We start from the raw sequence: 54093 nt of genomic DNA, 5'->3' as shown, positions 1-54093 counted from the left end.
TCGGCCGGCAGGCCGGTCGTCGTATACGTGTAGGTGGCCGACGAACCGCCATCCTTGCGATACAGGTAGCCGTACGTGAGCGGCCCTTCGTAGCGATAGCCGTTCGTGCCCTGCGTGTTGGCCTGGTTGAGGAAGGTCGTCCAGTCGCCCGGCGCGGATTGCAACTGGTACGTGTAGGTCTGCACGGTGCCGTCGTTCACGAAGATCGAGCGCGAGCCGCCGTCGGACGGGGCGTAGTAGTAGTCGCCCAGGTAGCGGTAGCCCTTCGCGCCTTCGCTGTTGAGCAGCGTCAGGAAGCTCGCCTGGTCCGCCGCGGTCGGCTGCGCGTCGTAGCGCAGCGTCAGCGTGCCGCTGCCTGAGCCGCCGGAGCCGCCCGACCCACCCGAGCCGCCGCTACCGCCGCTTCCCGTCCCGCCGGTGCCGCCGTTGTTGCTCGTGCCCGATCCGCCGCCGGACGACGCAGGTGATGAATTGTCGTCGCCGCCGCAGGCGGTCAGCGCGAGACAGGTCAATGCGATCAATGCAACGGCTTTCATCGGAATCACCTCGAAACGAACAGGACGAACGAAGCCGGCGCGCGCGGCTCACGCCACACGCACGGACGATTGCGAAGCGGAAACCGGCCGGCGGCGCACCGCCGGCCCTTGACGTCAGTTGACCTGGAGCTGGCCACCGCGGCCGAGGCCGCCCTTGACGTCCTGCGCCTTGTAGCTGCGCAGTGCGACGACCATCTTGTTGTACGCGTCGATGAACGCGACGACGGTCGCCTTGCCTTCCGGCGTCGACGAGAAGCCCGCGAGCGCACCGCCCACGCCGCCGCCGAAGCCGCCCAGCGCGGCACCGTAGTTGGTCGCCGTCGAGCTGCCTTCCGATGCCGCGATCTGCACGGCCGAGCGCACGTCGAACAGCGTCAGCGTGACGACCGATGCTTTCGTCTGCAGGTGGCCGGCCACCGCCGCCACCGCGCTGTTGCCGATCAGCCCGCCGATCATGCTGCCGATGCCGCCGATCGGCGAATCGTTGATGACGATCTGCGGTTCCATGTAGTAGTCGGCCGCGACACGCTGGCCCTTCTGCTGCTTCGAGCCCGCGCGGTATTCGCCCGAGTTGCGCTGCAGCTGCGTGATGCGCGACAGGCGCGCGTCGCTCTTCTGGTTGCCGATCGACGTGATCACGAAGCAGTTCGACTGCTGGACGGCCAGGCGCAGCAGCGGGTCGATCGTCGTCATCTTGGTCGCGCTGCCGAACGGGCCCCACCAGTCGGCATTGCGGCCGTCGTCGACGGCGATCGTGCCGAGCGGCGACGCGCAGCGCTGCAGCCCCGTGTCGGCGCCGGCGCTCGTGCCGCCCGCGGCGGCACCGGTCACGCCCGCGTTCTGACCGCCGGGCGTCACGACGCCGCCGCAGCCCGCCACGGACGCGCAAAGCGCTGCGACCAGCGCACCTTGAGTGAGACGTTGGGAAAGGTTGGTCTTCATGTCGTTGTCGATCGATTAGAGTCGTTGTTCGGCTTATGTGTTCGTGCGAACTTCGATAAGCCCCCCGGCTGGCGCGCGATGGTGGTCTCCCCGCTGCTGCCCCCGTTGCTTCAGGCCCGGTCAGTAGTACCAGTACGTCTGCTGCCAGACGCCGTAGTACGGATAGCCCGAGTACCAGTAGCCGTAATAGACGTCACGCCACTGCGTGCGCCATTTCCAGTCTTCTTCGTCTTCCTTCTTGGCCTTGCGTGCAAGGTCGAGCAGCTTCTTCGACTCCTTGTCGCCGCGGGCGGCCGCGATCGACAGCCACTTCTCCGCTTCGCGCGCGTCGGAGCCCATTTCCTCGAGGCCGAACAGGTAGAAACTGCCGAGCGCCTTCTGCGCCTGCAGGTCGCCACGCTCCGCGGCCTCGCGCATCCACTTGAGGGCCTGGTAGCTGTCCTGGCGCACGCCGTCGCCGCGGAAATAGCGCAGGCCGAGGTCGTAGGCGGCCTTCGGCTGGGTCTTCGCGGTTTGCTTCAGCGCGGCGATGCGCGGATCTTCGCGGTCTTCCGAATCGTCCCTTTTTTGATAGGACACCTGATCTTTAGGGCGGTCGGAACATCCTGTGTCGTCGCAGATCCGCACCGTGTTGGCGGTGACGGACGGATCCTGCGCGCACGCGGCCAACAGCAACAGCAGCCCCGGTGCGAGTAGACGGCGGAACATTGGTACTTTCCTCAAGTTTTATTGGCGCCGCAATTCTTCGAGCCTTTCACCCCCGTGAGCTCGCACCCGGCGGCGCGCGGCGCAACGGATACAATCCGTCGACGCCGACACGCACTCCAAGGCTCTCTCAGGTTCTCTCTTCGAATCGTTCAGTCACCGCTTCATTGTTGTCGCTTTTCGTTGTACCGGCTGTTGCCGGCTGCGATCTCCAAACATGACGCGACAAACAAAGGTGACGTGGTGAGCAATAATAATGGAGAAAAATAGCATGTCAAGGTGATTCGCTTTTTCAAAGTTTGCGTGTCACGTCAGTTTTGATATGCTCTCCCTCGCCAAAAACCCCTGGAGACCCCATCGAGATGTCCAACAGCGAGCAGGCCAACGTCGATCTGATCACCGCCAACAAGGTGCGCGACCTACTGAACCGGAACGGCATTCCGCCGCGAAGTCACAACACGACGATCGCGAACGTGCTCGGCCTCAGCTTCTCTGTCGTCACCCGCAAGATGAAGGGCATGATCCCGTGGAACCTGTCGCAATTGCAGGACATCGCGACGCATTTCGGCGTGCCGCCCGCGATCCTGCTCGACGACAAGGGCACGCAGCCGGCCGCCGCCGAGATGATCGACGCGACGCTCGTGATCGAGTCGCGGCGCTTTCGCTGCCGCGCCGCGATCTCGACCAAGGCCAGCAGCCAGATCGAGACGGACTTCGTCGCGCTGCAGTGGCAGGGCGAGTGGCTCATCACCGAGCGTCAGCACGCGCGCGAGGGCCGCACGTATCCGGTCGACGTGATCGAGCTGCGCTCGACCCAGCCGAACGTGTATGCGGCGCGGATCGCCGTGGTCGACGATTCGCAGGACGTCGCCGAAACCATCTGTGAATATTTCATCGAAAAAGGCGTGAACGCGATTCCGTACTTCGACGGCGCATCGTTCCGCAAGGCACTCGAAGTGGAGGATTTCGACGGCTACATCCTCGACTGGATGCTCGGCGACCAGACCGCCGCCGAACTCGTGCGCGGCATCCGCTCGAGCGAGAACAGCGGCGCGCCGATCTTCCTGCTGACCGGCAAGATCTCGACCGGTGAAGCGAGCGAAGACGAAATCGCGCACATCGTGTCGCACTACAACGCACGCTGCGAGGAAAAGCCGGTGCGCCTGCCGATCCTGTTCGCCGAAGTGGCGCGCGAACTGAAAATCACGCTGCCGGCCGCGGCCGCCGCGAACTGAGACCAGAAACACAAGCCACCACACAACACGACAAAACCGAGGGAATGACATGCGAATTCCGACCATCTGGACCAAGGGCCTGCTGACGGCCTGCCTGCTCGGCATGGCCGCCGCGGCGTGGGCTGCCTCGTCGTTCACGTTCACCGTCGACGGCAGGATCGACAGGCACAACCAGCCGGGCAAGACGGCCTACGTCTTCTCCGAACAGGCGCTGATGGCGCTGCCCCAGCACACGATCGTCACGTCGACGAGCTGGACACCGAAGGCGACCTTCACCGGCCCGCGCCTGTCCGACATCCTGAAGACCGTCGGCGCGCACGGCACGCAGATCGAGTTCCGCTGCATCGACGAGTACACGTTCACGATTCCCGTGTCCGACGCCGATCGCTACGGCGTGATCCTCGCGCGAACGATGAACGGCAAGGTGCTCGACAACGACAACTACGGCCCGCTGTGGATCATGTACCCGCGCGACCAGTATCCCGACGAACTGAAGACGCCGCTCGGCGAAGCCAAGTTCGCATGGCAGATCATCGGCCTGACGGTGAAATGAAACGCGGGCGATGGAAAAATAGAAAAATCATCCTGGTCCTCGGCTCGCTGTGGATCATGGGGTTCGCCGCGTGGGCGTTCCTGCTGTGGGACCTCCTCGCCACCTCGGTCAACGAAGGCGTACTCGAGGGGCCGCGCGAAGGCGTGTTCTGGACCGCTGCGCAATACCGGAACGTCTATACGCGGTTCGACCGGCAACTGATCCTCTACGCGACACACGAGGACGACGACTTCAATCACGTCCAGATGCAGCTCGACAGCCTGTCGGTGTCGTTCGGCTTCCTGCAGCGGCCGTCGGAAGTGTCCCAGTACTGGCTGCGCATCCCGCGCGCGCGCAACGAGATCGACGCGCTCGGCGAATTCATGACGCGCCTGAAGCGCGACGTGCCGCCGTTGCGCGATTCGCCGCAGCGCGCACGGCAGGTGATCGACGACGTGAATGCGTACTGGCCGAAGGTCAACGGCCTCGCGAACTATTTCCGCGCGATCGAGATGGCGCAGCGCGACTTCACGTTCCACCAGCTGAGGGACAAGCAGCGCGCGATCCTGATCCTCGGCATCGTGCTCGGCGTCATCCTGTGCGCGTTGTTCCTGCTGCTGTTCTATACGATGCGCACGCGCGACGACCTGCTCGAACGGCAGGACGCGGCGCTCGACGCGGAACGCAAGGCGTCCGATCGTGCATTCGAGATGATCGAGGCGAAGAACGCGTTCCTCGGGATGGTCAGCCATGAGTTGCGCACGCCGCTGCAGGCGATCTGCGGATCGGTCGAGATCCTGCTCGCGCGCCCGCAGTCGGACGCGAACCTGAAGACGATCCGGCGGCTGCAGAATTCCGCGCTGTCCCTCGAGGCGCTCGTCAAGGACCTGACCGACTACATCAAGCTGCGCTCGACGAAACGTCTCGCCGAGCTGGATACCGTCGCCATCGCGCCGCTGCTGGCCGAAGTGCTCGACCCGCTGCGCGAGAAGATCGCGGCCAGGCGGATCGTGGTCACGCAGCAAGTCGAGCCGCACGACCTCGCGATCCGCTCCGATCGCAAGCTGCTGCGCCAGGTGCTGTCGAACCTGATCGAGAACTCGGTCAAGTACACGCTCGGCGGATCAATCAAGGTGTCGATCACGCTCGCCGACGCGCCGGCCGGCCAGCAATTGAAGATCGCCGTGCGCGACACGGGCGCCGGCATCGCGAAACAGCACCTGTCGAAGATCTTCGAGCCGTTCTATCGCGCGAACGACGCGGTCGGGCTGCATGTGGACGGAATCGGCATGGGGCTCGCCGTCGTGCGCGAAATCGTGACGACGCTGCGCGGGCATGTAGACGTGCGCAGCACGGTGGGCGAAGGCAGCGAGTTCGTCGTGACGCTGCCGGCCGAAGTGCCCGGCATCGACACCGCCGGCAACGCGGCCGGCGACGCGCCCGCGCTGCCGCACGCGGCCGCATACCGCGGCCGGCGCGCGCTGGTGGTCGACGACGACGACAACGCACGCGAAACGCTCGGCGCGATGCTGTCGGCGCTCGGCATCGACGTCGATCTGTGCAGCACCGGACAGGAAGGCGTCGCGCGCTTCGGTGCGAGCCGCTACGACATCGTCGTGCTCGATCTCGAGCTGCCGGACCTGAGCGGTTTCGACGTCGCACGGCGCATTCGCGCGGTGGCGCAACCCGACGACGACGGCCGGCATCCGGCGATCCTCGGCGTCAGCGCGTATGAATCGGCTGCGCTGCGCGAGAACAAGCGGGTATTCGACGCATTCCTGCCGAAGCCCGTCCACCTGCGCGAACTCGGTGCGCTCGTCGAGAAACTGCTCGCGTAAGCCCGCGATACCGTGTGCGCACCGGCACCGCATTGCGAGCCGCGCGCGGCGTCACCCGTCGGGACTCATTCGCCGATCAGGTGCAGCACGATGTCGCGCCGGTGCGCGGCGCGGCGATGCTCGAACAGGTAGATGCCCTGCCACGTGCCGAGCACCATGCGTCCGTGCTCGACCGGGATCGACAGCTGTACCTGCGTGAGCGCCGTGCGCAGATGCGCGGGCATGTCGTCTGCGCCTTCGGTGTCGTGCTCGTAGCGCGTGGCGTCCTCCGGTGCGAGCGTCGCGAAGTAGCGTTCGAGATCGCGCTGCACCGACGGATCCGCATTCTCCTGGATCAGCAGCGACGCCGACGTATGGCGGCAGAACACGGTGAGCAGGCCGGTGCGGATCGCCTGCTGGTCGACGAACGCACGCACCTGCGGCGTGAATTCGACGAGGCCGCTGCCGCGCGTGTCGACGCCGATGTGCGTGAGGGCCTGTTGCATCTCGGCGACCTCAGGCCAGCGCGGCGAAGCCGTCGGCTTCGATCTGCTTCGCGTCGGCCGGGCGCACGACGCGCGCGACCTCGACACCGTCGCGCAGGAACACCAGCGTCGGCCACAGCTTCACGCCGAACGAACGGCCGAGCGGGCGGCCCGGGCCATCCTCGATCTTAAGGTGCCGCACCGCGGGATGCGCGGAGAAGGACGCGACGATCGCGGGCTGCGCGCCCGCGCAGATCCCGCACCAGTTCGCGCCGAATTCGATGACGGTTGCGCCGCCCAGTGCGTCGACTTCCGCGCGCGTCGGTGCATTGGCGGTATAGCGTTGCTCGGTATCCATCGGGCCCTCGTGTGCGTTGGCGGAACGTGGCCGCGCCCGCATGCGTGGTACGGCGGTCGCGGCCTGCGATTTCCTACTCTAGCGGAAAAGCGCGCGCGATGCCGGCCGGCCCGTTGCGGCGCCCATGCCGCCTGTGCCCCTCCGGAATGACACGACAAGATTCGGAGCGCCGCGCCGCCGCGACAGGATCAGCATGCGGACTGATCCGTCACCGAGGGCACCTGCCATGAATGCACCGCATTGCGTCACCGAACCGAACATCCTCTATTTCGGCACGCCCGTCGTGCTGGTCAGCACGCTGAACGAAAACGGCACGCCCAATCTCGCGCCGATCTCGTCCGCGTTCTGGCTCGGCTGGCGCGGCGTGATCGGCATCGCCGCCAGCTCGCAGACCACCCGCAACCTGATGCGCACCGGCGAATGCGTGCTGAACCTGCCGTCGTCGGCGCAGGCGGACGCGGTCGACCGGATCGCGCGCACGACGGGCACGCATCCGGTGCCCGACGGCAAGCGCGCGAAAGGCTACGTCTTCGAACCCGACAAGTTCGGCACGGCCGGGCTCACCGCAACCGCGTCGCAAACCGTCGCGCCGCCGCGTGCGCTCGAATGCCCGGTGCACATGGAAGCGGTCGTCGCGGCCACGCACGGGATCGGCGACGAGGCGCCGGACCTGCGCGGCCATATCCGCGTGTTCGAGTTGCGCATCCAGCGCGTGCACGTGCATCCCGACCTGCTGATGGACGGCTACGCCGACCGCATCGATCCGGACAAGTGGTCGCCGCTGATCATGAGCTTCCAGAAGTTCTACGGGCTGGAGCCGCGGCAGGTGCATGCGTCGCGGCTCGCGGAGATTCCGGAGCGCGCGTATCGCAGCCCCGACATCGAACGTTCGCGTGAAGCGGGCATGTTGACCGGCGCCGGACGGTAACGAAGCGCCCGGCGCATTCGCAGTGAACCGGGCGCTTCGTCATGCCTCCACCGGCGGTAGCGAGGCGGCTGCGCCGACCCCGCACCGCCTCGTTCCGCCTCGCACTGCCGGCCCAGTGCATCGCGGTGCCGATCGCGCGGATCGACACCGCGAGCCTATTCCGCCTCGCGGCCCGCCATGCGTTCCATCCACTGCTCGAACGCGGACACCGCGGCATCGTCGGCACGATCGGCGTTCGTCACCAGCATGTAGTCGTCGGCACGCCATACAGGCGACGCGATCGGACACACGAGGCGCCCCTCGGCGAGATCGCGCCCGATCAGCGGCAGCGATGCCAGGGCCACGCCGAGCCCCTCGATGGCCGCGCCGAGCTGAAGATTCACATGATCGAATTCGACATGACGCGCGGCGCGCAGATCGGAAGCCCCCGCTTCCTGCAACCAGTGCGACCAGGCGGAGCGCGTCGTGGCCGAATGCAGCAGGGTGTGATGACGCAGGTCGGCCACGCCCTGTATCGGATGCCGGCGCAGCAATGCGGGATTGCAGGCCGGCACGCGCAGGTCGGGCATCAACGGGCGCGATACGACGCCCGCGCCCTGCTCGGGACCGGAACGCACACCGATATCGAAAGCGTCGGCGACATAGCGCAACTTGCGCGATGTCGTCGACACCCTCACGTCGATGTCGGGGTACCGCGAATGGAAATCGGCGAGCCGCGGCAGCAGCCAGCACAGCGCAAAGCTCATCGGCACATTCACCCGCACGACGCCCGATATCCGGTGCTTGAACGTGTCGTGGCGCAGCCGCCCCACCGCGGTACCGAGGCGCTCGAACACGTGGCTGACGTCGTTCAGCAACGCGGCCCCTTCGTCGGTCAGCACGACACCGCGCGGACGACGGTCGAACAACGGCAGCCCGAACCAGTCCTCCAGCAGCCGGATCTGCTTGCCTACGGCCCAGTGGGTGACATGCAGCTCCACCGCCGCCCCCGCGAAGCTGCCGTGCCGCGCGACCGCATCGAAAGCGCGCAGCGCATTGAGCGGAGGCAACTCGCCCCGATGCTTCGCCGTGTCCTGGTTGTCGTTCATGACGTGACTTTTTCTCTCCGTTGACGCGATTTTAGTTCAATTGAAATGGCCGCTGCGTCACCCATAGAATTGACGCATCGAGCGTGAAAGCGATGCCACGAGCGGCTTCCACCGACCGCTCGCACGGAGCAAATGACGATGCGCCTGCCGGTTTTTTCCCCTCCCGTGACGCGGGAGACTGCAACGCCCCGACGGCGCGTGCTGTGGCTGTCCTGCATTGCGCACGCAATGCACGATGGTTATACGGACATGATCTACGCGCTACTACCCGTGTGGCAGTCGGAATTCGGGCTCGACTTTGCGGCCCTGGCGATCCTGCGCGGCATCTATGCCGGCACGATGGCGACGCTGCAGTTGTCTGCGGGGCGCCTCGCGCAATACCTGGGCAGCGGCACGACCCTCGCATTCGGCACACTGCTCGCCGCGCTCGGTTATGCACTCGCGGGCCTGTCGGGTGGCCTGCTCGGTCTGGGCGTGGCGCTGGCGATTTCGGGCGGCGGATCCAGCACGCAGCATCCGATCGCATCGGGCGCCGTCTCCCGCCTCTATGGACGCGACGCGAGAGGCCCGCTGAGCATCTACAACTTTGCCGGCGATCTGGGGAAATCCGCACTGCCGGCCGCCATTTCGCTGCTCGTGACCCTGATGCCGTGGCGTCACGCGCTATGGATCGTCGCCGGATTGGGCTGCGTCGTGGCCGCCGTCATCGCGCTCTGGTTTCCCGCCGTGCCGCGTGGCGCAAACAAGACGGCGGCCAAAGAACAGGCGTCCGCTCAACGCAGCGGCACCGGGGGAAGCGGCTTCCCCACGCTGTTTTCCATCGGCGTGCTCGATACGGCGGTACGCATGGGACTGCTGACATTTCTGCCTTTCCTGCTCAAGGCAAAGGGTGTCTCGCCGCAACTGCTGGGAACGGCGCTTGCGCTCGTGTTCATAGGCGGTGCGGCCGGCAAATTCCTGTGTGGCTGGTTGGGCGCGCGCCTGGGTATGGTCAGGACGGTGCTGCTCACGGAGGGCGGTACAGCCGCGTGCATCGTCGCGGTGATGTATCTCCCGTTGGCACTCGCCATGGTGCTGCTGCCGATTCTGGGTATGATGCTCAACGGCACTTCGTCGGTGCTGTACGGAACCGTTCCGGAGATGTCCGCACCCGAGCGCACCGAGCGCGCATTCGCGATCTTCTACACGGGGACGATCGCATCCGGCGCGATATCGCCTGTTCTCTACGGTTTCCTGGGCGACAGGATCGGTGTGCATGGCGCCACGTATGCGACCGCGCTGACCGCCCTCGCGATTTTTCCGCTCGCCCTCGCTCTGCGCCCGCATCTGGCGGATGACTGAACAGGATGAACACCATGACGAACGCTGACTACCCGACCGTCGCCCTCGTCGGTCCGGGCGCAATCGGAACGACCGTCGCCGCGGCCCTTCATGAAGCCGGCCGCACGCCGGTGATCTGCGGCCGCTCGGCCCACGAACAGTTGAAGCTGCGCTTCGACGGCGGCGAGATCGTCGTGCCCGGGCCCGTACTGACCGATCCGCACGTGGTCGAGGAAAGGTTCGATCTCGTGTTCGTTGCGGTCAAGTCGACGCAGATCGCGAGCGCGGCACCCTGGGTTTCCGCGCTATGCGATGCGAATACCGTCGTCTGCGTGCTGCAAAACGGCGTCGAGCAGAAAGCCGCGTTCGCGCCGTATGCGGCCGGCGCCACGGTCGTGCCGTCGGTCGTCTGGTTTCCGGCGCAGCGCGAATCGGGTGCATCGGTGTGGCTGCGGGGCAAGCCTCGGCTCACGCTGCCCGATACGCCGGCGAGCAACGTGGTGGTCGCCGCTTTGCACGGCACGCGCTGCGCGCCGGAGGTGGCGGAGGATTTCATCTCGCTCGCGTGGCGCAAGCTCTTGCAGAACGCTGTGGCGGGACTCATGGTGCTGACCGGTCGCCGCGCCGGCATGTACACGCGAAGCGACATCACCGAACTGTCGCTCGCCTACCTGCGGGAATGTCTCGAGGTCGCGCGGGCGGAGGGCGCGAAGCTGGGCGATGACGTGCCGCAGGAAATCGTCGATGGATTGCATGGCTTTCCGCCCGATTTAGGGACGTCCATCCTTGCCGACCGACAAGGCAACCATCCGCTCGAATGGGACTGCCGGAACGGCGTCGTGCAGCGCTACGGACGAATGCACGGCATTCCGACGCCGATCAGCGATCTGGTCGTTCCGCTTCTCGCAGCCGCCAGCGATGGCCCGGGCTAGCCTCAAGCAAACCCAAGGGATCGGATCGACGCGAGACTCACCGCCTCGTCGGTCATGAAATTCGGCCGCCGTGCGCGTCTGCGATCGGATGATCAGACTCCGTGCAAATCGCCCGGTTGCGTCGGAAAGTGCATCGCGGCGAATCAGATAACATACAGGCCGCCACCTTTCCACGATCAGACCGACGGAGTGTTTTCAGTGATTCAACCGACCCCTGTATTCAAGGACAACCTCGCGCAACTGCCGGCCATCGACGGTATCGCGCGCATCGATCTCGCCGGCGCGAACGGCGACGTGGTCGCGACCATCGAGAACCAGCCGGGCAAGCAAGGCTCGCTCGCGGTGTACAACTATCTGCAGCAGGCATTCGGCACGCTCGACGCGAAAGCGGCCGAGCACGGCCTCGCCGTGTTCGCCGAACATACGGCCGACGCACGCAACCGCCCGGGCGCGCACCCGAACGTCGATCGTCTGCTGGCGATCGTCGACGGCGGTGAAGCGCTGCGCATCGACGTCGTCGCGAAGGGCTGAGTCGTTGGCGGCACACGTGCGGAACACCGCAATCGTCGCATCCGTATCCGCTTCCCTGGAGATCACCCGCGTGTCGCGCTTGAGTGCTCTGGCTTCGGGCCGTCGTTTCGCGACGGCCACCGCGATCACGGCCGTTGCCTGGGCCGTGCTCGGCGGCACGGCATCGGCCGCCCCGCTGCGGACAGCATCCGATATCGCCGGCGCGTCGCTCGTGCCGCTCGGCGTGCTGCCGCATTCGCCGGAGGACGGTTCGCTCGATCCGTTTTGCGAGCGATATCGCGCGAAGACGACCACCGCGGCCAGCCGCGAAGTCGCGAAGCGCGACTGGATCGTGACGTCCGAGGCGCCGCTCGGGCGCTACACGGTCGTCACGTTCTCGAGCGGCTTCCGCGCCGGCACGAGCGCGATCTGCTTCGCGCGCAACGGCAACATCGGCGTATTCGACGGCACGACGCTCGTCGCGCTCGGCTATACCGCGCGCAAGGCCGGCTGGCAGCTCGGCTCGGTCGATCGGCTGGAAAACGGCGCGCTGCTGATCTGGGGTGGCGACGGCCCGGCACCGCCCGTCGGCGAACTGCATGAAGAGAACGGCGGCCTGCGCTTGACCGGTGTCGCCGCCGAAAGCACACACTGCGGCGGCCGTGCGGTCGTGCCGAACGTGTACGGCGAGCCGCTCGATGCGGCACGCAGGATCCTGATCGCGCACGGCTGGCAACCGCTGCGCCCGCGCGAGAAGCCGGAAGCAACGGATGGTGCGGCAACGCTCGCGAAGCACGGCATCTTCGAAGCCGAAGCGTGTTCGGGTACCGGAATGGGGTATTGCGCGCTGCGCTACCGGAATGCAGCCGGCGTGCTCGGCGTGACGACGGCCGGCGGCGAGCCGGACAAGCCTTCGGCGAATACCGTGATCGACTACCAGGTCGCGTGCCGCAAGCCGGGGGCGCGCTGATCGCGCGAGCATGATCCATGTGTCATGCGATCCGCGCCGTCCGGCCATCGTCCGTTCGCTCGATTGACCGCGCTCACGTGCCCTCCTAAACTGACCTCCCTTTTACGCCGCACCGACAAAAGGGACTGCCATGATCGACCTCTCCACGCTCGCGCTGTTCTCCGGCGCATGTCTCGCCCTGACGGCCACGCCCGGCCCCGACATGCTGCTGATCGCGTCCCGCAGCGTGAGCCAGGGCCGGCGTGCAGGCTTCGCGACGCTCGCGGGCATTCAGGCCGGCACCTACTGCCACGCGCTCGCGGCCGCGCTGGGCTTGTCGCAGCTTTTTGTCGCGGTGCCGCTCGCGTATGACGCCGTGCGCTTCGCAGGCGCCGCGTATTTGCTGTATCTCGCGTGGAAAACCTTCCGTTCGGATGCGACCCCGCTGTCGCCCGTCGCGTCGCCACGCCGCCACTCGACCGCGACGATCTTCCGTCAGGGCCTGACGACGAACCTGCTGAATCCGAAGATGGCGTTGTTCGTGCTCGCGCTGTTTCCGCAGTTCGTGCGCCCCGAGCACGGTTCGATCGCCGTGCAGATTCTCGTGCTCGCGACGGTGCTGAACCTGATCGGACTCGTCGTGAACGGCGCGGTCATTCTTTCCGCGAGCCGGCTGAGCCAGCGGATCGGCGCGCGCCGCCGGCCGTCGAAACTGCCTCAGTATCTGCTTGGGTCGGTATTCGTCGGATTGGCGGCGCGGCTTGCGGTGGCGGGGCGGCAGTAGTCGTAGCCGCCGCCGGATTCAGGTACCCCCCGAACGGCCAGGTTCAGGCCCGTTCTCGACACACCCGCGCGTATCCGCCACCACCCGCAACGCGTCGCTCTCGAGCAAGCTCGCCGGCGTCACCGTGCGGCGGCGCCACGGGATTCGCCCGAAATACCAGATTTTCCAGAAACCGAGCGGATGATCGGGATTCCGGCGCAACAGCATGTCGAAGGTCTCGACGTCGCCGAGCACGATCCGCGTCGCATCGCGCACGACTTCGCGCACGAACCGCGAGCAGAACTGCCGGCGCGACGCGAGATCGAAACCCGTGTCGTAGACCACGCCGGTCCGGCGCATCGCCGCGTCGACAAGCCGCCGCCGCTGCTCTGCATCGAGCGGCTGCTTCAGCCGCGCGATCACGCATGCGCCGCGATCGGAGCGTGCGAGAAATCGCGACATCGTCGTCACGCGCGATAGCGGAAACGTGCTCTCCGCGATCAGCGTTTCACCGCCGCGCGCGCCGACGACGATGCCGACGTGATTCGTCCATGAGCGCGTTGCGCTCGCTACCTCGAGGAACGGCCGCACGGTCACACGAATGAACACGATGTCGCCGATCTCCGGTGCGACCGGCAACGACACATCATGCGTTTCGGGAGAAACGACGCAGAAGAGGCGCCGCCGGCCCGCGCCGGGCGAGCGGATCATGAGCGGCTGGCGGCCGGTGTCGACGACCATACGGACCTCGCGCAAGTGGTGATGGCGCGAGCATGTCAGCAGCGGCCGGACTCCGCATCCGCTTCGTGTGCGAGGCCAGGTATTCGCGCCGCCCGGTGGCGGATTTCGATACCGGGGTGAGGCGGCGCGCGGGCGCCGCCGCCTTCAGCGCGTCGCGCCCAGCGCCACGCGCAGCCGTTCCATCAACTGCGTGTAGTGGCGCAGCACGTCGTCCTTCGGCACGACATTCGCCGTCGCGAAACGGTCGGACCACACCGGTTTCCACTCATACGAACCGTGCAGGCTGCGGTCGCCGTCGGGCGCCTGGATCAGCGAGCGGATCCGCGCATCGCGGCCTGGGCCCGTATGCATGTCGAACAGCGCATGGATATACGTGTGATACGCGTCGTACACGTCGTCGTCGAACAGGTAACGATAGATGTGGAACGTGCGGTCGAGCTCGCGCTTCGCGCGGATCACGTCGTCCGGCGAGATGTCCTTCCAGTAGCCGATCCACGTGTAGAAGCACAGCAGCGCATTGAGCTGCGGCGCGACCGCGTCGTACAGCGCGAGCCGCTTCTCGATCAATCGCTGGTTGGTCCATTGCACCAGTTCAAGGCGCTTCAGCCGGCGCGCGACGAGCCAGCCGAGACACGCGACCGACAACGGCGTCAGCACGCCGAGCACGAGCTTGACGATTTCCAGCGAATTCCACGGATTGTTGAATGGCTGCATGAATGGCCCGACAAGAAGGAACGTACTCGCGCCGGCGCATGACCCGGCGCGCGGCGCCGCCTGCCCATTTGCGTCGACATTGACCGTTAGTTGCTTGCGCATCGAACGTCGCGCAACAACACGGGCGACATGCCCGAAGCGGCGCGATGCGTCAGTCTATCGGGCGATTGTCACCGAGCCGTGACCGTTCGTCGACCCGTCGTCGCAAGTCCGCGCGCCCGCGTCGCGTTACGTCGGCAGCGCCGACGTCAGCTTGACCTTCTGCATCGGAATGTCCGTCTTCACGCTCAGCACGCCCGGGATGCGCGTGAGGGTTTCCATCTGGAAGCGCCGGTAGTCGTCGATATCGGCCGCGACGACGCGCAGCAGGAAATCGCAGTCGCCCGCCATCAGGTGGCATTCGACGACTTCCGGCATCTGCTGGACGGCGTCGGCGAAGCGGTTCACGGATTCCGCGTCCTGCCCCTTCAGCCACACGCGCGTGAAGATCGTCAGGCCCTTGCCGACTTTCGCGGGATTCAGCACGGCCACGTATTTCTCGATCACGCCGGCTTCCTCGAGCAGCCGCACGCGCCGCAGGCACGGCGATGGCGACAACCCGACCTCGTGCGCGAGTTCCACGTTCTGCATGCGGCCGTCGCGCTGGAGCGCGCTCAGGATCCGGCGGTCGATGGCGTCAAGTTTCATTTGGCATCCGATTCCAAGAAATTCCCAAATCCTTCGTTCGATGCCAAATTCTCCGAAAATCATGGCCACAACGCAACCCGATTCGAGTCAAAAAAGCAGACAATCCCTCCCCCGAAGGAGGAGTAATGAGCAGTAGCGTTTCAACGTCGTCAGGGCTTCGCGACAAGCCCGCCTATGTCGCCGAGATGGGCCGCGGATTGCGCGCGGCGCTGCCCGTCATGCTGGGTTTCGTGCCGTTCGCGCTCGTGCTGGGCGCGCAGGCCGCGCAGAAAGGGCTGAGCCTGTTCGATGTTGCGATTACGCAACAAAATCAATAGGTTGCAGACGATTGGGTGCACTTTTGTGCGCCCACGAAAACGCACTGGTTTACCCCGACTAGCGGGCGCGTCATACTCGCGTTGCAGGCACTGCCTGCACTCGCCAGACGTGTTTTATGGGAACTGTGCGAGCTTTCAGCCCCGCCGAGCGCGGGGCTTTTTTCGTCGATCGCTTGATGGCTTCGGCTACTGCGCTTCGGGCGCAGCGCGGATATAGTCGGGAACCTGTCCCACTCTCGTATGGTTTGCTGCGTACACAAGGGAGAACGCGACGAATGCAAAGACCGTGGACGCAATGATCCGTGGCGTCCTAGCTGGCGACTTGTATGTCAGCACAATCCATATCGTGCTTGCTATAGCCAGTCCAGCGAGGGCAATGAAGAAGTCGTTGGCGGCCCCTCCAGCTTCCAAGCTGTCCACGAAACTCATGTAATCAAAAGTGATTAGCCGATAAAACTGGTGCCAACTCTTTATCTTTCCAAGAGTCGCCAGAGTTATACCCGCCGCAGGCACGCCAATCGAGGCAACGAGGCCCCATCCGATAAAGCGAAAAATTACCAGCGCAATTTTTTTCATCCTAATGCATACGTGGCGTTATATTGAGCTAAAACAAAAATTCCAAACATAAAAATCGATGTGATCGCAATGTATGCAATCATGTATCGTCGAAGCATTCTGCTTTCCAAACATATCGACGCGCCCAAGGCGCCAATGCATAGAGCAGCAAGAAAATATACAAAACCACGCTCCGCCAACAGTGTGTCGACTGAGAAGTACTGGTCACCGCGATTCATGTAGTGATACGTCAAGACTTTCAAATAAAGGCGTTGCTGAAGGCCCGCACGCGTTAGCAGATCGCCTTGGTATAACTGTTGCGCGATGGTGGCGACGGCAGTGGAGATAGCCAACCCAACGATCAGCAAACCTGTTCGCAGTCTCCATTTTCTCAAATTCATCTCGATACCTTACAGTCGATTAAATTCAAGGAAATTCCATCGAATGTGTATACTCTGATCGCCCCACGGCTTCGGGTCCCACCTGCGATCGTCCCCATACATTCGCTGATAAAACCAAGAGCCATTTCTGAATTCATACACGGCATTTTGAACCGGCACCCCGAGATAATTTGGGCTTTCTCGTGCGTCGGTCGATTTATCTCTAAAAAGAAATCCGAAATCCGTCCATGAATGTTGTTTTCTAACCACCGTCAGAGGCCCGGGAAAATTTCCCTGCATAATTTCAATTCGATTCGGGCTCACGCTTGTTACTACTTGAATATGTCCACGGTTAAATTCTGCAAACATATCACCCGGCTTGAGATCCGATAGTGATACTGGTTGGCTGTTCGCGACAACATCCGGTGCGCCTGCCCGGAACGCCACATCTAATGCAAATCCAGCGGGTGTCGGTGGGTTTGCGCCATCCACATCAAACACCTCCTCTACGTTTTTAAAGGTGCGCGACTCGGTTTTAATTTTGAGCGGCAGCTTATTTCTCGATGCAAATTCGATCAATATTTCGAGGGCAAAATCTTCGCATGTGTATTGTCCGCTCGCTCCCTTTCTGGATTGAATTTCACGCGCCAAGCCCGGCGTGGCTAGCTGGTATTTTTCAATCCAGCTTTGATCCCAGAGCCGCTCATGCACCCAATAAAATTTGTATTGCAGTGTGACTGGCGTGGTGTCGTCTACAGGTGTCAAAATCGTCGAGCCGAGTTCCATTTTATTTCCCTTCAATAACAATCGACAACGAAACCGTCTTGGCACCGTTAGACCGCGCCAGTTGCGTTTTACCACTCGCACCGGTTTGCCCGACGATATCCTGCTCACCGTCAACTTGCAACCGATAGCGCAGACCTTCGACGGGAGTGCCGTCGCTATTGATAATTCGGAAATGTCGATCGTGCGTCAGAACGCTCGAACCTTGGCGGAACCCCTTCGCACTGCTTCCGACCGCCTCCGGCTCCGACTCGAAGGACATGAAGCGGTCGCCTTGAGACGCGATCAACGTCGGCGGAGGATCGCACTTACATATGCACAGGTCGCCGTCTAAGATTGCGGCCTTACCCATCATGCTCATAGGCCAGTACGGCGGCACTTTCTGAGCGTACCCCTCAGAGTTACATGCGGGACAGTGGATGCGTGCGCCCTCGAACGAAAGCGGAACGTCATGATGCATATTGTTCGGCACACCATCCAGCACCGTTCCGCCTGCGGTGGTTTTGTCACCTTCCCGAATGAAATATCGTTTCAACTAATACTCCTAAGAACCCGAAATATGCAGCAGGAGGCGCACCTGTTGAGCGTTGCTGGCCGAAACGATTTTGCTCAATCCATCGGACGACGTGATGCCGATAATCGTCCGTCCGTCCGATGTTTCAAGCCGATATTGCAATCCCTCTACCGGGGTGCCGTCGCTGTTTACGATCCGAAAGTGTTGATTCATGCCGGCAGCGGCCTCGTTTGCCGGTGCTGAATTTACTGCCACGGAGCGGCGCACGGTGGATGAGCCGTCGTCGCATTCTAGGAAAATACCGGGATCGTTCCCGACGATAACTCGGTTCTGCTTGCATGGGCACAGCACAAGATCGCCATTGACGACGACAGCGCGCCCCTTTTCGGTCATGCCATCGCCAGTGCCAAATATCTTCCATGCGCCCTTGCAATTGCCGCATGTCGCCTCGTCGCCGCCGAGTGCGACGCGCTTCCCATCATCAAAAATGGTGGACGAATGCGCGATCACAAAGCCTCGTGTCGTCGTCGGATCGCCATTTCGAACTGCTGCCTTACGCATTGAAACGCCCCTCTATCTCTCAGCCGAAATTTACAAATACCCAATCGCCAGACTCAGGGTCATAGATCGCCCCTTGTCTCATCCTGTCAGTCCGAAGGTCTTCAACAGAGACAACGGGGGGTATGCGGTTCGTTGCTTCCTCTGCTGCGTCTGCGATTTGCTCTCTTGACCATCCGCGCATCGCATCCAACGTCTCCACGAAGCCCGAGAGGCCAGCACGCGCATAGGTCTCTTCAATTTCCTCAACGAGGCCGTTAGAGAAGGCTATGCTGAAGTGTTCCCATTGCTCTTTTGGCACGTCGAACGATTCTCCCGTGTAGACCATCAGCGGATGCCCCCGCTCGTCAACTACGAGCCTGTCACCGTCAGCGCCATAGGCATAGTTGATTGCAATCCTCAAACTGCCGTTCTCTTCCATGAACGTACGCGTATCGACTTGCCGGAAGTCAATCGGCCAGAAATGATCGCCATCAAGCAAGCCGCCCGATCCCATGACGGCGTCTAGAGGACTTAGGTACGTGGAGATCGAGCGCTTGCCGCGTTCTTTCTGGCAGAGCATCTGCATGTCGGCGCAGTAGGTCGATCCTGCGGGCATTGACGGCGCGTCGTGGGGCTTGTGCACCATGGCAAACAGGTGCAACGAAGAATGGAGAAGATACGGACAATCGGCGTGTTCGGTCATCTAGCGTACATATCGAGCGGTTTGCTCACACTGTTAACCAAAAAGTCCGTCCGTGTCCATTTTTGAGATGCGATCTGACAATCTTTGATCAAGGTTGCGAATGATCAAATAGAAATCCTCGTAATTCTGTCAGTGCACGAACCGCAGAATGATCACCACGATCGTATTGAACACGCCGAGCAAGACGGAAATCAGCGCGAGGATAATCGCCCGCTGTCCGTTCTCGCGGTTTGACTGCTGTTCGTGTCGCTCGCTGTAGAGCCGCTCCTCATCTTTCTCATACACTTCGCGCAGAACATAATCGCGGTTCGCTTGATCTAGTCGCTCGATGGACTTTTCAATTTCTGCTAGTCGGCGGTTTACTTCGTCGTGCACGGCCGTCTGATACGTGACGACGTTCTCAAGGTTCTGCCGCGTCAGCTCGCGCAGGCTCGACAGGCCCGTGACGACTTCGAAGCGCAGCGTCCCGATCTTGGAGTCGAACAGTTTTTCGACCGTATCGATATGTTCTCGCACGGATTCCGGCGTCGGATGCGGGTTCGTCATGGATACCCTCGCGCAGCTCGATGCAGCCTGTTCTAGCTGTTGGTGGCCGGCCGGGTAGACGCACCCTTGATCGGGCCGCCGAAAGCCTGCGTGAAGGCCGTAGCCATCGCCTCGGACTTTTGCTCACTGCCTTTGCTCGACCCGAAGTAAAACGACACAACCTGCGTGGCGTTGCTCGCGACGTAGCCGATGATCGTCCCGATGAAGCCCGACACCATGCCGACGAGTGCAGCGTCGCTCACGGCCATCTTTCCGGTCAACAGCGCAGCAGCGCCAAAAAGCGCGCCGACGCATACGAGGCCGAACGTGGACAGCACCGCGACGCCGAGCCAGAACACGCGCTGATTCGCTGCGTTAGCGCGCCGCGCGTCCTCTACATCGGCCATATAGGCTTGCTCCTCCGTTACGGCGAGCTGCGCTAACGCTTCATTATTCTTAAATCCGAGTTCGGCCATGCGCGCGGCATAGTCTTGGTCGGCTTTTTTCAGCGCGATTAATTGCTCGGGCGTCGCGCCGCCGATCGCGGTAGCGAGCTGATCCTGTCGGGCCTGCATCGATTCGTCGGTTTTGGGGGTTAACCCGAATACCTGTTCGAGCGCAGCGACCGCACCGCCCAACAGCGGAGTGCCCGCGACCGTCGCGATGGTCGGCGCGACTTGTTCGAGCACGTTGAGAACGTCACCCCATGCCATGATCAGCCCCCGTGATTGAGACAGAGCAGAAACAGCCGTTTGAACCAGCCGAGGCCGTTACCGGGAAAGATCGGCGAGTGCGTGTATCGGATGCCGCGCGACGCCATGAATAGCGCGACGTGTTCGGCGTCGGCGTTCTGCGCAGCGGCGAGCGTGACCGGGCCAATCACACCATCGACTTTCACGCCGAGCGCTTGCTGTAGCGTCATCTTGGCCGTGCCGACACCCTGATTAACCGCGCAGTCGAAAACGAACAGCGCGAGCGGCCACGGCATCTGATCAGCGCACGACGCGGCCCAATAGTCCGAGCCATAGATCGCCTTCGCATCGTCGGGCGTGAGGTTCGCGAAATCGAGGTTCGGGTATGACGCGGCGCTGATGCCGTACTTCGTCCCCTTGAACGTGCCGATGCCGACCTTCCCGCTCGTCCAGTTTCCGGGATCGTTCTGGTCGGTCGAGAATCCACCCTCAACGCCGACGACAAGCGCGAACGCTTGATCGAAAGTATCCATGTCACACCTCTTGATACGCGTTATGCGATGGTGAAAGACATGCAGGTAACGATGCTTTGAACGTTCGAGTTCGACGACCCGAGATTCGTATTGCACCAGATACCTGCCTTCGTCGGTGCAACGGTGAGCCAGTTCGTAACGCTGACTCGATAGACCTCACCCCACGTTTCGCCGTCCGGCGACAGGGAGTAGATGAAGTTCCCGCCCGACGTGTATTGCAGCCGCATCCAAACGTGTACCAGCGGGGACAGCGCGCCGATTCCGGGGCCAGTCGTGCGACCGCCGAACGAATTCATGCCGATCCACTGCACATAACTGACCGCTGCCGTGAAGCCGTCGAGGGCAAAAATCGCGGTGTTCGGATTAGAGTCCTGCACGGCAAGGCCGAAGTTCGTCGCGTTGCCCTTCAGCACCGACGCCACCAGCATGGCCGTCATCGTCCACGTAGAGCCACCGGGCGGCGTCACGTATGCAAACGTGTTGTTATCCGCGCCGTTCGTGGCCGGAACCTTCATCGCGAAGCCGCGCCCGCTCGCGAGGTTCGCGATCGATCCGGTGCTGCCGCTCTGCGTGGCAAGCGTGAAGCTGCTGGCGCTCGGGTTGTTCGCGAGGTAGTAACCGAGCGCGTCCTTCGGCGTTGTGGTCGCGGGCGCTGCGCCGCGCAGAGAAAACCAGTTCGAGCCGTCCGTAAAGACCGTCACGCCGGTATTTTGCGAAAGCGCGAGCGTGCCATTGAGCACGCCGTCGAGGTATGCGCCGGTCGGAACGGAAAGCGTCATGACGCCCGCGCCGATGTTCGCAAAATCGCAGTACCAGCCAGAAGGAAAGTTCGTACCGCCTGCCGTCGGCAATGCTTGCGCGACCGCGCTGGCCGAATTCATGACGATGCCCGCGCCACGGTCGCCGGTCCCGACGGTATGCGCTGATGTGTAAATCGTCGGAATCAGGTTCGCGCGAATCGTGCCGCTCGTCGTGATATCTGCGCCGCTCGCAGTCTCGACGCCTTGCGCTGCGGCCACATCAGTGACCGTCCCGCCGCCGCCGCCACCGCCGCCCGCAGGAACAGCCCATGTGCCGTTTTCGCACAGGTAGCGCGTCGATCCGGCCGTCGAGCCAGGATCGGGAACGCCGCCCGGCGCGTGCGACGAACCCGAAGCGCCGAAAATGGGGATATCGCCACCGACGAGTGCGCGGAACGTCGGGGCCGCTGCTGCGCCGCTCGACGGGCCAGCAAATACCGTGTTCGCGCTTTGCGTGCTCAGGGTGACAGTGATTGTGCCGCTCGTCGTAATCGGCGAGCCAGTCACGCTGTAAATACCCGGCATCGATACGCCGACGCTCGTAACAGTCCCTGCGCCGAGGGTCGCCGTCGCGCTCGGCTGATAGCTGCGGTCGTCGGTGTAGCTCGAAACGGTCGCCGTGCCCGTCACGATCGTATAGAGAGGAATCGAGCCAGTCGGGAAACCAGTCGTGTTGACGCTGACAGCGCCCGTCGTCGCGTTCGAGTAGACGTAGTTGGTCGTGCTCGCCGTGAGCGTGACCGTACCGTTGGCCACAGTGTTGATCGTGCCGCCGACGACGAACGCGCCACCGTAATAGCCCCACGTGAGGCCCGAGCACGCGCTCGCATGTCGGCCCCACAACGTAGCAGGCGACGCCGCGTCCATCAGCGCGTTAATCACCGCTTCCTTGTTCGCTTGATTGACCGCGATCGTATCGAGGAGCGTCGTGCTATTGCTCATTTCGTTACCTCACAATGCTGGTGAGCGCCAAGAAGCCGAGAAGCCCCTGATCGCTGTTTTGCGCGACTTGAAAATTGATCGTGTTGCCGGTCGTGAAGCCGTCAGCCGTGATCTGCGCGGCCGTGTATGTGTATGCAGGCTGCGCGGGCGCGGTGAACGGACCCGTAACGACGACGGTTCTAACCACGGTCGTGCCGTTGAGGATTTGAAGCTGGTAGGACTCGCTCGATTCATCGAGCGGAACGTCGGTGCCGTCGAGCCATTGCGCGTTGACACGCGCGCGCCGGAACCACGACAGCGAAATATCCGACGTGCTCGACGTACTGCCGTGACCCGCGACGAACAAGGCAGGCGCGAGCGGCTTAACGCGACCGTTGCTCACGACTTGCGACACGATCGGATTCGCGACGTTAAAGAACAGATTCAAGAGCTGATATTCGAAATACATCGTGTTCCGCAGGTCGCTGATCTGGATTCCTTCGCTGATCAGCTTCGTCGGGTCGAGGAAAACGAACGTGTCGCCGACGACGTGCGACGCCATCGCCCATTCAGTACCGGCGCGGCCACGCAGGAACCCCGACAGCGTGTATGTGTTCGCCGCGATCTGCACGGCGTTGCGGAACAAGACGAGTTCGCCGCCGATATAGGCGTAGCTCGCGCCCGAGAAGAACGTCGAGTAATCGACCGACGACAACCCGCCGACGCCGTACAGGCTCACCGTTACCGTGCTGAGTTCGTCGGGCTGATTGCCGCCGTAGAAATTCGGAAGGGCCGTCGTCGTCACGCCGATGACGGCGGCAGTCACGTCACTCGCTACGGAGCTGTATGTCGTGCCGTCTCGCGAGACTTCGATCGAGATACCCGGCCACGATGCCGCATAACCGCAGGCGGCAAGGTATAGGCCGGGTGAGGTGTCGGAGTCGCGGAGGGGAGGCACATCGAGAACAACCAGCGCAGAAGGCCCGGAGTAGTCAATGGACTGCGGTGTAAATCCCGCAGGCGGCGCACCTTGCGCGCTGAAGTTCGCGAAGTTCGGATAAATGGCAGGGTATTCATATTCGGCATCCCATAGCAGTACGCCTGCCCCGTCGTACTGGCATTTAGTGAGCCGCACGGTATGCACGTACCCATTTTGGTCTGTCAAGCCGACAACATCGGACGGCTCGTAATTGAGATATGCAAGGGACGTGGTGAACTGAAATTTCTTCAGCCCGAGCCATTGCGCCCACATCATTGCTTGCGCACGCGTGAGCGCTTCGCCGTCGTCGAACACGATCGGCACTTGTGCTGCGCCGTCGAGGTTCGATTTGGTCAACGATCGGAACGCGCGTTGCGATGCTGCCTGCCCGTCATTGTTCTTACCTGCATAGGTGAGCGTGAGCGAGCGCGGCGCGCTTTGCTCGAACTCGTTAGCCTGCTGGATCGGATCGATCGTGAAGCCGCCTTGATGATCGCGTGCTGCGCCGAGATCAGCCCACGGGAACACGCCAACCTGTGCTCTGCCGCGCTTCACGAATTTAAGCGTGCCGCCGTCGTCTACTGCGTCGAAGAAATACGACTGCATCAGAGGCACAAGGGCATCACGCGCGCTGCTGTACGACGTGATGCCATAGCCGTACACAAGGTCGGTGAGCTGCGACACATCGATCTGTCCGGCAGTGAGGCCCGCGCGCAAACACACGTCGGACACGATCGAGGCGAGCGTGACCTCGTTCCCGTTCCCGCCGATGGCGAAGTATTTCAGCATGTACGGGCTACCGTACTGAAGCGGCCCGCCCGTGCCCGACCACATCACAAGGTTCTGATTGATCGCGGTCATGCTGTACGGCGCGGGATCGCCGATAAACCCGAGTCGCGTCCACAAGCCTTGAGACGGAATGAAACTCCAGAGCGCGTTACCGGCAGGCTGCGCATAGATGAAAAGGAAATCGTCGTTCAGCACGCACCCGTAATTGCCGGCATTGCCACTGTTCGTCCACGTCGCGACCGTGGCGAGCGTGTGCCGGTCGAATCGATAGATCGTCGCGCCGTCGCCGCTCACTGCATAGACATAGCTCGCCGTGCCGCCGATGACGTTGTAACCCCAAGGGTGCGTCGCGCTCGTCGCAAGCACCATGCCGGGTAGCTGCGGCGTGGCGAACTCAACCGGGGCCGTCGAGCGAATGACAGAAGTATTCGCCGTGAGGCCGCCTGCATAGAAGTCCGCGCCGTTGCGCCAGTAGCTTGCGAAGTCGGACGGAAAGCCATCAGTCGCGAACTGCGAATAAAAGCCTACCGGCGTGATCCACTGCTTCAGGAGGTTATTCAGAAATCCGGGTACGTCCGACGTGCCGCGAAAATCACCGAACGGGTTATAGCTGAACCCGTAGTGAAGGTCAGGCAGGCGCGCAGGGCCATAGGCCGACATTTGCACTTCGACCGCGCGATGCGCGCCGAACGGGTTTTGTGCGACGCCCATAGCGAGGCCGCCGCTTCCCGTAATGTGCGGCATCTGCCACGCGCCCGCGTCCGGCCCCAGGTACGAGTCGTTAAAGATGAACGGGAAACTTGCGGCGATGCCCGGCACGCCGACCACGTTTGCAGAGGTCATAACCTCGAACTCAAACGTCGGGATCACGTTCCCATACGGCAGCAGGTTCAAGCCGTTAAACACGACGTAGCAGATACCGCGATGCGCGGGCACGTTGCCGACCCCGAGATACGATTCCATCGTCGGGTCGGGCATCTGGTTTTCGTCGCCGGGATAGAAAACCCAATTCGTGAGCATCGCAGCCGAGCCGCTGATCGCTTCGAAGTTCGACGGGTTCGACACGTCATAGACGAGTTTGTGATTGGCCCAGATACGGCGAATCCCGCCGATCGTGCCGTTGCACAGCGCGATGGCGATCGACATGTTCGCGGCTTCGACAGGCGACTTTTTTTTGTCTTGCTCGCTGACCGTGACCGGGCTGGCCCAAATGACGTTTCCCGATACGCGAAACGTGCCGTAGATGGTCGGAATCCACCGGCCGTATGCGCTGTCTTGGATCGTGAGGTCATGCAGCGCGGGCGGCTTCGGCGGGAACAGAAGGCCACCGATCAGCCCACCGGCCATGAATCCGATCTGCGCGCCGAGCGGCCCGCCGAGCACGCCACCGACGATCGCGCCTGCGGCACTGAGGACGAGCTGCATTTAGACGACTCCCGGAACGTGGTAGGCGCAGCGGATAAGCGACCGCATGCGATCGTCGAGACGGTGCTCGATTACTTCCTTGTTCGGCACGAAGGCGTGGATCACGTGATCGCGATCGGTGAGAATCGCGACGTGTGACGGCGTGCCGTTCCACTGAAAAAGCAGCACGTCGGCCGCATCAGCATCAGCGAGTGCGACGCGCTGCATGTTCGCCTCGCAATACGTCGCGAGCGATTCGCCCATGCGCAGCTTGTAGCCCGACACGTCGAACTCAGTGAGGCCGAACGACTTCGCTACGCAGACCACCAAGCCGCCGCAATCGACGCCGATACCCTTGAGTCGACCCTGTGCTTTGAACGGCGTATGCAGCCACGTGCGGGCCTCTGCGACGAACTCCGCGCGCGTGCACATCAAGACACCTGCGGGCGGATCACCGTGTCGATACCCGGCACGTAGGGTTCACCGCGAAAATTAACGACGTTGTTCCACCGGTTTTTGCACGTGCCGAATTGCTTGTCACAGCCTGCGACGATCGAATAGGTATCGCCCGGCGCGATCGGATATTCCATCGGCAGCGCGAGCGTGACGACGCCTGGCGCGAACGTGCGGACCTCCATCGAGTAACCAGCGTTCGCGCCGGTCAGCCACTTGACGGACCCGTATGCGAAATAGCCGATCGTGTAGGTGAAATTGATGAACACCATTTGACCGGCCTGCGAGCTGTTGAACGTGTACAGCCCGCCCGCCGTCACGCTGTATTGACTGCCTCCGGGGCTGCCGGAAACTCGCGTGTAGAGATTCCCCTGAATGTCGGTGACTTGCGAGTTGGCGACGAACGCGCCACCGTTCGGCGGCACGATCTGGATCGTGTACGCGCCCGTGACCGGCACGACAAGACCGCGCGTGTCGGTGTACGGCACGACAGGCCCGGTCTGCGTGAGCGACGGATCGAGCCACGACACGTTAGGGATCGCGACCGCGCTAACGCTGCCGGTGAACGTCAGGGGGCCAAGCCCGCCCGCGATATTGCACTGTCGAACACCAGTCGCGCCGAACGTCGCCCGACAGCTCGGTTGGAAGTGATCGCCGAACCCTTGCTGCATGATCTGTGACGTGCCGCGCAGCTCGGCTGAATACTTGCCGTTCAGGATTTTGATCGCGCCGAGAATGCCTGCTGCGATCTGCACAGTGCCTTGCGTGGCATCCATGTAGTTACAGAGCATAATCACGACCGCCGCCGAGTTCCACAGGCCCGCATCGAGGTCGTATTGCGTGATGCTCGCGCTATCGAAAACGGAGTTCACTTCCATATTCGACACTGACATATCGCTCGTCATGTCGATGGCGCTGGCCGTGTACGCGGCGGACTGGTACGTGTAGCCGCCAATCGTCAGCGGCGCGTCGTGATCGGTGAACGTGAAAATCGCGCCGTCGGTGCGCGTGATTTTCCAAAGCGTCGCAAGCGTGCGCACATCGCCTTGCAGGTGCGCGAGCAGCGCGGGCGAGATAGTTCTCACAGCCGCACCTCGACGATTTTCAGCGTCTGGAACGTGTACAGGCCGCCCGGATCGAACACAGGTTCGAAGGCGTCAGTGGCGAAGCGGCACGGCGTATCGAAAAGCCCGGTCCACGTGAGCGCGTCCGTACCCTGCGGATACATCGATGCGGTGCCGCCCGAGCCGCCCGTGAGGCCGGTCGTGTTCGCCGCGAGCGTTAGCGTGGTGCTCGTCGCGCCGATGATCGACCACGCTTGACCGTTGAGAAGCGTTCCGATCGTGCCCGAGACGCCCGTGACGTAGACCGACTTACCGACCGCAGCCGTTGACGGGATCGCCGAGAACGTCAGCACGCAATTGGTCGCGGCGCTCGCACTCGTAATCGACGCGCTGCTGTCCGCTGCGAACGTGACGAGTCCGGTTGTCGTGTCGAGCGTCGCGCCCGCTGCGGTCGTGCCGTTGCGCTTGATCGTCACGCTACCGGGTAGCGGCTTCTGGATCACGCGATAGTCCGACAGAGGCGAAGCGACGTATTGCTTATAGAGCTGCATCACTGGGATTGCTGCGCCGTGCCCGGTCGGCGCTGCGCCGGGTGCGAGCTGCGACGTAGGCAGGCCCAGGATGCCGTTCCCTTCGTCGCTGTAGTCGGTGTAATCGCGCATGCGAAAGCCATACGCTTGACCCTTGCAGACCCGAAAGAAATTGCGCAACGTTTGCAGCACGTAGGCATTCCCGGCGATGCCTTCGGCGCACTCGACGTTCTGCAAATCCCACTGTGCGCGCCCGTATTGCCACAGGCTGTTACGCGTTTCGCGTCCGCTCGTCGAGCCGATCACGATCGTGGAATAGTTGACGCCGCCGAGCGCCCAGCGCGCGAGGTCATCAGGGAATCGCGGCGTTTCGAGAAAGGGCGAAGTCATCCGTTCCTCCGTGCTGCGCGGTTGAGTGCGCCCGCAGCCATAGACGCGATCTGCGATTGCGTGCGTAGGTCAGTCGCTTGGCCGAGTGAGAAGTGATTCGTTACGACAACGCTCCCGACTTGCGGGCGGTTGTAGGCAGCGGGCACGACAGCCTCGCCTCGATGCACGATGGCGAGCTGTGTTTGCGGGATATAGTTCGTTCCCTTGTCATACATCGGAATGCCTGCGCCGATGCCACCGAGGCCAGCAGGTAGCGCCATACCCGCGCCGCTCGTCGCCGCGCTCATCGCATCGGGAACGCCGGTTCCGGCAAGGGAGAAGCCGTAAGAGTTCGTGCTGCCACCGAAGAGGCCGCCGAGCATGTCGCCGAAGCCACCGCCGCCGCCACTCCCACCGCCGCCTGCGCTGATCATGTTCGCGACGGTCATCGTGGCGACAGTCGCGGTCGGGATCGTGGCCGATGCAGCCTGCATCGCGGCGACGGTCATTTGCGAGCTGTTGATACCGGCGAGCGTCGCGCTACCGCTGCCACCGAATAGCCCCTTGAACACAGAGCCGATGCCGGACGATGCAGCGCTGCTGCCGGTCGTCGTGCCCGCGCTCGGCGTCGTGTTCGTGCCTTGATTGCCGAATAGACGCGTCATGAGGTCCGACAGCACACCGCCGCCGCCAGTGCCGCCACCGAAGAGGTTTTCAGTAAGCCCCTTCGCCATGACCTTCGCGATGCCTTGCTGGATCGCAGTGAAGAAATCCATCACGGCCTTGCGCGCGGTTTCCTGTCCGGTCGCGATCTTTTCAAACAAGCCTTCAAAGGACGATTCGACAACCTGCGTCCCCTCGACTTGATACTTCATTTGGTCCTGGATGCCCTTCGCGGACAGCTCGACCATCTTCGTTTGGTGCTCGGCTTCGGCTGCGAGAATGTCGGCGTTAATCTTCGCCAGCTCGACGGGCTTGTTATGTGCGAGTTCAATCTCTTTGTCGAACTCGGCACGCTGCAACGCGAACCGCTGATTTTCGAGGTCTGTCTCGACGGCGATAGACTGCTGCGCGGTTTCCTGCCCGAGCGCGACGCGCAAATCGTTGAGCGCTTTCTGTTGTGCAATCGCCTGCCCGCCCACCGCGACAGTAGACGCCGCAGCGATGCGCGCGAGCTGGTCGTTTTGATCACGCAGCGCGAGCGCATACTCGCGCGCATTGCGCACGCGCGAATCGGCTAGACGTTGTTCGAGGACAGCGAGCTGACCGTCAACCGTGATCTGCTTCGCCTTGAGCTGCAAAGCCTCGTTGGCGTTCTGCGGCTTGATCGACGTGATTGCAGCGCGTTCTTTCTCCTTCGTCCGAATCTCGCCTTGCAGGCCGCGTTCTTCGATCGATTGCCGCTCTTGATAGTAGAGCTGCAATCCGATCGCGCCGGATTTGTAGGCGTCTTGATTCGCGCGCGCCTCTTCCTGCAATTTCTCTTTCAGCAGCGCGAGTTCTGCCGCAGCCTCAGCAGCAGCGACAGCGGCCAGCCCTTTCGACGTGCTGCCGGAGCTGCCGCCCTTGTGCACGACACCCACATCGGGCTTATGGCGCGTCGGGTTCGCCCCCTCGCGCTTTTGTTGCTCATCCCAAATGCGGTGATACGTTTGCAGGAACTTGTCGCCCTCGCCCTTCGCTTGACGGTAGCCGTCGGCGATATCTTTCCCGGCTGCGGTGAAGTTTCCGAACTTGAAATCGTTCGCGGCCTTCGCAATGCCGTTAAGCAGGTCGTCGAGCTGCGAAAGGCCAGTGATCGCGCCGAGCACGATCGTGACCAAGCCCTTGATCACCTCGCCGAAAAACTTGATCGCTTCGCGCGCGCCGTCGCCTGCCACCGCCGTATCGTCGAGCGTCTTAACCAGCTCGTCGAACGCGACAGCGACATGACCGCGCAACGTGTTCGCCATCGCGCTCGAATCAGCGTCGAGTTGGTGCATATGCTCGGCGAGTCGCGCCATCGCGGCGATCGTTTCCTCATCGAGCACGTAGCCGACTTTCTGCGCGTGGTCCTCAAGTTCTTGGAACCCTTCAGCGCCCTTGTTCAGCGTCGGGATAAGCTGCTGACCGTTGCGGCCCATCAGCTCCATTGCGAGCGCGGTTTTATTCGCGCCGTCCGCATGATCTTTGAACGTCTCAGCAATGCGCTGGTAGACCTGATCGAGCGACAGATTTTTGAGGTCTGCGCCTTTGACGCCGACGAGCGCGAGCGCTTCGGCTGCTTCCTTCGAGCCGCCGCGCGCCTCCGCCATGCGCCGCGCGAGCTGGAACATCGCGTGTTGCATGTCGTCGAACGTCAGGCCCGTGACACGGCCGACATAGCCGAGGCGTTGAATCTCTTCGGCAGCGATGCCGGTTTTCTGCGACGCGTTATCGACCGCCTCGCCATACTCGCCGATGGCCTTGACTTGCTCGATGGCCCAATCGCCAACAGCACCAGCAATCGCGACTTCGCCTAACGTGTGCGCGAACTTCGTGATGGAGTTAAGTCGCCCCTCGATCTTTTCGAGGTTCTCATTAACCTGCGCGGCTGACTCCTTTGCAGAGCGGCCCATTTCGCGAAAGTGTTCAGACACAGACTCACTAACCGCACGCGAGCGCGCGCTCAAGGCATCGAGCGACGCGCCCATGCGGTTAGTGGTTTCTTCGGTCACATCGGCGAGATTGACCTCAGCATCGGTCGCCTGTTTCGTGTCCGCAGTGACCTTGACGTTAACTTCGTCCATTTACGGAGACTCCATCAGGCGGGGATTGCATCAGCGCCGCGATAATCGATTGCTGATCATTCGCGCTGCGCCGCTGATAACCGAAGAAACCCGCGAGCATCACGTGCGGGGGAGGTGCTTCTTCCCACGCGTGCTGTATCGCGTTCCATCGAGGCACGGTCATGCACTCATCGATGTATTCCCACGACCAGCCGAACGCCAGCGCTAGGTCGTTGTAGATGCCGTGCCAGCCGATTCCCCCACTTGCGCCGCCCCCTTGCCGTTCGGCTTCGCCTCATACCCGGAGACGCCGAGCAGCGCGAGCATGGCCGCCTGTGCGTTCGACACGTCGAGCAAATCGAGCATGTCGTCGTTCGTGACCTCGGGGTAATTGCGCTGCACGCAAGCGGTGATGACCGCAACGAACGCGGCCCGCGTCTCGGGATCAGAGACGAACGAGCCGCCTTTGTTGACCACCGCGAGCGGTTCGGCCAGTGTTTGCAGCAGCTTGAAATTCAGCGGCGGGATAACGAAATCCCGCGCGCCGAGCTTGACCGACACGCCGTCGATAAGTGCCATCGTTGCCCCCGAGTTATTGCGTCGTGCTGATTTGCATGACGCGGTTCTGTGCGTCAGCGAACGCGCTGTAATCCATTTGCGGGATCACGAAGTCATCGAGCTTGGTTTGAATCGCGAGCTTCGAGGCGACGACGTTGTAAAGGTGCGCCGTCACGCTCGCGCCGTTGTACGGCAGGAACACATCGAGCGAGAAAGTCGGCGTGTAGCCCAGCGGCTGCGACGTGATCACTTGGTTTTGCACCGTCGTGCTCGTCGCCGTGTACTGGAAATTGATGAAAACCTTTTTGCCTTCATCAGCAGCCGCGAAGGTGTACGTTCCTGCGCTCACGCTGTACTGACCAGCAGCAGGACTCGATGCGACCACAACCATCGGGTTGCCGTTCGTGTCGAGCACGCCCAGGTCGGCCACCCACGTCCCCGAACTCGGCACGGTCGGCGTGATCGTGTACGGGCCAGTGGCGGGGATCAGCTCGCCGATCGTGTCGAGCACGTCGGCAAAGATTCCGGCCGACTGCGGCTGACCGAAGAACAGCGACGCCCACGCGCGGCCGTTGATCTGCGCGTTTTTGATGTTCCCGGAAATCTTGGCCGTGCCGCGCCCGATCGCAACCGGGAATTGCAACGTGCCGTAGAGTTCCTTCGTCGAGAAATCGATATCGATCGAAATCTCTTGAGCGACACCGAACCGAACCGGCGTCGGGTTGCTGATGGCGTTGCCCTGCGAATCAGTAAGCGGCGTGCCCCACAGTGCACCCGCGCCAAAGAGGGTTTGCATGGTGTCTACTCCCAAAATGAAAAAAGGCGCTCGCGATGGAGCGCCTATCGAGGCGATGAATGGTCAGAGTGAGTTAGCCGGTCACGTACATTTGCACCGGCACGATTGCGACCGACTGATCCTGCAACGTGCCTTCAACAATCAACACTTCGCCTTCAATCCATGCGTGCTCGACCAGCCCGCCGAGCGTCTGGTTATTCATCGGGTCGCCGGGCGTCGGCGCGAGCGCGTTATCGATCGCGTCGAGGATCGCGTTAATCGGCGACGCGGGAATCGACGCGCTGTCGCCCGCCTGCACGTACACGACGAGATCGACAAACAAGTGGTATTTCTTCGGCAGGCCGCGCCGTTCGTGCTGGATACGTTCGCTTTTCTGCACCTGAAAAACGGCGGGCTGTTCACCCGGCGGCACTTGCGACGCGAGCTGAAAGCGTCGGCCGATCGTCACCGCATACGGGGCGACCGCGGCCTGTACGAGCGCGAACAAGGCCGCATAGATGGGTTCGCGCTGGATCGACATGTCAGCCCTTCATCGCGCGCGCTGCGGCGCGCTGTAGGTCGTCGAGGATCGTTTGCCGCATGTCGGCAAGCGAGCTGCGGAGATACGAGTGTTCCGGGATCGGGATCGCGTGCGGCTTCGTGCGCGGCAAGCGTTGCGCGAGCGCTGCCGCTGCCTTGTTCGAGATGAAGGTCGAAACGCCGTGATCGATCAAATACGCGGTGCCGCCCGGATGCGCGATCGTGCCGCCGTATTCGAGGATTCGCGCATACGGCGTGTTCGCGCCGAGCACGCCGACAATTTCGTTCGGGTTGCCGAACTCCATGTATGGCGTGATCGACGCGGCGAGCGTGCCGGTTTTGCGGCGTAGCACTTGGCTCGACAGCTTCTCAGTGACGACGTGTCGCTGTAGCTTGATCAAGTCGTCATAGATCGCATTGCGCAGCGCGTCGCGCAGCTTGTCGGGCATCGCGCGAAAGTGCGCCATGACAGCCTGATCGCCGGTAATCTTCGATTCGAAAATCACACCGGCACCTGCTTTTTGTACTGCGCGAGCAGCACGGCTTGCGCGGGCGACAGCGCTGCGTCGTCATAGACGATGTGCTGACCATCGACGCCGACCGCGCCGGACAGGCCGATGTGATCGCGCTGCCGATAGCGGAGGCCGACCAGCTCGTTACAGCATTGGGCCAGGTCTGCCGGGATCGTCGTATAGCCTGCCGTGTATTCAAGCTGCACGTTCGCGATACCGGCCCAAAACATGTAGCCGTGCAATTTGATGCTCGTATCGTTGAACACGTATCCCGCGCCGGGCCAGTTCGGCGAGCCGACGACCGGGGCAGGCGGGATGATCAACGATCCGATCATCACCGATTCGACCGCAGTAATCGGGTAATGCGCGACCGACATGGCGCGCGTGCCTTTCCCGTTGCGGACTTCAGTGAACGACTGCGAAACGAACTCGCGGTCACAGTATGTTTCGATGTACTGCGAAGCTGACGTGATCAGAGACGACAGCAGCGCGTCATCGTTCGACGTGGCGACTTTGCACCACGCCTTGACCGCAGCAAGCGTCGTGAGGTCGATTGCGGCCATGATGCACCTCGCTTACTCGGTCTTGTCCGGTGCCGGGGCTTTTTCCGTCCATGCCGGATTGAGGCCCGCGTCATCCTTCAGCATGAGGCCGTGCGCTTGGGCCTCGCTCACGAACTCTTCTTCGACTTCGACGAAGCCCTTTTTAATCTCGCGCAGCACACCGCCGATCGTGATCGATTGCAGCCAGTCGGGCGCTTTCATGCGTACCAGTGCCATGATTCCCTCCGCAAAAAAAAAGCCGCCCCCGACCAGAGGGGCGGCATGCGCTCACTCGCAGGCATTAACCGTTGCCGATGTTCGTCAGCACGCCCATTGCGAACGGGGCATACACCGCGAGCACTTCCTCGGCGTACACGCCCATTTCGTAAGCGCGCGTCTTGAGCGGCCAGTCAATCTCGTAATAGTCGCGGTGCAAGTGCACCTCGGCCACTTGCGGCACTTCGTTGTTCTGGTATTGCATCGGGAGGTCTTGCGTCCAGAACAGGATGGTGCCGGGCGGGATGGTCGGGTGGATCAGAATCGGCACCTTGTAGCCGCCGTTCGCGCCGAACGGGTTGAAGTAGGCTTCGATGCTGCCGCCCGCAAAGATCGCGTAGGGCGATGCACCGTCGCGCGTGTAGCGCAGCAGCGGGCCGCTGGACGAGTTCAGAATCTTCGCCAGCATGTTCTGGTACTCCTGCGCGTTGCAGTAGAGCACCGTCGGCGAAACGCGGTACAAATCCCACATACGGCGGAACGCGGTGTCAATCTCGTTGATCGAGCCGCGCGAGGATGCCGTCATGAAGGTGCCGGTGCCTGCCGTGCCGGTCGCGAACGTGTTCACATACGCGCCGTTGGCCGGGTTCAGCGCCCACGACAGCAGGCCGTCATAGCCGAGCGAGTTTTGCGACGCGTCGGCCGTGATCGCGCTGGCGTTCTGGTTGCCGGTCGAAAGCGAAGTGAGCGCGACCGAGTTAATGGTCGTGATCGCTTGCAGGGTCTCGTTGCCGGTCGTGCCGACGTACCACGCATAGGCCATTGCGCCCGTGACCGGCGCAACGCTCGCGCTGATCGTGGACGTGGTGCCGGTAAGTGCGCCCGTGCTCGCGGCTGCACTCTTGTTCGATGCGCCCGAGTTCAGACCGAACGTTTGACCGTCTGCGCCGGTCACGGTCGTGGCGGTCGGAACGCCAGCAGCCGAGACGGTCGCGATGCGGTACGCCGTATAGGCGAGCGCCACGACGATCACGTTATACGTGCCTGCCGCGATCGTGCCGCCCGTGCCTGCGCTCGATACCGTCGGCGTGGCCGGAACGCCCAGCGCGATCGACATGTTCGAGCCGAGCAGCGCGTCCTCTTCCTTCAGCATCATTTTTTGCAGCAGGCGAATCGCGGCGGTCGCGCGCACGTCCTCGAAATCGCGACCGGCCGATTCAGCCTCGAACGTCACGCTTTCTTCTTCGCCGAGCGTCGCATACGAGGCGAGCGCGTTGACGGCGCTGTAGCTCATGCGCCCGGCGCGCTGACCTTCGGGCACGAAGCCGATCGAGTCGAAGCCCGAGCCTTGAATCGCGCGGATCACCTTCCAGCGGGTCGCCGTATCGCCACGGCCCGGCACGCGGGGCAGGCTGTTGCGGATCGGCGTGAGCACCGGATAGAGGTTCTTCGCCGGGGCTTGCAGGTCATACGACACCAGCCCGGTGCTGGTGCTGATGGTGTTCGCCTTGTTCAGCGGAACGCCCATATCGGCCGCAAGCGCGCTTTTGACGAGCGCTTGCAGCTCTTGCATATTGAGGGAACCCATTTTGTTTCTCCAAAAAAAAGCCGCGCCTACGGGGGCGCGGCGCGGCCTGAGAAAACAGCGGTTAGTGGTTGATCATTTGCTCGGCGTGTTCGGACGAACGCTCCGCGCTCCGTATTTGTGGATGAACTTGACCATCGGCAGCGGATCGCCGTCGATCTGCGCTTGCGACGCGCGTTCGAGTTCTTCGTCGATCGTGGATTTGGTGCACGCGTTCACGGTCATGTCTGCGGACTTTTCGATGGTCTTGAGCACGCCCTTGGTCGGCGCGGGCATGTCCTCAAGTTCCTTGATGCGCGCGTGCGCCTTGGCGAGCGACACGACGAGCTGGGCGGCTTTCTCCATCCCGGACGTACCTTCGACGGGATCGAGTCCGGCAGCCTTGCACAGCTCGTCTACGCCAGCCGCAAGGGCAAAGTCGTCATCAAGGTCGGCCGCGTCATCGTGGCCGTCGTCACCGCCGCACATCGCGCCAGCCTTTACGAGCGAGTCGTGCGCCGCCTGCAAATGTGCAAGGTCTGCTTTGCTGTTGCGAGCGCCGACCTTTTCGAGTGCTGCGGCAGCAGCAGCTTTCGCGGCGTCGTCGGCGTCACCATCGGCCGCGCCGCCGTCGTCTTGCGTTTCCGAAGTGCCAGATTTGGCACCGTCGCCTCCGCCAGCGTCTGCGTTACCGTCAGCGTCGTCACCACCATTCCCAGACTTGCCGGTGTCATCGTCGTTACCATCGCCGTCACCCTTGTCCGCTTTCTCGACTTCGCCCGCGCCGGTCGTGTCGGCTGCTGCTGCCGTCGTCGCGGTGTCGGCGAAGTCGCGTTTCTGAAGGTCAGCCAGTGCGAGTTTCAGCACCTCGCGCGGGTCGATCGTGCCTTTGTTCAGCAGCTCGGCGAGCTGATCGATTGCTTCGAGGGAATCGGTCGCGCCCGTGAACTTGCGCATTTCTTCCGAGCCGTCAGCCTTCACAACCTTGAACGTAGCGGACGGGATGCACGGGTAATCGACGAGCGACCCCTCGGCCGGGATCGCCTCATAGCGGCGGTGCCCTTGATCGGTCCACGTCTTGCCGTATTTGCCGCCGATCGAGAAGCCCGTGTACACACCTTCGAGAACCTTGTTCCATTCGGTGTCGTCGACGACCTTTGCGACCGCCTCGATACGCCGCGACTCGTCGTCGAATTGCAGGTCGGTGAACTTGCCTGCCGCTACCTTGCCGTGCATGGCGCGCAGGTTGCCGACAGACTTGCCGTCCGTCGCCTTCGCGATATCGCCCGACCATGCCTGAAAGTGCGGCTTGCTCGACGCGTAGTCGAGGACTTCGCCCGAGCGGTCAATCTCTTCGGCCGCGAGCGTCCCGTAAACGAGCCGCTTCTCAACGTCCACTTTCGTGAGCGGCACAAAAATTTTCATGCTCATGATTCGTCCTCATCGTTCGCGTATGTGGTGCCGACGATCACGCATCGACAGTTAGGGTGAGCGGGCGTCGCATCGTCGCCACTCGGGAACACGTCATCAATCGGAATGTCCCCCGCGTCGGCGTTGGCTTGACACACTTCCTCTACCTTGTCGTCGCCTGCCGTAGACCATGCTTTCTTCTCGACACGACCATCGGCACGCCACGCGTCGAGCGTCCCGTTCGAGTTCGCGAGCCGCGCCTCGGTGCGTGCGATCGTGTTTGCGCGCGTGTAGTCGAACGCGGCGTCATCGATGATTTGCTTCGTGAACTGTTCGGCCGACCAGCCTTGTTCGAGCGCGTCTTGCGTGAGGGACTTGATCGCCTCGCGCGTCGTGTCGTCGATTCGCCAGCGCGCATCGGGGTTATCGACGAGCTTCCCGTCAACGCGTTTCTTGCCGACCATTTCGGCCGCGCGCGCCTGCGCCCATTCGACCGCCGCATCGTTGACCACATCGAAGTTCACCGCGTCGCGCGCGGCGCTACTCGACAGACCTTCGCGAACCTCGCCGACCTGAATCACCGCCGACGCGCGCGCCCCTTTGTATGTGCGGGCGAGTGGATCGAAGATTTCGTCGGGGAGTGTTTCGAATGATGACCAGTCGAGTTCTTCGTCAAGTGCGTCGGCTGCTGCGGCTGCGCTCGCTTCGTCGAGCTGCGGGATCGAGTCGTTTTCGCCATCGTCATCATCATGTGCGGCCTTGCTGACATTCGCGCGCAGGCCGTCGAGCTTCGGGCCAGCCTGCCGCGCGATATCGTGCGAGAGGCCAGTTAGAAAGCGCTGCATCGTGCGCTTGATACGCGCGCGCTGCGTCTGCACTTCACTGCGTTCCGGGTCCGGCATCACCAGCCGGATCAAGCTGCCTTTTTTTTTTCGCCGCGCGACGCCTTCGCTACCTTCTCGGTCGCATTGTCGAAGTCGTCATTCTTGCGGGGCGCGCGTCCGCCGCCGTCGTCCTCATCGGGCTTCAGTCCTTCCGGGCCATTCGGGCGCGGCAGCACTTGATCAGACTCGTCGGTGTCGAGGGGTTCAAGGCCGAGGTTTTCGCGAACCTCGTTCGGCACCATGACCTGATTCATCAAATAGATTTGATCGATCTGCGCTTGTTGGAGCGGGTCAACCGCATAGTTGTCGTTCCAGACAAACTCAAGGTCAGGCGCTTTCATGTATCGCGTGATCACGCCATCGATCAGCAGCTTCAGCCACTTTTTGAGTGCGGCCTGTCCCTCCGCGATCGATTGCTCGCGCGCGGTCTGCGCCGTGGCGCGGTTCTGCTGTTTGATGAACGGTGTCGGCTCGACGCTGAACGCGTAGCAAACGACGCGCGCCAGCCATTCGTCGAACTCGTCCGTGAGGCCTGGCTCGCGCGTCTGGACGTAGTGCCCGCCGCCCGGCATGAAACGCGTTTTGCGCCGCTCGGCAGTGTTCCCCGACAGCAGCTCGTCCCAATACTCTTGAAACTGCCGAATCTGTTCAGAGTTCCAGGTGTCGGGCAGGCCGATGATCGAGTCGGGTAGCGAACCCTCGGTGTAATACTGCAAGGTCGCGAGGTTGCGCCGAATGCCGGTGTTGATCGTGACAATGATTTGCTCGACGGGGCTATACCCGTATGCCTTCCACGATCGACGGTTGCGCGGCTTATAGATCAGCTCGTCGAACGTATATTCGACAGCAGGCAGGCCCTTGATGATCTGCTGATAGGCCGGGTCGGGCGACATCGGAATGCGCGCCTGTGCGTCGTATAGCGGCTTGATCAGCGCACCGTCCATAATCTCAAGCGCGTAGAGATCACCGCCGCGCGTGAAGCGCGGCAACACGCACGGCGCATCGATCACGAACAAATCTTCAATAATCATTCGCACCCAATCGGACCACGTATTGATCCGGTCGGGGTACATGAAAAATTCGGTGAGCTGCTGACAGCGCGCGTCCTGCGGTTTGTTCTGGTCGCGATACCGGATTTTCCAGTCGAGCTGGTCGAGCTGATCCTTTCGCGTCTCGATCACGATGCGCAGCAAATCCCACGTGTCGGCGAGCATGCGCAGTGTGGCGAAATCCACCAGCTCATCGCCGCGCGGCGTAAAGCGCTGGTTGTAACCGACCGGGTAATCGTATCGACGCCCCCACACCGCATCCTGTGCGACCGGCTGAACCGGGTTAAGCGGCCCCATGAAGTTCTCGGGGCCGACCCCTGCAATGGTCGTCTTGACCGGGTGCGCCGTGCCCGCAGTATCTGCCGCTTGCGGTGTCGTTGCGTTCGCAACCGGTGCGCGACCGGTGACGACATAACGAAGCGCCTGCACAGCACGCCCGACCACGCCGGGGCCGAGCGGCGTAACTTTCGCGCCCTTCGTGTCAGGCATGGTGCGGCCCTCGTTGACAGTTTTACGACGGATGGGACGGGGTTCCTACCAATACGGCGAAGGCGCCCAATGGGCGCAGGCTGGTATCTCGCGCGCGCGTGCGCGCATCACGGGAGACACGAAAAATGGCTAAGTCGATCGACATGACCCCGACCTGGGGCGAGGTCGGGAACATCTACACGCGGTGCGCTGAGTCAGGCGAGACGAAGGCTGTGCGGGGCATGCGCAGCGAAGTTGCCAAGGCGTTCGCTGCTGCTGAGGCTTTCAGCGCGATCCGCAACACGCTCACAGAGGAACAGCGCGCGATTGCTTCGCGCGTGTTGACCGAAGAACTGACGAAGCAAGGTTTCTAACCACACCGGAGACACGACAATGAACATGGACGCACTCAATGGCATCGTTAGCGCGCTCGCAACGATGGCCGTTGTTTTCGCTATCTACTTCGCCCCGGCGATCACCGCATATCGCCGCAACCACCCTGATTACCGGGCAATCGCGACGCTGAACCTGTGCCTCGGATGGACGGCAATCGGTTGGGTCATCGCGCTGGTTTGGGCGCAGAAGTCTTTCAAGTAACCGGAGGCAGTCATGACCGAAGTTCACGAAGTGGCCCGCGCGATGCTGCACGACTACCGCGCATGGCTCACGAAGCAATCGAACCCGAATCGCACGCTCGCGAACGCTCGCGCGTTCGTCGATCGCGATCCGTATCTCGGCAGCGAAACGGCAGTGCGTCGCGATACTGTCGCGCGTGAGCTGCACCGCGAGTCGGGCCGCGCACCGATGCAGCCGAGCGCCGCCGATCTGCGCGTCGTGCGCGAATTCCTCGCGCTCGTCGAAACGTCGGTGACGACGCCGGACAGCGACACGCTGCGCGCGCTGCGCGAACAGCTCGGCATTACGCAAGCGCAAGCGGCCGAGCTGATGCGCGTCAATCTGCGCACGTGGCAGAAATGGGAACTCGGCGAGCGCACCATGCACGTCGCGCTGTTCGAGCTGTTCCTCATCAAAACGGGGGTCTAACGTGAAGCTTGCTATCTGTGTCGCTGCCGTCGTCGTCGCTGCATGCGCGATCGGCTACGGCGCACACGGCGCACTGGCTGCGGTCACTGATGTGATCCACACCGTGCTCTATAACGCGCAGCTCGATATTCGGGGTCTGCATGACTGACAGCACCGCACGCAACGAAAAAACGCCCGCTCACGCAGCGGGCCTTTTTTGGGCTGTCACCAACACGTGTAGAGCGTTCGCAGCAGCGGCGATAGATAGATGATCACGACGACGACAGCAGCGGCGACAGCGACGCCGCGACAGACGGTCTGTGTAAGCGGATCGATAAACGCGATCGACACCATGAACAGACCGGCCCCGAGCAGTGCGAGAATGACGAGCACGACAATGATCGTTGTGGCTGCATCGATCATCGCAGCCGCGCCACGTTACCTTCGTTGCGCATGCGTGCCTCTTCGCGCTGCCGCTTCTCACTGACGACACCAGCGAAGTAATCGAGAAACCCGGTGCGGCTATCGAGGAACATGCCGAGCGCACCGCCGCACGCGTCGGCGTCGTCATCGTGCGGCGAGTCGGGAAACCCTTCGAGCTGCGATAGGTGCTCGTCGAGCCACGGCCCGCGCACGTAGTCGATATTGCCGGCCTCAGCTTGCGCACTGAACGGCCCGAAGCGCGTGATCTTATCGCCGCGCTCGGCGCGCGCAGTCGCGATGTAACCGGACAGTGCACCGATAAGCGCGAGCGCTTGCGCCTTGCCTGCTTGGCCGGGGTCTTGGGGCAAGCCGATACGGCATCGCGGCCCGTCGATCGCTGCAATGTTCCGAATCGCTTCTTCGACCTTGTGCGGCGACCCGCGCAAGCGGCACACGTGCAGCACGACCCAGCGGTTTTGATCGCGGTACTTCCCGAGCTTAACGCCGATCGTCCAGTCTGGATCGTTGTCCTGCGTCTTGTCGGTCGCGGCCAAATCCCAGTAGCGCACCACGTCGAGATTCGCCGGGGCCACGTCGATAACGTTGACCCACTGACGCTGAAAGTACAGGCCCGATGTCGGACGGATTTTCCAGTTCCCGCCGAGCAGGCGCATGCGCTCGACATACGGCAGCGCTTGCAGGTTCGCGAGATAGCCCGGATCGTTCGCGAGCAGCATCGGGTTATCGTAAATCTGCGCCGGAATGAAGGTGAGCGTTTTCGGGAGACAGTCTGGGCCGAGCTGGTCGATCAGCTCGTCGCGGGTGTTCGCCCACACGATCACGTCATTCTGTCGCGCGAACCAGCGCAGCACGCCTGCGCGATCGTCGATCGGGAGGCCCGTCTCTTGATCGATCCACCACTCAATCAGCTCGGACACCCACGACTCGGCGTCCGGGTTCGTCGTCGCGCGCACGTAGGGACGCACGCCGCACGTCGAGCGATTGCGCGACAGCATGTAGAAAAACTGATTGCGCGAGAAATGCGTCAGCTCGTCGAAGCCGATGAACGGCACCTGCGCGCCTTGCCACTCGTACACAGACATTTCATGTTCGAGGTGCGCGAGCTTGAGCTTAGATCCGACGTTCGGCCAGGTGTATTCCAGTTCGTGCTGGCGCGCTTTCGCGCCGAGCTGCATATAGATCGCTTGCGACTCGTCCCAAAGCCCGCCGGGGTTGCGAATCTGCGTGGTCGTGCGTCGGAAGAACACGCCGTAAAAGCCGCGCACACTCAGCACGTGGCGCAGCGGATCGAGCAGCAGGCCGAACGATTTGCCGCCGCCTGCGGCACCGCCGTAGATGGCGATATCCGCGGGCGTCGCGAGGAACATCGATTGCGGCCCGGCCTGCGGCGCGAGGCGCTTCTCAGCCGCGCCGCTTGAGGGCTTGCGTGCCATCGCCGTTCGCGTTCGCTGCATCGCGCCCGTTGTCGGGGAGATACACGACGAGATTCTGACGTTCGCCACCGGTCAACGGCTTGCCGTCTTTCCCGGAAATCTCGATCGAGTCCGGGGCGAGCCAGCCAGCTTGCGAGCGCAACCAGAAAATGCACGCCTGCACGGCTTGGGGCGTGTTCCCGATCGCCTTCTTGAACAGCGACTGCGCGACCATCGCGTTAGCGACTTCGCGGCCGTCTTTCAGCTCTTTCGAGCAGTATTTGCGCAGCGTCTTGACCGTCACGGGCAGGCCCGTATCAGGGTTGACAATGTGCTGCACGATCACCTCGGGTTTCATGCCGCACGCGGACATGACGCGCACGGTCATGCGCTGATCGTGTGTCGGCTCGAACGGTTCGAGCTGGCCTTGCTTGATACGGGGGTGCGTGCGCTTGAACGCCGATTTGCGATCGGGCGGAATAGGCTCGCAGTCGGCAAGCGTGCGCGGCTTCTCTTGCTCGGTCATGGCGACACCTTGAGATATGGAGCGTGAGGGTCGGCGTTACACCGCCGCTGTACCGGTGGAACCGGCCATCGCTTGCTTCTCACGCAGAGGGGGTTTCGGGTACTGCTGCGCATGCGACGCGAGACGTTCACGCATGCGATCGTCGAGCGGCATCACATAGCGATGCTTGCCTTCGGTGCGACGCTTCGGCAGGCCGGACGGGTCTGCGATCTTTCGCTCACCGCCGAAGGCGCCGCCGCTCACTTCGCGCTGATGCTTCCACCGGCCTTCGTGGAAATACTCGACACTCGCAGCGCTCTTGCCGAGATACAGCCAGTTTCCGGCTTGATAGATGCCGCCGTGGTGCCCCTGATTCGCGTCGGCGAAGCTGACGATCAGACGCAGGCCGGGCGAGTTCTCACGCAGCAGCTTGATAGCGAGCTTCACGATTCGAGAAACAGGCGTGACGTGCTTCGTGAGCGCGATGCGCACCAGCTCGCAGCATTCGAGCTGAGTGAGGCCGTAAGGCGTGCCGAGCTGCGGCGATGCACCCCGACCGAACAGAACGCACCCGATGAACTTGCCGGACTCCCACACACCGACTCGAACGAGCGGCGGCATCGGCATGCGTTTCGAGTAATGCCAGTGCATCACCGCATACGTGGCGGCCTCATGCGAGCACCAGTCGAGTTTCAGCTCAACGCATGAACTCATGGCCGCAGTTCGGACACTTGCACTTGCCTTTCTCGTCGAGCTTGCCCTGGCTGTCTGCGTCGGCCGGGCCGAACGTCGGCCCGACCAGCAAGTCGGCGACTTCCTCGGGGGCGAACCCGAGCAGGCTCACGTCGAAAGTTTCGTTCAGCTCGCCGAGTTCGAGCGCGAGAAGTTCGGTATCCCAACCTGCTTGCTCGGCGAGTTTGTTGTCGGCGATCACATACGCGCGGCGCTGCGTCTCGGTCAGGTGCGACAGGCTGATCGTCGGCACTTCGGTTTGCCCGAGTTTGCGCGCGGCGAGAAGGCGACCGTGACCGGCGATCACGTTGTCGGCGTCATCGATCAGGACCGGAATCGTCCATCCGAACTCGCGAAGGCTCGCGGCAATCTGCGCGATCTGCGCGTCGGAGTGCGTGCGGCTGTTCCGCGCATACGGGATCAGCTCATCGATCGAGCGATAGGTGACAGCGAGCATGGGAGGCTCCGAGTTACAGAAAACCGTCGCGCGCTATAGCCCGAGGTGGCCCGAGCTACGTTGTGAGGCTGGAGTGGAAAAGAGACAGTGACAGTGCCGGGGGGGCCGAAAGCGTTCACGCGCTACTTGCTGCACCCCGCCCGCGTGCTCGGGTGCACTCCCCAGCTCGCGAGCCGCCACACGTCTAGCGGCAGCGAAACCCCTCAGAGGTTTTCGGCACGACCAGCGGCCCATAGAGACGATGGCTGGGTCGCCGGTCAGTGATGCACACGGCGAGGCGCGCGGGGCTGCTGATGGAGCTATATGCGCGCTGGGGCTGTACTGGCGTTCACTTGCTCACCCCACCAGTACACGACGCTACGGGCTGGCAGTCGATCCGCCCCGCGCAGACGGTCGCGCAAGACAGGCAGGGGGGAGACGGCTGAAACGGAGCCTTTCCCTATCCCCTCTTACTCAGTAATTCTGAATGGCTTCAATATGAAGCGTTGACTGTCAACGTATTAAAATGAATTGAATCGATTCTCGTATGTTGACCGAACGGTCAATTCGATCAGCGCAGGAGTGTTGATTAAAAACTGTACGAGTTTGAGTAGAAACCCATTCACTTGCGATTACAGACTATTTCTCCACTTTGGCGAAATGCTAGGTTCTTTGTCACATAAATGCAAGTGAGCGCCCACTTACCACCCATCAGCATGCCGGTGCCCATATCGTTATACCGATAGGCGTTGGGAACGGTTTCACGGGGCGGGGAAGTAGGTGTAAACCCTACCTGTCATTGCTGCCAGATAGTGCACAATGCAAACCAATGTAAAATCAAACGAAACAATTACAATAAATCGGGGATGGTTGAAAAATAGAAAACCACAAACAAAAACGAGACCAACGTGCATAGCACGCCCCACAAATCGAAGCAATAACCGGAGCAGTAACAATGAGTAACTCCGATCTGATGACTCGCATATGGCGGGCAGAGGACGGTTATACGGACTATCGCGTGTTCCCGAATGAACGCGACGCGATGATCTGCCGCCTGATGTTCACGTTCGCGATCATCGCGGACATGACGCCCTACGCGTACGGCGAACGCTGGTGCTATCACTCGTATGCGGACGCGAAGGCCGCGCTCGACGCATGGGACGGCGAAGGCGAGCCGACCGGCTGGCATCGTCATCCTGACACTGGCCGCCGTCGCGAGAACGGCGACCCGGAACGGGAGACGATCAATTGGTGACGAGACGACCGCCCCCTATCGACGTGCACCAGTGGCAGGAGTGCGCGCGGACGATCCTGAACGAACCGCGTATCGATCAAATCGCACGTGCTCACGCCAGCTCGCGGCCGTCCGACCGTAACCCGTCGTGGCTGCACACGCACCGCGACCTAGATTACGTGTTGCGGACGCTCGAACGATTCGCACGCGGCGAAATTTTCGGCTAACCGTTGCCGGAACCGTTTCGCTAACTGTTACCGAAACCATTCCCGAAAGGGTTTCATCATGATCACGACTGTGGAACCGGGCGCGCCGGTGCCCGAGCACTACCGCGCCCATGTCGGGGCGATCTGCGACATGCTGCGGCTCGTCATCGCCGAGAAAGGCGCGTGCGACCCGTTCATCGTGCTCGGCAGTCTCACCGGGAATTTCGACGTGCCGGTGTACGGCATTTCTGAGCTTCCGCATGAGATCGGCTGCATGGCGATCACTGCGACGGCTAAGAGGGTGAACGCCGAATTCGTGCTGATCTGCCGCACGACGATCGCTGCGAACGCACGGACGAAAGAGCAAGCGGAGGCATACGCGCAGCAATACAGCAAGCCTGCTGACGTGCCTGGCGCGCAGCTCGTCGGGTTCGTGTCGCTTGAGACGTATGACGGCGTGTGGGTCGGCGTGAAGCCGGTCGAGTTCGTCGATGGTAAGGCGACGATCGGCGAGATTCGACTCGGCCGCGTCGATCCTGTCATGCCGATGCTTAACCTGCTGCCGAGTCGGACACCGCTGCAATGAACGGCATTCCACCGCTTCCGCCAAAGCCGCCGCGCCCGGTTGCTTTGTTGCTCGTCGCCGCAATCGTTTTCGTGTTCGACGGCATCGTGATCTATCACGAACTCGGCAACGCGCACGGGTTCGCGAGCGAGGGAGACGACGCGATGCTTTGGTTCGAGTGCGTCATTCTCGCGGTCATCGTGCTGTCGATGGTTGCGGTCGCGTGGCGTGGCATCCGAACCGAGATCGCATATCGGCGCACGTCCAAGCTGTACGACGACGCGGTGCGACTGCGTGAGGAAATTATTCGTGAGGTTGAGCGAGGCAGGAAATGAAGGACGAAGCCAATGAGGTCGAACACGAGCTAGCACTGATACGCGCGATCGAGAACGCGCACATTCTGGCGCATGCGGCCCACATCATCGATCAACACATCGATCGATGCGCCACCGTGCTGTGTGAGCGCATGGGAACGGACGACGTTGAATCGGCACGCATGGCCGCAGGCACTGCGGCGCTTGCGCTCGTCTACTTCGCCGAAGAGTTTTTGAGAGAGGCAAAACTCACCGAGAGACACAAACGATGAACGAACAACAATGGACGTTTGTTGACCGTAGCGATTGGGAGTCGGGCGAGTGGGACAACGAACCCGACAAAGTGCAATGGACGGACGAAGCAACGCGCCTTGTCTGCATGGCGCACCGTGGCCCGATGGGGAACTGGTGCGGCTATGTCGGCGTGCCGCCCGCTCATCCACTCTATGCGATCGATTACAGCGTGGTCCAGGACAAAGCGCCGATCGACGTACACGGCGGCTTGACCTACGCCGAGCACTGCCAGCCGAACCACGATCCGATTACCGGGCGCGGTGTCTGCCACATTCCCGAACCGGGCGAGCCTGACGACTTGTGGTGGCTCGGGTTCGACTGCGGGCACGCGTTCGACCTGCAACCGGGACTGCGTGCGCGATTGAAGCTGATGCGGGACGAGTTTGATTTGTCGTTTCGGACCGACTTTGAACAGTATCGAACTCTCGACTACGTGCGCAAGCAGGCCGCCTATCTGGCTGCGCAGCTCGCAGAGCTGGCCTAGGTAGGAAAATGTTTCGCAGGATTACGTTCGTAACATTTTGTTAGGACTACACGACATAAAGTCGTGTTGCATACCCATGCTCACAACATGTCCATTCTGCGGCAAACGTAACGACGACCACACCGGCGTCCGCGGACACATCGTGCCTGAGGACGGCGATGTATCAATCTGCATCGGATGCGGTCAGCTCGCCGTGTTCGATCACGACGCACTACGTGCGCCGACCGACGACGAGTCGGACGAGTTCGCACGCGATGCCGGTATACAAAAGTACCTCGCGGTATGGCGCGAGGTGGTTCGGAAGCACCCCCACTAACCACGAAAAGGAAACACGATGACGACAAATCGCGATAGACAACTGGCATCCCTTCTGCGTCAACACGAAGAGCTGTCCGCAAAGATCGATGAGATTCGCGACGCAGAAAAGGCCGAGGCGATCGAGCAGATACGCGCGCTGATGGCGACGTATGAAATCACGCTGTTGGAAATCGAAGGGCGCAAACGGCCGTTCAAAGCGCGCGGGCCGCGTAAGAAGGCCGAGTGATGGACATATGCACGTGGTGCGACGAGCCGATCCTCAGTATCTCGATGCGTGCGGAAAGGAATCTGCCGATGCACTGGGAATGCGCGCTACGTTCCGCTGTCGGCGGCGTGAATCACTTCCGAAAGCTCTGCGCGTGTTACGGCGGCGATCTGCTGCCCGATCCGGAAGGACTCACCCGCCGAGAGGCAGCAATCGAGCTTGCGCAAGCATGGATGCAACGAAACCCGCAGATGTGAAGCTCCTGCGCGTAACCGCCCCGCACTTCGTTGCGGGCGCGGTATGGGTGAGGCGCGGCGATGCATGGCAGTGTGTGCACGCCGCGCCGATCCTAGCGTGGATGATCAACAAACCCCGCGAGCGAGTCGCCGAGTACCTGCGACGCAAGCGGTACAAATGGGAATGGCTATGATCGCTGATCGAATCGCCGACGAGTTGCTGACGAATACTCGGACGCGTATCGATACGCTGACGATGACCGTCTATCTACGCAAAGCACACCGCATGTTGAACAGTCGTCCGTACGCAACTCTTGACCTGGCTGACGTTGAAGTCCAACCGGAGTATCGGCGGCGAGGGCTGTTCTCGTCGCTGATGGTCGGTTGCGAGGTCGCGGCAGGATTGCTCAACCTCGAAGCTGTCTATGTTGAGTGCATCCACAACAGCATCGTTGCGGATGCATTGACGCGACGCGGCTATGTTCTTGTCGAGGAATGCGGCCCTGATGTGCACATGTTCAAGCCACTGAAACCCCGTGACATTGGCGGGTAAAGTACGGCGTGAGCGCGTCGAGCGCTCGCGCTTCGACCGACGCGAGTTCGTCGACCAGCTTGTTCGACTGCCTATGCCAGTGCGTGTGTGAATGCCCGTATTCATCGGCGATCCGTCGCAGGGTGATCGGCGTCTCGCGGCGACTCACGAACGCATGCGCGACGAGTAGCAGCATAACGTCCTGCGGAACGTGCGGCATCCACACAACCCGTGCGTGATGTGCGAGCGCTTCGAACGCCTTGGCGCGCGCTTTCGTGAAGAATGCGACGCGCCCACCTTGGCGCTGTGCGTAATCGGTCAGCTCGTACCTGCATGCGATCACGCAGCGCTCAAGCGGCGGGCACTCGCGGACGACGGCGGCGCGGATGCCAGCGCACTCGGCGAACACTTCGTGGCGCGACAGCCCGCGAAAATCCACTGTCTTGACCTTGCGCGGTTCCCACACGTCGCTTTCCTGCATGAAACGCCGATAGACGTTCGCGAGAATCGACTCGGGCACCGCGTCGAAAGCTTGCATCAGGTAGGCGAAGTGCAGCGCGCGCGGGATCGACATGAACAGGGTGTCATTCATCGGGAGCCTCGATGGAAGTGATACGCACCCACAGGTGCGGATTGTCGCTGTAGCGCTTTGCCTTGCACGCAGACACGATTTGTCCGTCGTCGGCATAGAGCACGCCGTTACACGCATCCGTCACTGCCTTCTCGATATTGTCGAGATCGGGCTTATAGATCGGTTGCAATGTGCCCGCGCGTGCTGCTGCCTGCTTCCACTTCGGCCACGACTTCGCGATCGGCAGATACGCGATCAAGTCCAGGTGCAGCGCCCCCTCATACGGTTGCGCCATGCCGACCGCGGCGCGGGCCAGCAACCGCACGTCGTGCTCGTATGCGCGCGTGCGCTTCGGCGTATGCGTCCCGAACCGCGTCACGCGCGCTCGTCCCTTTGGGACAGGTGCGCCGGGAATCACGAAGCTGACCGCGAACCCCGTGCACTTCCCTTCGTCGATCGTGCTCATGGGACAGTCCTCCGCTGTTGTTCGAGCGTCCTGTAAATCGCGCGATAGCGCCGCCGCAGCTCGTCATCGCGGATCGAGTCGATTAATTGCCGTCCGGCCGCGCTGAGGATCGAATCGGCGGCGACGCGGAGCACTTCGGGCGTGAGTCGATGGCCGCTCGCCGACGTGCCACGGTCGAGCAGCTTGAAAGCCCATTCGACGCCCGGCTTCGTGCGGATCGGCTCGACGACAGCGCGAAGCGCGGCGAGGTTCTTCTCGACTTGCTCGGCGTTCTGCTGCGGGTTGTAGGTGAGCTGCGCGGCGTGCGCCTCGGTCAGATGCTTGCGCGACTGGATGCAGAGCGCGCGAATTTCGCTCGGCACGGGTGCATAGCCGCTCGCATCGATGTGCACCTGGAACGCGTCAGCGATCGCCTCGGGCGGAAACGGCGTCAGCGTGCGCCACCAGAGTTCTGCGACGGGCTGGGTCGGCAGCGGCTTGCTGTACGTCTCGAACACGCTACGCAATGCCGCGACGAAGCTAGGGCGGTCGGCTTCAGTCATTGCGGTTCCATGTCGATCGTGAACGGATCATCCGGCAGCGCACGCCCGTTCGGCTTGGTGGCGTCGAGAAAGTCGCGCATGTTCTGATCGCTTTCGAGCTTGCGGCGCTCGGCAGCAGTCATCGAGCGCGGCGCAGACACGCGCCCCGCGACGGGCGGGTTCGCGTTGATCTTTCGGAACTCATCGATCTTTTCGGCGTTCCGCAGAATCAAGTCGAGGCCGTTGAACGCGGTCTGCCGGTCGTTATCGCCCATGTGGAACGGCGAGCGCGAGCAGCCGCGAATCGCTTCCTTGAGATCGGAGACCGAATAGCCGCGCTTGATCGCCCGGAGGATCAGCCCGCGTCGGTTGTCATCGAGCCGCGAGCGAGGCGACGACATGACGAGCTGCCAATACTCGAACACTTCGCGCACCACGTCGGCAGCTTCAGCCATGTCGTCGTCCGCGTACGCTTGCGAAAACGACATGTCTTTGCTTTTGACTTTGGTTTTATGTTTATGGATATGCATATGATTTGGCGAAGGGTTAGCGGAACCGTTTCGCAAACCGTTTCCCGCTCCTTGCTGGGCGGGGCTTTGCGCGCTTTCGCCCTGCTGCATCACGTCGAACTCGGGGGAACCGTTTCCCGAACCGTTACCGGAACCGTTTGCCGAACGGTTTCGCTTGCGCGGTGCAGCAGTGGGCATGTCGATCACTTGATCGAATGCGGCGGCGAATCCGTCGCCCCGTGAGGCCACGAACTCCCGCAGTGCCGCATACGCTTGCCGCTTGAGATCACACTCGGGCAGGTCAGTCCAGAAGTGCACCCAGCTCCGCACGACGTTCGGATTCGCGGGCGGGTCATACTCGATCGACTTCGGCAGGTACAGAAAACCGTGCTCGTCGTCGAAGTGCGCCATCCCCATTTCGACGACTTCAGCCATGCAGCTCCGCACGCGATCGAGCGGCCAGTGCAGGCGGTCGGCGATACCGATCGTCGTCAGTCGGTACAGACCGGGGATCGATGCCGTATGTGGCCCGGTCAGCAGATACAGCCAGAGCGCCTGTCCGCTCGGCGCGAGCCGCGACAGCTCACCAAACTTCTCGTCGGCCCACAAGCGCGCGCGCACCTTGGCGTAACGGCCAGCATTCTTGATCATGGTTAACCTCGATTGCGGAGAGTCGATCAAACCAGCACGTCGGTGCCGACGAGCTGCGCGTGCTCTTGTTTCAACTGCCTCACGCGTTTTCGCAATCGGTTGATCTGAATCAGTCGCGATCGGACGACGTGTTCGTGATTCATCAAATCAGTGTATTCCGATGTATTTCCGTTAAGTAAATCAGGCCAATCCAATTCAGGTTTCAGAGCAATGAAAAATCTAATCCAATGAGAGGGAATGTGTTTCTGTTTAAGCCAGTGTGAAATCAGCGATTCAGAAATTCCGGTAAGGCCCGTCACACAACGTCGTCCGCCCACCTGCCTGATGATGGCGTCAACCTTCATTGCGCACCTCGTTTTGAAAAAAGTCTTTCGGGTTTTTTAAACTGTGGCCTATGATTGCCACACGCCCCAGTTATCAGCTTCGTTTTCAACCGCGTCAATTGGTTTCAGCTAATAACATGCGGGCGTCAATTGCTATCACGGGCTGCATTTCAATTCGGAATGTAATGGCGTTTAAAAATGGATAATCTTTTTCGACTCCGTTCGTATCTGCGTCGTCTGACGCCCGCGCAACGCCGTTCGTGGTTCGAGCAGCGCAAGCGCCTCACGCCGCGCGTGCCGATCGGCACGGCGGTCATCCCTCGGTCGGTGCGCCGACAGTTCGTCTATATCAAGCTGGCTTAAGCCACACGTCCCGCACAGTTCCCGCCCATCAACACATAGCGAGGGTCATCACCATGACCATAGTTAGTCGAACTAAGGTTCGTGCGTCCTCTTGGGGCGCGCTGTTTGACTGCGCCTACAAGTGGGAATACGAGGTTCTCAACCAGCACCGCAAGGCGGTCGGTCTGCGCGCCGCGCTCGGCACGGCGATCCACGCGAGCACCGCCGTTTTCGATCAAGCGCTGATCGACGGCAACACGATCAAGCCTGCGGACGCTGCTGAGGTGTTCGTCAACAAGCTGAAGCACCCCGAATACGATGTGGACTACACGCAGGACGAGCTGACGGTGAAGCAAGCCGAGTCGATCGGCCTGACCCTGCACACGAAATACTGCACGACGATCGCGCCGACGATGCGTTACGAGTCTGTCGAAGCGCCCTTCATGCCGCTCGATATCGACTGCGGCGGGGGCGTGATTGTGCAACTCACCGGCACGATGGACCGTGCGCGCGTCGCGAGCGGCAAGGGTCGGCGCATCGTCGATCTGAAAAGCGGCGAGCGTGCGATCGTCGGCGGCACCGTGACGACGCGCGGCCACGCTGCGCAGTGCGGCACGTATCAATTGCTCGACGATCACACGACGGGCAAGACGAGCGAAGGCGCGCAGATTGTCGGCCTCATGACGAGCAGCAAGCCGCGCGTCGGGGTGTCGCCCGTGTTCGACGCCCGCAAGGTCATGGTCGGCACTGACGGCCAGAAAGGGCTGATCGAGTATGCGGCCGAAATGTTCCGTACTGGTCTGTTCCCCCCGAATCCCCGCTCGATGCTGTGTTCGCCCAAGTATTGCGCGCGCTGGAACTCCTGCATTTTCCACGAATGAACGAGACGTACGACGACGCCGATTTGGTCGCGGCGAAGCCGAGCCGAGAACGGAATGCGCAAGTGAAGTGGGGTAGCGGCGAAATCGGCGTGAAGCCCACGCCGAGGAAATCGAAGCGCGCGCCCGCAGCGTTCAGCACGGCCGAAGTGAACGAAGCCGTAGCGCAATTTCTCGCGAGGAAAGCATGGACGAAGTAACGAAGGTGGATCAGTGGCTGCCCGATTACGACGGCGAGTGCATCCAGTGTGGCGAATCGCCGACTGTGGACGGCTGGCGGAACGGAAAGCTGGTCTATCACGGTCGTATGTGCGGGCCGTGCACATGGGGCACTGCTGAGGCGGTTGACCCTGCAACGTGGAACGATTGACGGAGATACAACGATGCCGAACATTCAAGAGCTGAAGCAAAGCGACGAGAAGTCGCGCGCAGTCCGCACCGCCGACTCGTTTACGGAGGTCGAAGCGTTCTTCAAAAAGAACGCCGACCAGCTCCGCATGGCGCTGCCGAAGCACCTGAACCCCGATCGCGTTACGCGGCTCGCGCTTACGTCCCTGAGCCAATCCGCCGACCTGCGCAAGTGCACCCTGCGCAGCGTGTTCGGCGAGGTCATCAAGGCTTCGCAGCTCGGCCTCGAAATCGGCGTGCTCGGTCAGGGGTATCTCGTCCCGTTCTTCAATTCTCAGAAGGGCGTGCACGAAGCCCAGTTCATTCCGGGCTGGCGTGGTCTGGTTGACCTGGTGGCGCGCGCGGGCCGCGCGTCGGCGTGGACGGGCGCAGTGTTCGAGGGCGACGAGTTCGACTATGCGCTCGGTGATAAGCCCTTCGTCACGCACCGGCCGCACGGCGAGGACGATCCGAAGAAAATCACGCACGTCTATGCGGTCGGCCGCGTGAACGGCAGCGAGTGGCCGATCATTGAAGTGTGGCCGATCGTGCGCGTGACGAAGCACCGCGACAAGTTCAACAAGGTCGGCCAGCGTCACTACTCGTTCAAGAATTGGGAAATGTACGCGCGCAAAATCCCGCTCTTGCAAGTGCTCAAGTATCTGCCGATGTCGGTCGAGCTGACGCAGGCTTTGCAGGCCGAGGCCGCGCTCGGCGAAGGCTTCACGATCGACGGCGACTTTACGGCCGTCGAACCGGATCAGCCGGTCGAGCGTGACGTGACCGACCACGACACCGGGCGCGGCGGGCTGCCCCCCGCGCTGAACGAGCCGCAGCCGCCGACGTATTTCGAGATCGAATCGGCGATGAAGAACGCGCGCAGCGTTGACGAACTGAACGCAGCGGCCGACCTGCTGCGGGCGCTGCCGGACGATGAAGCCGTCGAGCTGGCGAATCTGTACGAGGCGCGCGTGAGCGAGTTCCAGCCCGCGCCCGCTGCGAACCGGTCGCGAAACCGCGCGATCGACTAAGCCCCCTCTATGACCGAGTGCCCGAACGGCGCGCATCGTGCGCGCTGCGGGCCTCACTTTGCCTGGAGAAAGTGCGATGACGACGGAAAACGATGTGCTGGTAAAGACGACGGAAA

At 62.1% G+C, this 54093-nt stretch carries 68 protein-coding genes and 1 pseudogene (2 of these 69 running past the window's edge); 25 read left to right on the top strand and 44 right to left on the bottom strand.

The genetic code is table 11. The features are described 5' to 3' along the window. The 3 genes from DPV79_RS16295 to DPV79_RS16285 all read right to left on the bottom strand — a co-directional run. On the bottom strand, positions 1 to 536 hold the 5' portion of the coding sequence (locus tag DPV79_RS16295; protein WP_113045913.1) for a hypothetical protein. The gene continues 481 nt to the left of window position 1, outside the view; only the first 536 of its 1017 coding nucleotides appear in the window; the start codon lies at positions 534 to 536; the stop codon falls past the left edge of the window. A 114-nt stretch (positions 537 to 650) separates the two neighbouring features. Then, a complete protein-coding gene (locus tag DPV79_RS16290; protein ID WP_021160568.1) occupies positions 651 to 1478 on the bottom strand; it encodes a hypothetical protein in 828 nt (275 codons plus the stop codon). Between the two features lie 120 nt (positions 1479 to 1598). Continuing rightward, entirely contained in the window at positions 1599 to 2186 is a 588-nt protein-coding gene (locus DPV79_RS16285) for a tetratricopeptide repeat protein (protein ID WP_060068302.1), read from the bottom strand. A gap of 359 nt (positions 2187 to 2545) precedes the next feature. Between DPV79_RS16285 and DPV79_RS16280 the strand changes: the two genes are divergently transcribed. From DPV79_RS16280 to atsR, 3 genes are read left to right on the top strand one after another with little or no spacing between them, the layout of a single operon-like run. After that, a complete protein-coding gene (locus DPV79_RS16280) occupies positions 2546 to 3418 on the top strand; it encodes a response regulator (RefSeq protein ID WP_021160570.1) in 873 nt (290 codons plus the stop codon). 49 nt (positions 3419 to 3467) lie between these two features. Beyond that, positions 3468 to 3971 carry a putative pterin-binding protein gene (locus DPV79_RS16275; RefSeq protein ID WP_048021454.1) on the top strand — a complete coding sequence of 168 codons (504 nt, stop codon included), beginning with the start codon at positions 3468 to 3470 and terminating at the stop codon, positions 3969 to 3971. After that, positions 3968 to 5788 carry a hybrid sensor histidine kinase/response regulator AtsR gene (gene atsR, locus DPV79_RS16270; protein ID WP_059652564.1) on the top strand — a complete coding sequence of 607 codons (1821 nt, stop codon included), beginning with the start codon at positions 3968 to 3970 and terminating at the stop codon, positions 5786 to 5788. Before DPV79_RS16275 ends, atsR begins: the two co-directional genes overlap by 4 nt. Positions 5789 to 5853: 65 nt before the next feature. Here the strand turns inward: atsR and DPV79_RS16265 are convergent, their stop codons facing one another. Further along, positions 5854 to 6273 carry a secondary thiamine-phosphate synthase enzyme YjbQ gene (locus tag DPV79_RS16265; protein WP_048021450.1) on the bottom strand — a complete coding sequence of 140 codons (420 nt, stop codon included), beginning with the start codon at positions 6271 to 6273 and terminating at the stop codon, positions 5854 to 5856. Positions 6274 to 6283: 10 nt separating this feature from the next. Next, positions 6284 to 6610 (bottom strand): thioredoxin family protein, encoded by a 327-nt coding sequence (locus DPV79_RS16260; RefSeq protein ID WP_021160574.1) that lies wholly within the window; start codon positions 6608 to 6610, stop codon positions 6284 to 6286. Between the two features lie 226 nt (positions 6611 to 6836). Between DPV79_RS16260 and DPV79_RS16255 the strand changes: the two genes are divergently transcribed. Next, a complete protein-coding gene (locus tag DPV79_RS16255; RefSeq protein ID WP_021160575.1) occupies positions 6837 to 7538 on the top strand; it encodes a flavin reductase family protein in 702 nt (233 codons plus the stop codon). A gap of 155 nt (positions 7539 to 7693) precedes the next feature. On the opposite strand, the gene gcvA is transcribed toward DPV79_RS16255, so the two are convergent. Beyond that, the gene (gene gcvA, locus DPV79_RS16250) at positions 7694 to 8626 is read right to left on the bottom strand and encodes a transcriptional regulator GcvA (protein WP_021160576.1); all 933 of its coding nucleotides are present in this window, start codon (positions 8624 to 8626) and stop codon (positions 7694 to 7696) included. Between the two features lie 138 nt (positions 8627 to 8764). Between gcvA and DPV79_RS16245 the strand changes: the two genes are divergently transcribed. From DPV79_RS16245 to DPV79_RS16225, 5 genes are all read left to right on the top strand, one after another. Beyond that, positions 8765 to 9967, top strand: coding sequence for an MFS transporter (locus tag DPV79_RS16245; RefSeq protein WP_113045956.1), 1203 nt, complete (start codon positions 8765 to 8767; stop codon positions 9965 to 9967). Between the two features lie 14 nt (positions 9968 to 9981). Next, the gene (locus DPV79_RS16240) at positions 9982 to 10878 is read left to right on the top strand and encodes an oxidoreductase (RefSeq protein WP_113045955.1); all 897 of its coding nucleotides are present in this window, start codon (positions 9982 to 9984) and stop codon (positions 10876 to 10878) included. Positions 10879 to 11076: 198 nt separating this feature from the next. Continuing rightward, positions 11077 to 11409, top strand: coding sequence for a DUF2322 family protein (locus tag DPV79_RS16235; protein WP_048021448.1), 333 nt, complete (start codon positions 11077 to 11079; stop codon positions 11407 to 11409). A gap of 88 nt (positions 11410 to 11497) precedes the next feature. Further along, positions 11498 to 12358 (top strand): hypothetical protein, encoded by an 861-nt coding sequence (locus tag DPV79_RS16230; protein ID WP_372684118.1) that lies wholly within the window; start codon positions 11498 to 11500, stop codon positions 12356 to 12358. Between the two features lie 130 nt (positions 12359 to 12488). After that, entirely contained in the window at positions 12489 to 13121 is a 633-nt protein-coding gene (locus DPV79_RS16225) for a LysE family translocator (protein ID WP_113045912.1), read from the top strand. A gap of 18 nt (positions 13122 to 13139) precedes the next feature. Here the strand turns inward: DPV79_RS16225 and DPV79_RS16220 are convergent, their stop codons facing one another. The 3 genes from DPV79_RS16220 to DPV79_RS16210 all read right to left on the bottom strand — a co-directional run bounded on the left by DPV79_RS16220 (position 13140) and on the right by DPV79_RS16210 (position 15242). Beyond that, on the bottom strand, positions 13140 to 13841 hold the full coding sequence (locus DPV79_RS16220) for a YebB family permuted papain-like enzyme (protein WP_113045911.1): 702 nt from the start codon (positions 13839 to 13841) through the stop codon (positions 13140 to 13142). A 144-nt stretch (positions 13842 to 13985) separates the two neighbouring features. Then, positions 13986 to 14555, bottom strand: coding sequence for a hypothetical protein (locus DPV79_RS16215; protein ID WP_048021440.1), 570 nt, complete (start codon positions 14553 to 14555; stop codon positions 13986 to 13988). Positions 14556 to 14783: 228 nt separating this feature from the next. Then, positions 14784 to 15242 carry an Lrp/AsnC family transcriptional regulator gene (locus tag DPV79_RS16210; RefSeq protein WP_006749370.1) on the bottom strand — a complete coding sequence of 153 codons (459 nt, stop codon included), beginning with the start codon at positions 15240 to 15242 and terminating at the stop codon, positions 14784 to 14786. Positions 15243 to 15367: 125 nt separating this feature from the next. Between DPV79_RS16210 and DPV79_RS16205 the strand changes: the two are divergent. Beyond that, a pseudogene (locus tag DPV79_RS16205) lies at positions 15368 to 15535 on the top strand (AzlC family ABC transporter permease); the annotation flags it as partial. A gap of 210 nt (positions 15536 to 15745) precedes the next feature. Here DPV79_RS16205 and DPV79_RS16200 read toward each other — a convergent pair. The 25 genes from DPV79_RS16200 to DPV79_RS16085 form a co-directional block, all read right to left on the bottom strand. Further along, the gene (locus DPV79_RS16200) at positions 15746 to 16135 is read right to left on the bottom strand and encodes a hypothetical protein (protein WP_113045910.1); all 390 of its coding nucleotides are present in this window, start codon (positions 16133 to 16135) and stop codon (positions 15746 to 15748) included. Further along, on the bottom strand, positions 16132 to 16515 hold the full coding sequence (locus DPV79_RS16195) for a hypothetical protein (RefSeq protein WP_133295669.1): 384 nt from the start codon (positions 16513 to 16515) through the stop codon (positions 16132 to 16134). Before DPV79_RS16195 ends, DPV79_RS16200 begins: the two co-directional genes overlap by 4 nt. Before the next feature lie 9 nt (positions 16516 to 16524). Next, positions 16525 to 17280, bottom strand: a complete 756-nt coding sequence (locus DPV79_RS42095; protein ID WP_133295668.1) for a hypothetical protein — start codon at positions 17278 to 17280, stop codon at positions 16525 to 16527. A 1-nt stretch (position 17281) separates the two neighbouring features. Further along, complete coding sequence (locus DPV79_RS16190; RefSeq protein ID WP_113045908.1) at positions 17282 to 17812, bottom strand: PAAR domain-containing protein; 531 nt, start codon at positions 17810 to 17812, stop codon at positions 17282 to 17284. Positions 17813 to 17821: 9 nt separating this feature from the next. Continuing rightward, complete coding sequence (locus DPV79_RS16185) at positions 17822 to 18352, bottom strand: PAAR domain-containing protein (protein WP_113045907.1); 531 nt, start codon at positions 18350 to 18352, stop codon at positions 17822 to 17824. Positions 18353 to 18371: 19 nt separating this feature from the next. Next, the gene (locus DPV79_RS16180; protein WP_113045906.1) at positions 18372 to 19034 is read right to left on the bottom strand and encodes a hypothetical protein; all 663 of its coding nucleotides are present in this window, start codon (positions 19032 to 19034) and stop codon (positions 18372 to 18374) included. Between the two features lie 129 nt (positions 19035 to 19163). Then, positions 19164 to 19580 carry a hypothetical protein gene (locus tag DPV79_RS16175; protein ID WP_113045905.1) on the bottom strand — a complete coding sequence of 139 codons (417 nt, stop codon included), beginning with the start codon at positions 19578 to 19580 and terminating at the stop codon, positions 19164 to 19166. 32 nt (positions 19581 to 19612) lie between these two features. Beyond that, on the bottom strand, positions 19613 to 20272 hold the full coding sequence (locus DPV79_RS16170; RefSeq protein ID WP_113045904.1) for a hypothetical protein: 660 nt from the start codon (positions 20270 to 20272) through the stop codon (positions 19613 to 19615). Positions 20273 to 20274: 2 nt separating this feature from the next. Next, complete coding sequence (locus DPV79_RS16165) at positions 20275 to 20784, bottom strand: glycoside hydrolase family 108 protein (protein ID WP_113045903.1); 510 nt, start codon at positions 20782 to 20784, stop codon at positions 20275 to 20277. A gap of 20 nt (positions 20785 to 20804) precedes the next feature. Continuing rightward, positions 20805 to 22214 carry a hypothetical protein gene (locus DPV79_RS43065; RefSeq protein ID WP_208866727.1) on the bottom strand — a complete coding sequence of 470 codons (1410 nt, stop codon included), beginning with the start codon at positions 22212 to 22214 and terminating at the stop codon, positions 20805 to 20807. 316 nt (positions 22215 to 22530) lie between these two features. Further along, entirely contained in the window at positions 22531 to 25698 is a 3168-nt protein-coding gene (locus tag DPV79_RS16155) for a phage tail protein (protein WP_113045902.1), read from the bottom strand. Further along, positions 25699 to 26109 carry an NlpC/P60 family protein gene (locus DPV79_RS16150; protein WP_244321761.1) on the bottom strand — a complete coding sequence of 137 codons (411 nt, stop codon included), beginning with the start codon at positions 26107 to 26109 and terminating at the stop codon, positions 25699 to 25701. Continuing rightward, positions 26109 to 27215 carry a DUF2163 domain-containing protein gene (locus DPV79_RS16145; protein ID WP_113045900.1) on the bottom strand — a complete coding sequence of 369 codons (1107 nt, stop codon included), beginning with the start codon at positions 27213 to 27215 and terminating at the stop codon, positions 26109 to 26111. Before DPV79_RS16145 ends, DPV79_RS16150 begins: the two co-directional genes overlap by 1 nt. Beyond that, positions 27212 to 28114 carry a DUF2460 domain-containing protein gene (locus DPV79_RS16140; protein ID WP_113045899.1) on the bottom strand — a complete coding sequence of 301 codons (903 nt, stop codon included), beginning with the start codon at positions 28112 to 28114 and terminating at the stop codon, positions 27212 to 27214. The genes DPV79_RS16145 and DPV79_RS16140 overlap by 4 nt, the downstream gene beginning before the upstream one ends. Beyond that, positions 28111 to 30861 carry a hypothetical protein gene (locus DPV79_RS16135; RefSeq protein ID WP_133295667.1) on the bottom strand — a complete coding sequence of 917 codons (2751 nt, stop codon included), beginning with the start codon at positions 30859 to 30861 and terminating at the stop codon, positions 28111 to 28113. Before DPV79_RS16135 ends, DPV79_RS16140 begins: the two co-directional genes overlap by 4 nt. Before the next feature lie 204 nt (positions 30862 to 31065). Beyond that, complete coding sequence (locus tag DPV79_RS16130; protein WP_113045897.1) at positions 31066 to 31419, bottom strand: hypothetical protein; 354 nt, start codon at positions 31417 to 31419, stop codon at positions 31066 to 31068. Between the two features lie 13 nt (positions 31420 to 31432). Then, positions 31433 to 32209, bottom strand: a complete 777-nt coding sequence (locus DPV79_RS16125) for a hypothetical protein (RefSeq protein WP_208866726.1) — start codon at positions 32207 to 32209, stop codon at positions 31433 to 31435. 58 nt (positions 32210 to 32267) lie between these two features. Beyond that, complete coding sequence (locus DPV79_RS16120; RefSeq protein WP_133295666.1) at positions 32268 to 32606, bottom strand: hypothetical protein; 339 nt, start codon at positions 32604 to 32606, stop codon at positions 32268 to 32270. A 109-nt stretch (positions 32607 to 32715) separates the two neighbouring features. Further along, positions 32716 to 33180, bottom strand: a complete 465-nt coding sequence (locus DPV79_RS16115; protein WP_113045894.1) for an HK97 gp10 family phage protein — start codon at positions 33178 to 33180, stop codon at positions 32716 to 32718. A gap of 35 nt (positions 33181 to 33215) precedes the next feature. Beyond that, positions 33216 to 33788, bottom strand: coding sequence for a head-tail connector protein (locus DPV79_RS16110; RefSeq protein WP_113045893.1), 573 nt, complete (start codon positions 33786 to 33788; stop codon positions 33216 to 33218). Between the two features lie 12 nt (positions 33789 to 33800). Then, complete coding sequence (locus DPV79_RS16105; RefSeq protein WP_133295665.1) at positions 33801 to 34004, bottom strand: hypothetical protein; 204 nt, start codon at positions 34002 to 34004, stop codon at positions 33801 to 33803. 64 nt (positions 34005 to 34068) lie between these two features. Next, positions 34069 to 35571: a hypothetical protein gene (locus DPV79_RS16100; RefSeq protein ID WP_133295664.1), complete on the bottom strand. Its 1503-nt coding sequence runs from the start codon at positions 35569 to 35571 to the stop codon at positions 34069 to 34071. Between the two features lie 72 nt (positions 35572 to 35643). After that, complete coding sequence (locus DPV79_RS16095) at positions 35644 to 36978, bottom strand: hypothetical protein (protein ID WP_133295663.1); 1335 nt, start codon at positions 36976 to 36978, stop codon at positions 35644 to 35646. Continuing rightward, complete coding sequence (locus DPV79_RS16090) at positions 36975 to 37874, bottom strand: phage minor head protein (protein ID WP_113045889.1); 900 nt, start codon at positions 37872 to 37874, stop codon at positions 36975 to 36977. Before DPV79_RS16090 ends, DPV79_RS16095 begins: the two co-directional genes overlap by 4 nt. Continuing rightward, a complete protein-coding gene (locus DPV79_RS16085) occupies positions 37871 to 39379 on the bottom strand; it encodes a phage portal protein (protein WP_113045888.1) in 1509 nt (502 codons plus the stop codon). The genes DPV79_RS16090 and DPV79_RS16085 overlap by 4 nt, the downstream gene beginning before the upstream one ends. 125 nt (positions 39380 to 39504) lie before the next feature. Here DPV79_RS16085 and DPV79_RS16080 point away from each other — a divergent pair, with 125 nt between their 5' ends. The 4 genes from DPV79_RS16080 to DPV79_RS42670 are packed head-to-tail and all read left to right on the top strand — an operon-like array spanning position 39505 to position 40550. Further along, entirely contained in the window at positions 39505 to 39732 is a 228-nt protein-coding gene (locus DPV79_RS16080; RefSeq protein WP_113045887.1) for a hypothetical protein, read from the top strand. 25 nt (positions 39733 to 39757) lie between these two features. Next, a complete protein-coding gene (locus tag DPV79_RS16075) occupies positions 39758 to 39955 on the top strand; it encodes a superinfection immunity protein (RefSeq protein WP_113045953.1) in 198 nt (65 codons plus the stop codon). A gap of 12 nt (positions 39956 to 39967) precedes the next feature. Then, positions 39968 to 40402, top strand: coding sequence for a helix-turn-helix domain-containing protein (locus tag DPV79_RS43365; RefSeq protein WP_244321759.1), 435 nt, complete (start codon positions 39968 to 39970; stop codon positions 40400 to 40402). A gap of 1 nt (position 40403) precedes the next feature. Further along, a complete protein-coding gene (locus tag DPV79_RS42670) occupies positions 40404 to 40550 on the top strand; it encodes a hypothetical protein (RefSeq protein ID WP_165843522.1) in 147 nt (48 codons plus the stop codon). 56 nt (positions 40551 to 40606) lie between these two features. Here the strand turns inward: DPV79_RS42670 and DPV79_RS16065 are convergent, their stop codons facing one another. Both DPV79_RS16065 and terL read right to left on the bottom strand, forming a co-directional pair. Further along, on the bottom strand, positions 40607 to 40804 hold the full coding sequence (locus tag DPV79_RS16065) for a hypothetical protein (RefSeq protein WP_113045886.1): 198 nt from the start codon (positions 40802 to 40804) through the stop codon (positions 40607 to 40609). Then, complete coding sequence (terL, locus tag DPV79_RS16060; protein WP_244321764.1) at positions 40801 to 42108, bottom strand: phage terminase large subunit; 1308 nt, start codon at positions 42106 to 42108, stop codon at positions 40801 to 40803. Before terL ends, DPV79_RS16065 begins: the two co-directional genes overlap by 4 nt. Between terL and DPV79_RS43360 the strand changes: the two genes are divergently transcribed. After that, on the top strand, positions 42010 to 42243 hold the full coding sequence (locus DPV79_RS43360) for a hypothetical protein (protein WP_244321766.1): 234 nt from the start codon (positions 42010 to 42012) through the stop codon (positions 42241 to 42243). The genes terL and DPV79_RS43360 overlap by 99 nt on opposite strands. On the opposite strand, the gene DPV79_RS16055 is transcribed toward DPV79_RS43360, so the two are convergent. From DPV79_RS16055 to DPV79_RS16045, 3 genes are read right to left on the bottom strand one after another with little or no spacing between them, the layout of a single operon-like run. Next, positions 42227 to 42763 carry a hypothetical protein gene (locus DPV79_RS16055; protein WP_113045884.1) on the bottom strand — a complete coding sequence of 179 codons (537 nt, stop codon included), beginning with the start codon at positions 42761 to 42763 and terminating at the stop codon, positions 42227 to 42229. The genes DPV79_RS43360 and DPV79_RS16055 overlap by 17 nt on opposite strands. Before the next feature lie 36 nt (positions 42764 to 42799). Beyond that, a complete protein-coding gene (locus DPV79_RS16050; protein ID WP_482764115.1) occupies positions 42800 to 43456 on the bottom strand; it encodes a Mom family adenine methylcarbamoylation protein in 657 nt (218 codons plus the stop codon). Next, positions 43440 to 43931, bottom strand: coding sequence for a ParB/Srx family N-terminal domain-containing protein (locus tag DPV79_RS16045; RefSeq protein WP_113045882.1), 492 nt, complete (start codon positions 43929 to 43931; stop codon positions 43440 to 43442). Before DPV79_RS16045 ends, DPV79_RS16050 begins: the two co-directional genes overlap by 17 nt. A 934-nt stretch (positions 43932 to 44865) precedes the next feature. On the opposite strand from DPV79_RS16045, the gene DPV79_RS16040 reads away from it, so the two are divergent. The 7 genes from DPV79_RS16040 to DPV79_RS42090 all read left to right on the top strand — a co-directional run bounded on the left by DPV79_RS16040 (position 44866) and on the right by DPV79_RS42090 (position 48319). Further along, on the top strand, positions 44866 to 45165 hold the full coding sequence (locus DPV79_RS16040) for a hypothetical protein (protein WP_113045881.1): 300 nt from the start codon (positions 44866 to 44868) through the stop codon (positions 45163 to 45165). A 276-nt stretch (positions 45166 to 45441) separates the two neighbouring features. Further along, a complete protein-coding gene (locus tag DPV79_RS16030) occupies positions 45442 to 45936 on the top strand; it encodes a hypothetical protein (protein WP_133295660.1) in 495 nt (164 codons plus the stop codon). Continuing rightward, positions 45933 to 46250, top strand: coding sequence for a hypothetical protein (locus DPV79_RS16025; RefSeq protein WP_133295659.1), 318 nt, complete (start codon positions 45933 to 45935; stop codon positions 46248 to 46250). Before DPV79_RS16030 ends, DPV79_RS16025 begins: the two co-directional genes overlap by 4 nt. Continuing rightward, positions 46247 to 46501 (top strand): hypothetical protein, encoded by a 255-nt coding sequence (locus DPV79_RS16020; protein ID WP_113045877.1) that lies wholly within the window; start codon positions 46247 to 46249, stop codon positions 46499 to 46501. The genes DPV79_RS16025 and DPV79_RS16020 overlap by 4 nt, the downstream gene beginning before the upstream one ends. Further along, the gene (locus DPV79_RS16015; RefSeq protein WP_113045876.1) at positions 46498 to 47007 is read left to right on the top strand and encodes a hypothetical protein; all 510 of its coding nucleotides are present in this window, start codon (positions 46498 to 46500) and stop codon (positions 47005 to 47007) included. The genes DPV79_RS16020 and DPV79_RS16015 overlap by 4 nt, the downstream gene beginning before the upstream one ends. Positions 47008 to 47341: 334 nt before the next feature. After that, positions 47342 to 47551, top strand: a complete 210-nt coding sequence (locus tag DPV79_RS16010; RefSeq protein WP_113045875.1) for an H-NS family nucleoid-associated regulatory protein — start codon at positions 47342 to 47344, stop codon at positions 47549 to 47551. A gap of 399 nt (positions 47552 to 47950) precedes the next feature. Continuing rightward, positions 47951 to 48319, top strand: coding sequence for an N-acetyltransferase (locus DPV79_RS42090; protein ID WP_133295658.1), 369 nt, complete (start codon positions 47951 to 47953; stop codon positions 48317 to 48319). Here DPV79_RS42090 and DPV79_RS16000 read toward each other — a convergent pair. Genes DPV79_RS16000 through DPV79_RS42085 form a run of 5 tightly spaced genes read right to left on the bottom strand, consistent with a single transcriptional unit; the run spans position 48285 to position 51360 of the window. Further along, positions 48285 to 48872 carry a hypothetical protein gene (locus tag DPV79_RS16000; RefSeq protein WP_133295657.1) on the bottom strand — a complete coding sequence of 196 codons (588 nt, stop codon included), beginning with the start codon at positions 48870 to 48872 and terminating at the stop codon, positions 48285 to 48287. The genes DPV79_RS42090 and DPV79_RS16000 overlap by 35 nt on opposite strands. Before the next feature lie 10 nt (positions 48873 to 48882). Then, positions 48883 to 49335, bottom strand: a complete 453-nt coding sequence (locus DPV79_RS15995; RefSeq protein ID WP_113045872.1) for a RusA family crossover junction endodeoxyribonuclease — start codon at positions 49333 to 49335, stop codon at positions 48883 to 48885. Further along, positions 49332 to 49877, bottom strand: a complete 546-nt coding sequence (locus tag DPV79_RS15990; protein WP_133295656.1) for a hypothetical protein — start codon at positions 49875 to 49877, stop codon at positions 49332 to 49334. Before DPV79_RS15990 ends, DPV79_RS15995 begins: the two co-directional genes overlap by 4 nt. Beyond that, positions 49874 to 51016 (bottom strand): hypothetical protein, encoded by a 1143-nt coding sequence (locus DPV79_RS15985; RefSeq protein WP_113045870.1) that lies wholly within the window; start codon positions 51014 to 51016, stop codon positions 49874 to 49876. The genes DPV79_RS15990 and DPV79_RS15985 overlap by 4 nt, the downstream gene beginning before the upstream one ends. 26 nt (positions 51017 to 51042) lie before the next feature. Continuing rightward, a complete protein-coding gene (locus DPV79_RS42085) occupies positions 51043 to 51360 on the bottom strand; it encodes a hypothetical protein (RefSeq protein ID WP_133295655.1) in 318 nt (105 codons plus the stop codon). A 239-nt stretch (positions 51361 to 51599) separates the two neighbouring features. Between DPV79_RS42085 and DPV79_RS15980 the strand changes: the two genes are divergently transcribed. From DPV79_RS15980 to DPV79_RS15965, 3 genes are all read left to right on the top strand, one after another. Further along, the gene (locus DPV79_RS15980) at positions 51600 to 52562 is read left to right on the top strand and encodes a PD-(D/E)XK nuclease family protein (protein WP_341867606.1); all 963 of its coding nucleotides are present in this window, start codon (positions 51600 to 51602) and stop codon (positions 52560 to 52562) included. 380 nt (positions 52563 to 52942) lie between these two features. Further along, on the top strand, positions 52943 to 53977 hold the full coding sequence (locus DPV79_RS15970) for a recombinase RecT (RefSeq protein ID WP_113045867.1): 1035 nt from the start codon (positions 52943 to 52945) through the stop codon (positions 53975 to 53977). Between the two features lie 76 nt (positions 53978 to 54053). Continuing rightward, a protein-coding gene (locus DPV79_RS15965; protein WP_113045866.1) for a hypothetical protein crosses the window boundary here: on the top strand, positions 54054 to 54093 show its 5' portion. Its footprint extends 473 nt past the window's final position; the window shows 40 of its 513 coding nt (coding positions 1-40); it begins with the start codon at positions 54054 to 54056; its stop codon lies beyond the right edge, outside the window.

It is taken from the genome of Burkholderia reimsis (assembly GCF_003294055.1).
GTDB lineage: Bacteria > Pseudomonadota > Gammaproteobacteria > Burkholderiales > Burkholderiaceae > Burkholderia > Burkholderia cepacia.
The sequence above is the reverse complement of the archived record's forward strand: the minus strand, read 5'-3'. Positions and strand labels throughout refer to the sequence as shown.

Excerpts from the sequence above, each read along its gene's own strand:
- DPV79_RS16290 (WP_021160568.1), bottom strand. The coding sequence starts at position 1,478 with ATGAAGACCAACCTTTCCCAACGTCTCACTCAAGGTGCGCTGGTCGCA.
- DPV79_RS16285 (WP_060068302.1), bottom strand. The coding sequence starts at position 2,186 with ATGTTCCGCCGTCTACTCGCACCGGGGCTGCTGTTGCTGTTGGCCGCG.
- DPV79_RS16280 (WP_021160570.1), top strand. The coding sequence starts at position 2,546 with ATGTCCAACAGCGAGCAGGCCAACGTCGATCTGATCACCGCCAACAAG.
- DPV79_RS16275 (WP_048021454.1), top strand. The coding sequence starts at position 3,468 with ATGCGAATTCCGACCATCTGGACCAAGGGCCTGCTGACGGCCTGCCTG.
- atsR (WP_059652564.1), top strand. The coding sequence starts at position 3,968 with ATGAAACGCGGGCGATGGAAAAATAGAAAAATCATCCTGGTCCTCGGC.
- DPV79_RS16265 (WP_048021450.1), bottom strand. The coding sequence starts at position 6,273 with ATGCAACAGGCCCTCACGCACATCGGCGTCGACACGCGCGGCAGCGGC.
- DPV79_RS16260 (WP_021160574.1), bottom strand. The coding sequence starts at position 6,610 with ATGGATACCGAGCAACGCTATACCGCCAATGCACCGACGCGCGCGGAA.
- DPV79_RS16255 (WP_021160575.1), top strand. The coding sequence starts at position 6,837 with ATGAATGCACCGCATTGCGTCACCGAACCGAACATCCTCTATTTCGGC.
- gcvA (WP_021160576.1), bottom strand. The coding sequence starts at position 8,626 with ATGAACGACAACCAGGACACGGCGAAGCATCGGGGCGAGTTGCCTCCG.
- DPV79_RS16245 (WP_113045956.1), top strand. The coding sequence starts at position 8,765 with ATGCGCCTGCCGGTTTTTTCCCCTCCCGTGACGCGGGAGACTGCAACG.
- DPV79_RS16240 (WP_113045955.1), top strand. The coding sequence starts at position 9,982 with ATGACGAACGCTGACTACCCGACCGTCGCCCTCGTCGGTCCGGGCGCA.
- DPV79_RS16225 (WP_113045912.1), top strand. The coding sequence starts at position 12,489 with ATGATCGACCTCTCCACGCTCGCGCTGTTCTCCGGCGCATGTCTCGCC.
- DPV79_RS16220 (WP_113045911.1), bottom strand. The coding sequence starts at position 13,841 with ATGGTCGTCGACACCGGCCGCCAGCCGCTCATGATCCGCTCGCCCGGC.
- DPV79_RS16215 (WP_048021440.1), bottom strand. The coding sequence starts at position 14,555 with ATGCAGCCATTCAACAATCCGTGGAATTCGCTGGAAATCGTCAAGCTC.
- DPV79_RS16210 (WP_006749370.1), bottom strand. The coding sequence starts at position 15,242 with ATGAAACTTGACGCCATCGACCGCCGGATCCTGAGCGCGCTCCAGCGC.
- DPV79_RS16200 (WP_113045910.1), bottom strand. The coding sequence starts at position 16,135 with ATGAAAAAAATTGCGCTGGTAATTTTTCGCTTTATCGGATGGGGCCTC.
- DPV79_RS16195 (WP_133295669.1), bottom strand. The coding sequence starts at position 16,515 with ATGAATTTGAGAAAATGGAGACTGCGAACAGGTTTGCTGATCGTTGGG.
- DPV79_RS42095 (WP_133295668.1), bottom strand. The coding sequence starts at position 17,280 with ATGGAACTCGGCTCGACGATTTTGACACCTGTAGACGACACCACGCCA.
- DPV79_RS16185 (WP_113045907.1), bottom strand. The coding sequence starts at position 18,352 with ATGCGTAAGGCAGCAGTTCGAAATGGCGATCCGACGACGACACGAGGC.
- DPV79_RS16180 (WP_113045906.1), bottom strand. The coding sequence starts at position 19,034 with ATGACCGAACACGCCGATTGTCCGTATCTTCTCCATTCTTCGTTGCAC.
- DPV79_RS16175 (WP_113045905.1), bottom strand. The coding sequence starts at position 19,580 with ATGACGAACCCGCATCCGACGCCGGAATCCGTGCGAGAACATATCGAT.
- DPV79_RS16170 (WP_113045904.1), bottom strand. The coding sequence starts at position 20,272 with ATGGCATGGGGTGACGTTCTCAACGTGCTCGAACAAGTCGCGCCGACC.
- DPV79_RS16165 (WP_113045903.1), bottom strand. The coding sequence starts at position 20,784 with ATGGATACTTTCGATCAAGCGTTCGCGCTTGTCGTCGGCGTTGAGGGT.
- DPV79_RS16155 (WP_113045902.1), bottom strand. The coding sequence starts at position 25,698 with ATGCAGCTCGTCCTCAGTGCCGCAGGCGCGATCGTCGGTGGCGTGCTC.
- DPV79_RS16150 (WP_244321761.1), bottom strand. The coding sequence starts at position 26,109 with ATGTGCACGCGCGCGGAGTTCGTCGCAGAGGCCCGCACGTGGCTGCAT.
- DPV79_RS16140 (WP_113045899.1), bottom strand. The coding sequence starts at position 28,114 with ATGACTTCGCCCTTTCTCGAAACGCCGCGATTCCCTGATGACCTCGCG.
- DPV79_RS16135 (WP_133295667.1), bottom strand. The coding sequence starts at position 30,861 with ATGGACGAAGTTAACGTCAAGGTCACTGCGGACACGAAACAGGCGACC.
- DPV79_RS16130 (WP_113045897.1), bottom strand. The coding sequence starts at position 31,419 with ATGGCACTTATCGACGGCGTGTCGGTCAAGCTCGGCGCGCGGGATTTC.
- DPV79_RS16115 (WP_113045894.1), bottom strand. The coding sequence starts at position 33,180 with ATGGCGCACTTTCGCGCGATGCCCGACAAGCTGCGCGACGCGCTGCGC.
- DPV79_RS16110 (WP_113045893.1), bottom strand. The coding sequence starts at position 33,788 with ATGGCCGCAATCGACCTCACGACGCTTGCTGCGGTCAAGGCGTGGTGC.
- DPV79_RS16105 (WP_133295665.1), bottom strand. The coding sequence starts at position 34,004 with ATGGCACTGGTACGCATGAAAGCGCCCGACTGGCTGCAATCGATCACG.
- DPV79_RS16100 (WP_133295664.1), bottom strand. The coding sequence starts at position 35,571 with ATGGGTTCCCTCAATATGCAAGAGCTGCAAGCGCTCGTCAAAAGCGCG.
- DPV79_RS16095 (WP_133295663.1), bottom strand. The coding sequence starts at position 36,978 with ATGAGCATGAAAATTTTTGTGCCGCTCACGAAAGTGGACGTTGAGAAG.
- DPV79_RS16085 (WP_113045888.1), bottom strand. The coding sequence starts at position 39,379 with ATGCCTGACACGAAGGGCGCGAAAGTTACGCCGCTCGGCCCCGGCGTG.
- DPV79_RS16080 (WP_113045887.1), top strand. The coding sequence starts at position 39,505 with ATGGCTAAGTCGATCGACATGACCCCGACCTGGGGCGAGGTCGGGAAC.
- DPV79_RS16075 (WP_113045953.1), top strand. The coding sequence starts at position 39,758 with ATGGACGCACTCAATGGCATCGTTAGCGCGCTCGCAACGATGGCCGTT.
- DPV79_RS43365 (WP_244321759.1), top strand. The coding sequence starts at position 39,968 with ATGACCGAAGTTCACGAAGTGGCCCGCGCGATGCTGCACGACTACCGC.
- DPV79_RS16065 (WP_113045886.1), bottom strand. The coding sequence starts at position 40,804 with ATGATCGATGCAGCCACAACGATCATTGTCGTGCTCGTCATTCTCGCA.
- DPV79_RS16055 (WP_113045884.1), bottom strand. The coding sequence starts at position 42,763 with ATGACCGAGCAAGAGAAGCCGCGCACGCTTGCCGACTGCGAGCCTATT.
- DPV79_RS16050 (WP_482764115.1), bottom strand. The coding sequence starts at position 43,456 with ATGAGTTCATGCGTTGAGCTGAAACTCGACTGGTGCTCGCATGAGGCC.
- DPV79_RS16045 (WP_113045882.1), bottom strand. The coding sequence starts at position 43,931 with ATGCTCGCTGTCACCTATCGCTCGATCGATGAGCTGATCCCGTATGCG.
- DPV79_RS16040 (WP_113045881.1), top strand. The coding sequence starts at position 44,866 with ATGAGTAACTCCGATCTGATGACTCGCATATGGCGGGCAGAGGACGGT.
- DPV79_RS16025 (WP_133295659.1), top strand. The coding sequence starts at position 45,933 with ATGAACGGCATTCCACCGCTTCCGCCAAAGCCGCCGCGCCCGGTTGCT.
- DPV79_RS16020 (WP_113045877.1), top strand. The coding sequence starts at position 46,247 with ATGAAGGACGAAGCCAATGAGGTCGAACACGAGCTAGCACTGATACGC.
- DPV79_RS16015 (WP_113045876.1), top strand. The coding sequence starts at position 46,498 with ATGAACGAACAACAATGGACGTTTGTTGACCGTAGCGATTGGGAGTCG.
- DPV79_RS16010 (WP_113045875.1), top strand. The coding sequence starts at position 47,342 with ATGACGACAAATCGCGATAGACAACTGGCATCCCTTCTGCGTCAACAC.
- DPV79_RS42090 (WP_133295658.1), top strand. The coding sequence starts at position 47,951 with ATGGCTATGATCGCTGATCGAATCGCCGACGAGTTGCTGACGAATACT.
- DPV79_RS16000 (WP_133295657.1), bottom strand. The coding sequence starts at position 48,872 with ATGTCGATCCCGCGCGCGCTGCACTTCGCCTACCTGATGCAAGCTTTC.
- DPV79_RS15995 (WP_113045872.1), bottom strand. The coding sequence starts at position 49,335 with ATGAGCACGATCGACGAAGGGAAGTGCACGGGGTTCGCGGTCAGCTTC.
- DPV79_RS15990 (WP_133295656.1), bottom strand. The coding sequence starts at position 49,877 with ATGACTGAAGCCGACCGCCCTAGCTTCGTCGCGGCATTGCGTAGCGTG.
- DPV79_RS15985 (WP_113045870.1), bottom strand. The coding sequence starts at position 51,016 with ATGATCAAGAATGCTGGCCGTTACGCCAAGGTGCGCGCGCGCTTGTGG.
- DPV79_RS42085 (WP_133295655.1), bottom strand. The coding sequence starts at position 51,360 with ATGAAGGTTGACGCCATCATCAGGCAGGTGGGCGGACGACGTTGTGTG.
- DPV79_RS15970 (WP_113045867.1), top strand. The coding sequence starts at position 52,943 with ATGCCGAACATTCAAGAGCTGAAGCAAAGCGACGAGAAGTCGCGCGCA.